63 protein-coding genes (2 of these 63 running past the window's edge) are annotated in these 57,501 nt (G+C 53.1%); all 63 read left to right on the forward strand.

Annotation, left to right across the window (positions count from 1 at the left end; translation table 11 throughout):
• On the forward strand, positions 1-260 hold the 3' portion of the coding sequence (gene rplS, locus KNP67_RS02395; RefSeq protein WP_021067101.1) for a 50S ribosomal protein L19. It extends 94 nt beyond the left edge of the window; 260 of the gene's 354 nt are visible here — the last part of the coding sequence; its start codon lies beyond the left edge, outside the window; it ends in the stop codon at positions 258-260.
• 82 nt (positions 261-342) lie between these two features.
• Positions 343-885: a signal peptidase I gene (gene lepB, locus KNP67_RS02400; protein ID WP_021067102.1), complete on the forward strand. Its 543-nt coding sequence runs from the start codon at positions 343-345 to the stop codon at positions 883-885.
• A gap of 12 nt (positions 886-897) precedes the next feature.
• A complete protein-coding gene (gene ylqF, locus KNP67_RS02405; protein ID WP_021067103.1) occupies positions 898-1,758 on the forward strand; it encodes a ribosome biogenesis GTPase YlqF in 861 nt (286 codons plus the stop codon).
• Between the two features lie 41 nt (positions 1,759-1,799).
• On the forward strand, positions 1,800-2,552 hold the full coding sequence (locus KNP67_RS02410; protein ID WP_214755795.1) for a ribonuclease HII: 753 nt from the start codon (positions 1,800-1,802) through the stop codon (positions 2,550-2,552).
• An 11-nt stretch (positions 2,553-2,563) separates the two neighbouring features.
• Positions 2,564-3,409 carry a hypothetical protein gene (locus KNP67_RS02415; protein ID WP_214713795.1) on the forward strand — a complete coding sequence of 282 codons (846 nt, stop codon included), beginning with the start codon at positions 2,564-2,566 and terminating at the stop codon, positions 3,407-3,409.
• Positions 3,406-3,675, forward strand: a complete 270-nt coding sequence (locus tag KNP67_RS02420; protein WP_021067106.1) for an EscU/YscU/HrcU family type III secretion system export apparatus switch protein — start codon at positions 3,406-3,408, stop codon at positions 3,673-3,675. Before KNP67_RS02415 ends, KNP67_RS02420 begins: the two co-directional genes overlap by 4 nt.
• A gap of 111 nt (positions 3,676-3,786) precedes the next feature.
• Positions 3,787-4,947 (forward strand): ADP-forming succinate--CoA ligase subunit beta, encoded by a 1,161-nt coding sequence (gene sucC, locus KNP67_RS02425; protein WP_029595707.1) that lies wholly within the window; start codon positions 3,787-3,789, stop codon positions 4,945-4,947.
• A 12-nt stretch (positions 4,948-4,959) separates the two neighbouring features.
• Positions 4,960-5,877 (forward strand): succinate--CoA ligase subunit alpha, encoded by a 918-nt coding sequence (gene sucD, locus KNP67_RS02430; RefSeq protein WP_021067108.1) that lies wholly within the window; start codon positions 4,960-4,962, stop codon positions 5,875-5,877.
• 54 nt (positions 5,878-5,931) lie between these two features.
• Positions 5,932-6,723: a DNA-processing protein DprA gene (dprA, locus tag KNP67_RS02435; protein WP_214755798.1), complete on the forward strand. Its 792-nt coding sequence runs from the start codon at positions 5,932-5,934 to the stop codon at positions 6,721-6,723.
• A 65-nt stretch (positions 6,724-6,788) separates the two neighbouring features.
• Positions 6,789-8,885: a type I DNA topoisomerase gene (gene topA / locus KNP67_RS02440; protein ID WP_021067110.1), complete on the forward strand. Its 2,097-nt coding sequence runs from the start codon at positions 6,789-6,791 to the stop codon at positions 8,883-8,885.
• Positions 8,837-10,195 (forward strand): FADH(2)-oxidizing methylenetetrahydrofolate--tRNA-(uracil(54)-C(5))-methyltransferase TrmFO, encoded by a 1,359-nt coding sequence (gene trmFO / locus KNP67_RS02445; protein WP_051627734.1) that lies wholly within the window; start codon positions 8,837-8,839, stop codon positions 10,193-10,195. The genes topA and trmFO overlap by 49 nt, the downstream gene beginning before the upstream one ends.
• Before the next feature lie 186 nt (positions 10,196-10,381).
• Positions 10,382-11,263, forward strand: coding sequence for a tyrosine-type recombinase/integrase (locus KNP67_RS02450; RefSeq protein WP_029595705.1), 882 nt, complete (start codon positions 10,382-10,384; stop codon positions 11,261-11,263).
• A gap of 11 nt (positions 11,264-11,274) precedes the next feature.
• Positions 11,275-11,823: an ATP-dependent protease subunit HslV gene (hslV, locus tag KNP67_RS02455; RefSeq protein ID WP_029595704.1), complete on the forward strand. Its 549-nt coding sequence runs from the start codon at positions 11,275-11,277 to the stop codon at positions 11,821-11,823.
• Positions 11,820-13,190: an ATP-dependent protease ATPase subunit HslU gene (hslU, locus tag KNP67_RS02460; RefSeq protein ID WP_029595703.1), complete on the forward strand. Its 1,371-nt coding sequence runs from the start codon at positions 11,820-11,822 to the stop codon at positions 13,188-13,190. Before hslV ends, hslU begins: the two co-directional genes overlap by 4 nt.
• 37 nt (positions 13,191-13,227) lie before the next feature.
• Complete coding sequence (gene codY, locus KNP67_RS02465; RefSeq protein WP_016508279.1) at positions 13,228-14,007, forward strand: GTP-sensing pleiotropic transcriptional regulator CodY; 780 nt, start codon at positions 13,228-13,230, stop codon at positions 14,005-14,007.
• 273 nt (positions 14,008-14,280) lie between these two features.
• Positions 14,281-14,649, forward strand: a complete 369-nt coding sequence (gene flgB, locus KNP67_RS02470; RefSeq protein WP_029595702.1) for a flagellar basal body rod protein FlgB — start codon at positions 14,281-14,283, stop codon at positions 14,647-14,649.
• A gap of 2 nt (positions 14,650-14,651) precedes the next feature.
• Entirely contained in the window at positions 14,652-15,080 is a 429-nt protein-coding gene (flgC, locus tag KNP67_RS02475; protein WP_021067116.1) for a flagellar basal body rod protein FlgC, read from the forward strand.
• A gap of 13 nt (positions 15,081-15,093) precedes the next feature.
• Entirely contained in the window at positions 15,094-15,378 is a 285-nt protein-coding gene (fliE, locus tag KNP67_RS02480; protein ID WP_021067117.1) for a flagellar hook-basal body complex protein FliE, read from the forward strand.
• Positions 15,379-15,399: 21 nt separating this feature from the next.
• Entirely contained in the window at positions 15,400-16,968 is a 1,569-nt protein-coding gene (gene fliF / locus KNP67_RS02485) for a flagellar basal-body MS-ring/collar protein FliF (protein ID WP_021067118.1), read from the forward strand.
• Between the two features lie 5 nt (positions 16,969-16,973).
• On the forward strand, positions 16,974-17,981 hold the full coding sequence (gene fliG / locus KNP67_RS02490) for a flagellar motor switch protein FliG (protein ID WP_021067119.1): 1,008 nt from the start codon (positions 16,974-16,976) through the stop codon (positions 17,979-17,981).
• Entirely contained in the window at positions 17,965-18,687 is a 723-nt protein-coding gene (locus tag KNP67_RS02495; protein WP_214713793.1) for a FliH/SctL family protein, read from the forward strand. The genes fliG and KNP67_RS02495 overlap by 17 nt, the downstream gene beginning before the upstream one ends.
• Entirely contained in the window at positions 18,674-19,993 is a 1,320-nt protein-coding gene (gene fliI / locus KNP67_RS02500; protein ID WP_035385679.1) for a flagellar protein export ATPase FliI, read from the forward strand. The genes KNP67_RS02495 and fliI overlap by 14 nt, the downstream gene beginning before the upstream one ends.
• The gene (locus KNP67_RS02505) at positions 19,990-20,424 is read left to right on the forward strand and encodes a flagellar FliJ family protein (protein WP_021067122.1); all 435 of its coding nucleotides are present in this window, start codon (positions 19,990-19,992) and stop codon (positions 20,422-20,424) included. Before fliI ends, KNP67_RS02505 begins: the two co-directional genes overlap by 4 nt.
• 4 nt (positions 20,425-20,428) lie before the next feature.
• Positions 20,429-20,989, forward strand: coding sequence for a MotE family protein (locus KNP67_RS02510; protein ID WP_021067123.1), 561 nt, complete (start codon positions 20,429-20,431; stop codon positions 20,987-20,989).
• A 20-nt stretch (positions 20,990-21,009) separates the two neighbouring features.
• A complete protein-coding gene (locus KNP67_RS02515) occupies positions 21,010-22,056 on the forward strand; it encodes a flagellar hook-length control protein FliK (protein ID WP_241764592.1) in 1,047 nt (348 codons plus the stop codon).
• Complete coding sequence (locus tag KNP67_RS02520) at positions 22,028-22,459, forward strand: flagellar hook capping FlgD N-terminal domain-containing protein (protein WP_021067125.1); 432 nt, start codon at positions 22,028-22,030, stop codon at positions 22,457-22,459. The genes KNP67_RS02515 and KNP67_RS02520 overlap by 29 nt, the downstream gene beginning before the upstream one ends.
• An 11-nt stretch (positions 22,460-22,470) precedes the next feature.
• Positions 22,471-23,262 (forward strand): flagellar basal body rod protein FlgG, encoded by a 792-nt coding sequence (flgG, locus tag KNP67_RS02525; RefSeq protein WP_021067126.1) that lies wholly within the window; start codon positions 22,471-22,473, stop codon positions 23,260-23,262.
• Positions 23,262-23,480, forward strand: coding sequence for a flagellar FlbD family protein (locus tag KNP67_RS02530; RefSeq protein WP_021067127.1), 219 nt, complete (start codon positions 23,262-23,264; stop codon positions 23,478-23,480). The genes flgG and KNP67_RS02530 overlap by 1 nt, the downstream gene beginning before the upstream one ends.
• A complete protein-coding gene (locus KNP67_RS02535; RefSeq protein WP_021067128.1) occupies positions 23,473-23,922 on the forward strand; it encodes a flagellar basal body-associated FliL family protein in 450 nt (149 codons plus the stop codon). Before KNP67_RS02530 ends, KNP67_RS02535 begins: the two co-directional genes overlap by 8 nt.
• Before the next feature lie 9 nt (positions 23,923-23,931).
• Positions 23,932-24,921 (forward strand): flagellar motor switch protein FliM, encoded by a 990-nt coding sequence (gene fliM, locus KNP67_RS02540; RefSeq protein WP_021067129.1) that lies wholly within the window; start codon positions 23,932-23,934, stop codon positions 24,919-24,921.
• A complete protein-coding gene (gene fliY / locus KNP67_RS02545; RefSeq protein WP_029595697.1) occupies positions 24,918-26,033 on the forward strand; it encodes a flagellar motor switch phosphatase FliY in 1,116 nt (371 codons plus the stop codon). Before fliM ends, fliY begins: the two co-directional genes overlap by 4 nt.
• 12 nt (positions 26,034-26,045) lie before the next feature.
• Complete coding sequence (locus KNP67_RS02550) at positions 26,046-26,411, forward strand: response regulator (protein WP_021067131.1); 366 nt, start codon at positions 26,046-26,048, stop codon at positions 26,409-26,411.
• Positions 26,408-26,902 (forward strand): flagellar biosynthetic protein FliO, encoded by a 495-nt coding sequence (locus KNP67_RS02555; protein ID WP_021067132.1) that lies wholly within the window; start codon positions 26,408-26,410, stop codon positions 26,900-26,902. Before KNP67_RS02550 ends, KNP67_RS02555 begins: the two co-directional genes overlap by 4 nt.
• Positions 26,899-27,564 (forward strand): flagellar type III secretion system pore protein FliP, encoded by a 666-nt coding sequence (gene fliP / locus KNP67_RS02560; protein WP_021067133.1) that lies wholly within the window; start codon positions 26,899-26,901, stop codon positions 27,562-27,564. The genes KNP67_RS02555 and fliP overlap by 4 nt, the downstream gene beginning before the upstream one ends.
• 11 nt (positions 27,565-27,575) lie before the next feature.
• On the forward strand, positions 27,576-27,848 hold the full coding sequence (gene fliQ / locus KNP67_RS02565) for a flagellar biosynthesis protein FliQ (RefSeq protein ID WP_029595696.1): 273 nt from the start codon (positions 27,576-27,578) through the stop codon (positions 27,846-27,848).
• A complete protein-coding gene (fliR, locus tag KNP67_RS02570) occupies positions 27,845-28,615 on the forward strand; it encodes a flagellar biosynthetic protein FliR (RefSeq protein ID WP_021067135.1) in 771 nt (256 codons plus the stop codon). Before fliQ ends, fliR begins: the two co-directional genes overlap by 4 nt.
• On the forward strand, positions 28,612-29,703 hold the full coding sequence (gene flhB / locus KNP67_RS02575) for a flagellar biosynthesis protein FlhB (protein ID WP_029595695.1): 1,092 nt from the start codon (positions 28,612-28,614) through the stop codon (positions 29,701-29,703). Before fliR ends, flhB begins: the two co-directional genes overlap by 4 nt.
• Positions 29,704-29,716: 13 nt before the next feature.
• Positions 29,717-31,735 carry a flagellar biosynthesis protein FlhA gene (gene flhA / locus KNP67_RS02580; RefSeq protein WP_214755800.1) on the forward strand — a complete coding sequence of 673 codons (2,019 nt, stop codon included), beginning with the start codon at positions 29,717-29,719 and terminating at the stop codon, positions 31,733-31,735.
• Positions 31,736-32,815 carry a flagellar biosynthesis protein FlhF gene (locus tag KNP67_RS02585; protein ID WP_021067138.1) on the forward strand — a complete coding sequence of 360 codons (1,080 nt, stop codon included), beginning with the start codon at positions 31,736-31,738 and terminating at the stop codon, positions 32,813-32,815.
• Complete coding sequence (locus KNP67_RS02590) at positions 32,794-33,633, forward strand: MinD/ParA family protein (RefSeq protein WP_214755801.1); 840 nt, start codon at positions 32,794-32,796, stop codon at positions 33,631-33,633. Before KNP67_RS02585 ends, KNP67_RS02590 begins: the two co-directional genes overlap by 22 nt.
• A gap of 19 nt (positions 33,634-33,652) precedes the next feature.
• On the forward strand, positions 33,653-35,620 hold the full coding sequence (locus KNP67_RS02595; RefSeq protein WP_021067140.1) for a chemotaxis protein CheA: 1,968 nt from the start codon (positions 33,653-33,655) through the stop codon (positions 35,618-35,620).
• Between the two features lie 12 nt (positions 35,621-35,632).
• Positions 35,633-36,064, forward strand: coding sequence for a chemotaxis protein CheW (locus KNP67_RS02600; RefSeq protein WP_029595691.1), 432 nt, complete (start codon positions 35,633-35,635; stop codon positions 36,062-36,064).
• Positions 36,054-36,653, forward strand: a complete 600-nt coding sequence (locus KNP67_RS02605) for a chemotaxis protein CheC (RefSeq protein ID WP_021067142.1) — start codon at positions 36,054-36,056, stop codon at positions 36,651-36,653. The genes KNP67_RS02600 and KNP67_RS02605 overlap by 11 nt, the downstream gene beginning before the upstream one ends.
• On the forward strand, positions 36,646-37,131 hold the full coding sequence (locus KNP67_RS02610; protein ID WP_021067143.1) for a chemotaxis protein CheD: 486 nt from the start codon (positions 36,646-36,648) through the stop codon (positions 37,129-37,131). The genes KNP67_RS02605 and KNP67_RS02610 overlap by 8 nt, the downstream gene beginning before the upstream one ends.
• An 11-nt stretch (positions 37,132-37,142) precedes the next feature.
• On the forward strand, positions 37,143-37,913 hold the full coding sequence (locus KNP67_RS02615; RefSeq protein ID WP_214755803.1) for a FliA/WhiG family RNA polymerase sigma factor: 771 nt from the start codon (positions 37,143-37,145) through the stop codon (positions 37,911-37,913).
• A gap of 13 nt (positions 37,914-37,926) precedes the next feature.
• On the forward strand, positions 37,927-38,295 hold the full coding sequence (locus KNP67_RS02620; RefSeq protein WP_214755804.1) for a hypothetical protein: 369 nt from the start codon (positions 37,927-37,929) through the stop codon (positions 38,293-38,295).
• Positions 38,296-38,447: 152 nt separating this feature from the next.
• Complete coding sequence (gene rpsB / locus KNP67_RS02625; RefSeq protein WP_021067146.1) at positions 38,448-39,188, forward strand: 30S ribosomal protein S2; 741 nt, start codon at positions 38,448-38,450, stop codon at positions 39,186-39,188.
• 117 nt (positions 39,189-39,305) lie between these two features.
• A complete protein-coding gene (gene tsf / locus KNP67_RS02630) occupies positions 39,306-40,187 on the forward strand; it encodes a translation elongation factor Ts (RefSeq protein ID WP_214755805.1) in 882 nt (293 codons plus the stop codon).
• 106 nt (positions 40,188-40,293) lie between these two features.
• Positions 40,294-41,019: a UMP kinase gene (pyrH, locus tag KNP67_RS02635; RefSeq protein WP_021067148.1), complete on the forward strand. Its 726-nt coding sequence runs from the start codon at positions 40,294-40,296 to the stop codon at positions 41,017-41,019.
• Entirely contained in the window at positions 41,016-41,576 is a 561-nt protein-coding gene (frr, locus tag KNP67_RS02640) for a ribosome recycling factor (protein WP_021067149.1), read from the forward strand. The genes pyrH and frr overlap by 4 nt, the downstream gene beginning before the upstream one ends.
• Positions 41,577-41,659: 83 nt before the next feature.
• A complete protein-coding gene (locus tag KNP67_RS02645) occupies positions 41,660-42,397 on the forward strand; it encodes an undecaprenyl pyrophosphate synthase (RefSeq protein WP_021067150.1) in 738 nt (245 codons plus the stop codon).
• A gap of 1 nt (position 42,398) precedes the next feature.
• Complete coding sequence (locus KNP67_RS02650; RefSeq protein WP_031200184.1) at positions 42,399-43,196, forward strand: phosphatidate cytidylyltransferase; 798 nt, start codon at positions 42,399-42,401, stop codon at positions 43,194-43,196.
• A gap of 15 nt (positions 43,197-43,211) precedes the next feature.
• On the forward strand, positions 43,212-44,357 hold the full coding sequence (gene dxr / locus KNP67_RS02655; RefSeq protein ID WP_214755807.1) for a 1-deoxy-D-xylulose-5-phosphate reductoisomerase: 1,146 nt from the start codon (positions 43,212-43,214) through the stop codon (positions 44,355-44,357).
• Between the two features lie 16 nt (positions 44,358-44,373).
• The gene (gene rseP / locus KNP67_RS02660; protein WP_214719417.1) at positions 44,374-45,624 is read left to right on the forward strand and encodes an RIP metalloprotease RseP; all 1,251 of its coding nucleotides are present in this window, start codon (positions 44,374-44,376) and stop codon (positions 45,622-45,624) included.
• 40 nt (positions 45,625-45,664) lie between these two features.
• Positions 45,665-47,365, forward strand: coding sequence for a proline--tRNA ligase (locus KNP67_RS02665; protein WP_214755810.1), 1,701 nt, complete (start codon positions 45,665-45,667; stop codon positions 47,363-47,365).
• Between the two features lie 75 nt (positions 47,366-47,440).
• A complete protein-coding gene (locus KNP67_RS02670; protein WP_214755811.1) occupies positions 47,441-51,733 on the forward strand; it encodes a PolC-type DNA polymerase III in 4,293 nt (1,430 codons plus the stop codon).
• A 119-nt stretch (positions 51,734-51,852) separates the two neighbouring features.
• Positions 51,853-52,323 carry a ribosome maturation factor RimP gene (rimP, locus tag KNP67_RS02675; RefSeq protein ID WP_021067156.1) on the forward strand — a complete coding sequence of 157 codons (471 nt, stop codon included), beginning with the start codon at positions 51,853-51,855 and terminating at the stop codon, positions 52,321-52,323.
• 12 nt (positions 52,324-52,335) lie between these two features.
• Positions 52,336-53,502: a transcription termination factor NusA gene (nusA, locus tag KNP67_RS02680; protein WP_114165576.1), complete on the forward strand. Its 1,167-nt coding sequence runs from the start codon at positions 52,336-52,338 to the stop codon at positions 53,500-53,502.
• Complete coding sequence (rnpM, locus tag KNP67_RS02685) at positions 53,499-53,777, forward strand: RNase P modulator RnpM (protein WP_165569410.1); 279 nt, start codon at positions 53,499-53,501, stop codon at positions 53,775-53,777. Before nusA ends, rnpM begins: the two co-directional genes overlap by 4 nt.
• Positions 53,774-54,070 carry a YlxQ family RNA-binding protein gene (locus KNP67_RS02690; RefSeq protein WP_021067159.1) on the forward strand — a complete coding sequence of 99 codons (297 nt, stop codon included), beginning with the start codon at positions 53,774-53,776 and terminating at the stop codon, positions 54,068-54,070. The genes rnpM and KNP67_RS02690 overlap by 4 nt, the downstream gene beginning before the upstream one ends.
• Before the next feature lie 21 nt (positions 54,071-54,091).
• Entirely contained in the window at positions 54,092-56,326 is a 2,235-nt protein-coding gene (infB, locus tag KNP67_RS02695) for a translation initiation factor IF-2 (RefSeq protein ID WP_214755813.1), read from the forward strand.
• An 18-nt stretch (positions 56,327-56,344) separates the two neighbouring features.
• Complete coding sequence (rbfA, locus tag KNP67_RS02700) at positions 56,345-56,695, forward strand: 30S ribosome-binding factor RbfA (RefSeq protein WP_021067161.1); 351 nt, start codon at positions 56,345-56,347, stop codon at positions 56,693-56,695.
• Positions 56,696-56,743: 48 nt separating this feature from the next.
• A protein-coding gene (gene truB, locus KNP67_RS02705) for a tRNA pseudouridine(55) synthase TruB (protein WP_214755814.1) crosses the window boundary here: on the forward strand, positions 56,744-57,501 show its 5' portion. 151 nt of this gene lie beyond the right edge of the window; 758 of the gene's 909 nt are visible here — the first part of the coding sequence; it begins with the start codon at positions 56,744-56,746; its stop codon lies beyond the right edge, outside the window.

The raw sequence follows: 57,501 nt of genomic DNA on the forward strand, positions 1-57,501 counted from the left end.
TTAAAGTCGTAGAGGGAACGCGCGAGCGTATCCAGATCTTCGAAGGCGTAGTCATCAAGCGTAAGGGTGGCGGCATCGGCGAAACATTCACAGTTCGTAAGATTTCTTACGGCGTAGGTGTTGAGCGTGCATTCCCGCTTCACTCACCACGTGTCGCGCAAATCGAAGTCGTTCGTTACGGTAAAGTCCGTCGTGCGAAACTCTACTACCTCCGCAACCTTCGCGGTAAAGCAGCACGTATTAAAGAAATCCGTCGTTAAGATGGGGATTAAGCTTGTCGCTTGCGACAAGCTTCTTTTTTTCTAGTACAATAAGTTCAAACGGACAGAGGAGTGAGGCAAGTTGAAAGAAGTGTTCAGTTGGCTTAAGGCGATCGTCGTTGCGCTCGTCATCGCGTTCGTGATCCGGACGTTCATCTTTGTACCTGTCATCGTCGAAGGAGAGTCGATGATGCCGACGCTCCAAAATGCCGATCGCATGATCGTCAGCAAAATCTCGAACTACGTCGGTGAGCTCGACCGAGGCGATATTATCGTCTTCCACGCGACAGAATCGAAAGACTATATCAAACGCGTCATCGCCATTCCTGGCGACACGCTCGAATATCGGGACGACACGCTTTATTTGAATGATGAGGCGGTCGAAGAACCGTATTTAGAGGATTTCCAGGCACAGATGAACGGCTTTCCTCTTACCGAAAACTTTACGCTCGAACAAGTGACGGGCGAGACGGTCGTCCCTGAAGGCTCGTACTTCGTCATGGGTGACAATCGTCAAAACTCGAAAGACAGCCGTGAAATCGGCTTTGTCCCGAAAGAGGACGTCGTCGGCAAAACGAACTTCGTGTTCTGGCCGCTCGGTGATTTCGGGACCGTACAAGAATAAGGTGGTGTTTGTTTGGCAATTCAATGGTTCCCTGGCCACATGGCCAAGGCACGAAGACAAGTAACAGAAAAGTTAAAGCTCATCGATGTCGTCATCGAACTCGTCGATGCACGTGTTCCACAATCGAGCCGTAACCCGATGGTCGATGAGATCACGGAAGGCAAACCGCGTCTCATCGTCTTGAATAAAGCCGATATGGCCGATCCGGTCGTCACTGACGCCTGGCTCCGCGCCTTGAAGCGCGATGACATCGAGGTCGTCGCCGTCGACGCGAAACATAGCAAAGGCTTGAAACAGCTCATGTCGGGCGCCGAGAAGCTCATGCAAGAGAAGCATGACCGCATGCGTGAGAAAGGCCGGAACCCCGGCCCGATCCGCGCGCTCATCATCGGCATCCCGAACGTCGGCAAGTCGACGCTCATCAACCGTCTCGCCGGACGTAACATCGCTGTCACCGGCGACCGTCCGGGTGTCACGAAGCGTCAGCAATGGATCAAGATGAAAGGCGGCGAGATGGAATTGCTCGATACGCCAGGGATTCTTTGGCCGAAGTTCGAGGACCAGATGGTCGGCTATCGCTTGGCGGCGACCGGTGCCATCAAGGATGATATCTTGAACCTTGATGATATCGCGCTCTATACGGCCCGCGAACTGTCGGCCCGCTATCCGGACCAGTTGAAAGAGCGATTCAAAATCGATCAACTGCCGGAAGATGCCGTCGAACTGCTCGAATTGATCGGGAAGAAACGTGGACTCGTCAGCGGCGGTTACGTCGATTTCGAGAAAGCGAGCGAATTACTATTGAACGAACTGCGTCATGAGAAAATCGGACGCGTCTCCCTCGAGACGCCGGCCGACCATGACATGGCGTGAAGTCCTGTGCAAACAGGGCTTTTTTGAATAGGAGGAACGGAATGACGATTCAAGCGATTAAACAACGGCTACAGACGGTCCGATATGAAGAGTGGGAGCAGGTACGGGCCGAGTTGAAAGACGACCCGCGGACGGGTGTCCAGACGCTCATCCGGCAACGGGAGCGACAGTTCGCACAAGAACATGCCCTCCGTGCCGACTATACGGCCCGTAAGGCGTTCGAAGACGATTGGAAGGCCCAAGGGTTCCGTCTCATCGGCGGCGTCGACGAGGTCGGTCGAGGGCCGCTCGCGGGACCAGTCGTCGCGGCGGCTGTCATCTTGCCCGAAGGGTTTTATCATCCCGGCCTGAACGATTCGAAAAAGATGTCGAAACGGGCGCGGGAACTGGCATACCGCATCCTCATGGACGAGGCATCGGTCGGTGTCGGCATCGTCGACGCTGACGTGATCGACCAGGTCAATATTTATGAGGCGACGAAACTGGCGATGGTGGAAGCGGTCCGGCAGCTCGGAACGGTCGATGCGCTGTTGATTGACGCGATGCGCCTCGATCTCGACATCCCGCAGCAGTCGCTCATCAAAGGGGATGCCCGGAGTGTCTCGATTGCGGCGGCGAGCGTCGTCGCCAAAGTCGTGCGCGACAACATGATGGAGGATTACGCTATTCTCTATCCCGGGTACGGGTTCGAACGGAATGCGGGTTATGGCACGAAAGACCATTTGACCGGCCTCGCGGAACACGGCATCACACCGATTCACCGGAAGTCGTTCGCACCGATTAAACAGATGTAGGAGGGGAAACGATGCGCATCGATCACCAAGGCGTCCTGCCGTTCAAGGTCACCGAACAAAATTCACGGCAACTGCTCGTCGGCAATACGGTCGTCGGCCGGGTGCTCCAACTGTTGCCGGGAGGCGAGGCGGTCATGCAGCTGCCGCAAGGCATGTTCCGGGTCGGGGTGAACGCCGACGTCAAAGAGAACGTGACGTACAAGATGGTCGTCACCGAGCTCGAACCGAAACTCGTCTTGAAGGTCGTGCCGCAACAAATCGAGGCGCAGCAGGCCCAACGGTCACCGCTCGCCCAGCTCGGCAGCGAGCTCGGGCGCCTGGCTCGCCAACCACTCGCTACGCCCGAGCCGCTCCAGGCGCAAGGCCGGCAGCTGCTCGAGAGCGGGGCCGGTGCTGACGTGAAGCAACTCGTTGGCGAGCTGTTCAAAGCGAAAGGCGACCCGAAGTTCGAACAGTTCGTCCGGGCCCAGGAGACGTTCAACGCCGTGCAGACCCCGCCGTTCGTCGTTCAAGCATTTCACATACCGCATTTAGGGCCGTTTGAACAAGTGCGGTTCCGTCTCGAGGCGCCGAAAGGCGAGGTCATCGACTCCGACCACGCCCGTATCGTTCTATTCCTCGAGACCCCGAAGTATGGAGAGACGGGCATCGATTTGCTCGTCCAGAAGCGGCACGTGTCGGTTAAAGTGTTCAACGAGCAACATGACTTGAGTCCGTTCGTCAACGCCTACGAGCCGTTGCTCGGTCGGGCACTCGAAGCGAGCGGCTATGAGCTGTCCCGCTTCTCGTTCGAAGCAAAGCGTGAAACGGTGCCGGACACGTTCGCCCCACTCGGAAAGGTGGACCAACGCGTATGACCGATCGCAAACAAGCCATCGCCTTGTCCTATGAGCAATCGATGGAGTCACCGCGCGTCGTCGCCAAAGGGGGCGGACTCGTCGCCGAGCGCATGCTCGCGCTCGCGCAAGCGAACGGTGTGCCGATTCATGAGGACCCGGCCTTACTGTCACTCTTGTCCGCGCTACAGATTGAAGAGCAGATTCCAGACGACCTGTACCAGGTCATCGCCGAGCTTTTCGTGTTTCTTTATCAGATGGAACAAGGAAAAATCGAGGATGTCTAGGGGTAGATGTGAAAAAAAGATGAAAACTTAAAGCAAGAACGATAGACAGCGCTTTCAGTTTTTCGTTACAATAGACGTGCCGATATTAAAGGGGACTAAGGGGGAAACGAAATGAATATCCATGAGTATCAGGCGAAAGAATTGCTTCGGGCGTTTGGAGTGGCCGTACCTACGGGCTATCCAGCGTTCACGGTTGAAGAAGCAGTCTCAGCCGCCGCCAAGCTAGACGGTGAACTAAAAGTTGTCAAAGCTCAGATTCACGCAGGAGGCCGCGGTAAAGCCGGCGGTGTCAAACTTGCGAAGTCAGATGAAGAAGTCAAACAGTACGCGTCAGAGATTCTCGGCAAGACGCTCGTCACGCATCAGACTGGACCAGAAGGAAAAGTCGTGCAACGCCTTTACATTGAAGAAGGCTCTGCCATTGACCAAGAATTTTACTTAGGACTTGTGCTTGACCGTTCGATCGGCCGAATTGTCATCATGGGTTCATCAGAAGGCGGTATGGACATCGAGGAAGTCGCTGAACATACACCTGAAAAGATTCATAAAGAAGTCGTCGACCCAGTCGTCGGACTCCGTTCGTTCCAAGCACGCCGTCTCGCGTTCAAGATGGAAGTGCCGACCAAACTCGTCAACAAATTCAGCGACATGGTCATGAAATTGTATAAAGTGTACGTCGAGACAGATTGCACGATCGCGGAAATCAACCCGCTCGTCACGACGAAAGACGGCAACGTCATCGCACTCGATGCGAAGCTCAACTTCGACAGCAACGCGCTTTATCGTCATAAAGACATCGTCGACCTTCGCGACACGACAGAAGAAGATCCGCGTGAAGTCGAGGCGTCAAAACACGATCTTAGCTATATCGCGCTCGACGGCAACATCGGTTGCCTCGTTAACGGGGCTGGCTTGGCGATGGCGACGATGGATATCATCAAGCATTACGGCGCCGAACCCGCTAACTTCCTTGATGTAGGCGGCGGTGCAACGAAAGAAAAAGTAACGGAAGCGTTCAAATTGATTTTGTCAGACGACCAAGTCAAAGGAATCTTCGTTAACATCTTTGGTGGCATCATGAAGTGTGACATCATTGCTGAAGGTATCGTCGCGGCGACGAAAGAAATCGGTCTCGATTTGCCACTCGTCGTCCGGTTAGAAGGCACGAACGTGGATGCGGGACGACGCATTCTCGATGAATCTGGACTTGCGATCACTTCGGCGAGCTCGATGGCTGACGGTGCAGAAAAAATCGCGGCACTCGTTCGATAAGGGGGAAACGACATGAGTATTTGGGCGAATCAAGATACAAAAGTGATCATTCAAGGGATCACGGGGAAACAAGGTCTGTTCCACGGCGAACAGATGCTGGCATATAACACGAAATTGGTCGGAGGGGTGACACCTGGTAAAGGTGGCACGACCGTCCTTGACGGCGTACCGGTCTTCAACACCGTATCCGAGGCAGTCGAAGCGACTGGCGCGAACGCGTCAATCATCTACGTGCCACCTGCGTTCGCAGCCGATTCGATTATGGAAGCGGCCGATAGCGGCATCGAGTTGATCATCTGTATCACAGAAGGTATCCCGGTCATCGACATGATTCAAGTGAAGCGTTACCTCGAGGACAAACCGGCCCGTCTCATCGGACCGAACTGCCCGGGGATCATCACGCCAGGGGAAGCGAAACTTGGCATCATGCCAGGCTATATCCACACGAAAGGGCACGTCGGCATCGTCTCGCGCTCAGGGACGCTCACATACGAAGCGGTCCATCAGTTGACGACTGCCGGAATCGGACAATCGACAGCTGTCGGGATTGGTGGAGACCCGGTCAACGGAACGAACTTCATCGACACGCTCCAAGCGTTCAATGAAGACGAGGACACGAAAGCGGTCATCATGATCGGTGAAATCGGTGGAACGGCTGAAGAAGAAGCTGCTGAATGGGTGAAAGCGAACATGACGAAACCGGTCATCGGTTTCATCGGTGGACAAACAGCCCCTGAAGGCAAGCGGATGGGCCATGCCGGCGCCATCATCTCAGGCGGAAAAGGTACAGCTGCTGAGAAAATTAAGACGTTGAACGCCAACGGGATTGAAGTCGCCGAGACGCCTGCCGTCATCGGAGAGACGCTCATCCGGGTGTTGAAACAACAAGGTTTGTATGAAGCTTGCGTGACGGGTCAACCGACAACGTAAACCATTCGGAATGAGGGATGCGCGGCATCCCTCATTTTTTTAGAGGTGATTGTGATGAATCAAACAATCGCTCGATTCGCAGCCGAACGGTTGCCGGTCGAGTTCGTCCATCATTACTTGTCGCACGCGCATATGAACATGCAGCAGTTCCATCCGAGCGTCCGAAGCAAAGCAGAACGGGCGCTTCGTTCCACGGTCACGTACGACCGTTTTTTGACGTGGGAGGATGAATTGTTCCCGTCCGCGCTGCTCCATATCCCGAATCCGCCATATTGTTTGTTTTATCGAGGTGATTTAGAGGTACTACATCAACAAACGACCGCATTGGTCGGAAGCCGTGAATTGAATCGTATCAGCCGTCGACTCGTCGAACATTTCCGTCCTTTAATAGAAGAAACTGTCTCCATCTCGGGTGGGGCGCTCGGCATCGACGGTCTCGTCCATGAGCTGTCGCTCGAACATGACCGGCCGACCATCGCCATCCTCGGAGCGGGCTTTTCGCACTTGTATCCACAGATCCATTTGCCCTTGTTCGAGCGGATTTCGCGACACGGGTTACTCCTCACGGAATACACACCGGAAACACCTGTCAAAAAATTTCAATTTTTAGAACGAAATCGTCTCGTCAGCGGACTTGCCGATCGTCTCGTCGTCATCCAGGCCCGTCAAAAGAGCGGGACGATGAATACGGTCGGACATGCCCTCGAGCAAGGAAAGACGGTATTCGCGGTGCCTGGTAGCCCGCTCGATCCGCTCGCGGCCGGTCCGAATCAATTGATTGAAGACGGGGCGATTCCATTGACGACTGCCGATCAAATTCTAACATGTTCAAGGATTGGACGTTGACAAACCATCGACAACATGAATATTATGGTAGGGATTTAAATGACCTCTAAAAGGGGAGCAGATGTATGGCAAAATACTTGGTGATCGTCGAATCACCCGCGAAAGCGAAAACAATTAAACGTTATTTAGGATCGAATTACACGGTCAAGGCATCTATGGGTCACGTCATCGATTTACCGAAGAGTCAACTCGGTGTCGACGTGGAACATGACTTCGAACCGAAGTACATCACGATCCGTGGCAAAGGCCCAGTTTTGAAAGAATTGAAGACGGCAGCCAAAAAAGCGACGAAAATCTTTCTCGCGGCTGACCCGGATCGCGAAGGGGAAGCGATTGCTTGGCATTTAGCACGTGCCCTCGGTGTCGACGAAACGACGGAATGTCGCGTCGTCTTTAACGAGATCACGAAAGATGCGATTAAAGAGTCGTTCAAACACCCGCGTAAAATCAACCATGACCTCGTCGACGCCCAGCAGGCGCGTCGAATTTTGGACCGTCTCGTCGGATACGGGATGAGCCCATTACTATGGAAGAAAGTCAAAAAAGGATTATCGGCCGGACGCGTTCAATCCGTGGCCGTTAAAATGATTATCGACCGGGAGCGGGAGATCAATGCCTTCGACCCAGAAGAGTATTGGACCATCAAACTCACCCTCAACCATGAAGGCGAATCGTTCGAGACTTCGTTTTATGGTAAAGACGGGAAAAAAATGGAGCTCAAGAGCGAGGCAGATGCCGACGCGGTGCTCAAAGCGATTGACGACTCATTCAAAGTCATCGACGTCACGAAGAAAGAGCGGAAGCGCAACGCGTCGCTCCCGTTCACGACGAGCTCGCTCCAGCAAGATGCGGCTCGTAAATTGAACTTCCGTGCCAAGAAGACGATGATGCTCGCGCAACAGCTATACGAAGGGATCGACCTCGGGAAGAAAGAAGGCACCGTCGGTTTGATCACGTATATGCGTACCGACTCGACGCGTATCTCAGATTTGGCGAAAGCGGAAGCGAAAGAGTATATCGAATCCACATTCGGAGAAGAGTACGTCGCGTTGCAGAAGCAAAAAGAGAAGAAAGCCGCGAACGCCCAGGACGCACACGAAGCGATTCGTCCGACTTCGGCGTTACGCGACCCGGCCTCGGTGAAAGCGTACTTGTCGCGTGACCAGCTCCGCTTGTACAAGTTGATTTGGGAGCGCCTCGTCGCGAGCCAAATGGCGCCGGCCATCCTCGACACGGTGAAAATCGACGTCGAGTCGAACGGCATGATTTTCCGTGCCAACGGGTCGACCGTCAAATTCCCTGGTTTCATGAAAGTGTATATCGAATCGAAAGATGAAGATATCGAAGACACGAACCCGGAGAAAGAAGGGTTGCTCCCACCGCTCGAAGTGGATGACCTCGTCAAGTTCGAGACAATCGAACCGAAGCAGCACTTCACACAGCCGCCGCCACGTTACAGTGAGGCGCGTCTCGTTCGGGCGATGGAAGAACTCGGAATCGGTCGTCCGTCGACGTATGCACCGACGCTCGATACGATTCAAAAACGCGGATATGTCGTCCTTGAAGAGAAGAAGTTCGTCCCGACAGAACTTGGCGAACTCGTCATCGAGATGATCGATGAGTACTTCAACGACTTTATCACCGTCCAGTTCACGGCCGACATGGAGACGCTCCTCGACTCGATTGAGAACGAGGAAGTCGAATGGACGGAAGTCGTCGCTCCAATCTATCGCAGTTTCGAGAAACGTCTGAAACGAGCCGAGTCAGAGATTGAGAAAATCGAAGTGAAAGATGAACCGGCCGGCATCGACTGCGAAGTGTGCGGTTCGCCGATGGTCATCAAGATGGGCCGTTACGGGAAATTCATGGCATGCTCGAACTTCCCGAACTGTACGAACACGAAACCGGTACAAGTCGAAATCGGCGTCCCATGTCCGAGCTGCAAAGACGGACAAGTCGTCGAACGACGCAGTAAGAAGGGTCGTCTGTTCTACGGTTGCTCGAACTATCCAGACTGTGAGTTCGTCTCATGGGACAAGCCGGTCGCGAAACCGTGTCCGGAATGTGGTAAGATGATGGTCGAGAAAAAAATTAAAGACGGTGTGAAATATCAATGTACGAACTGTACCCATGCCGAGGTACATCAGTTAGAGGAGGATTAACTTTGCAGCAACGTGTAACTGTGATCGGAGCGGGCCTCGCCGGCTCCGAGGCGGCTTGGCAACTCGCGAAACGCGGAATTCAAGTCGATTTGTATGAAATGAGACCGGTCCGAAAAACACCGGCACACCATACGGACCAATTCGCTGAACTGGTCTGCTCGAACTCGCTTCGAGCGAACGGGCTACAAAACGCGGTCGGCGTCTTGAAAGAAGAGATGCGCACGCTCGACTCGCTCATCTTGAAAGCGGCCGACACGGCAAGTGTACCGGCCGGCGGCGCTCTCGCCGTCGACCGTCATGACTTCGCCGGATTCGTGACGGACACGTTGAAGAACCATCCGAACGTGACCGTGCACAACGAAGAGATCACGGCGATTCCGGACGGGATCGTCATCATGGCGACCGGTCCACTCACGTCACCGGACCTCTCGGCTTCGCTCAAAGCGTTCACAGGTGAAGATTACCTTTACTTCTACGACGCCGCGGCGCCGATTTTGGACGGCGAGACGATTGACCGGGACAAGGTATACTTGAAATCACGTTACGACAAAGGTGAGGCGGCGTACCTCAACTGTCCGATGACGGAAGAAGAGTTCGACTTGTTCTACGACGAGCTCGTCAAAGCAGAGGTCGTCCCGCTCAAAGAGTTCGAGAAAGAGATTTACTTCGAAGGCTGCATGCCGTTTGAAGTTCTTGCCCAACGCGGCAAGAAGACGCTCTTGTTCGGACCGATGAAACCCGTCGGCCTCGAAGATCCGAAGACGGGCAAACGTCCGCACGCGGTCGTGCAGTTACGGCAAGATAACTCGGCCGGCACGCTGTTCAACTTGGTCGGTTTTCAAACCCACCTCAAATGGGGGGAACAGAAACGGATCCTTCAACTCATCCCGGGTCTCGAGAACGCGGAGATCGTGCGCTACGGTGTCATGCACCGGAACACGTTCATCAACTCACCGAGCCTGTTGAAACCGACGTATCAGGCGCGGACACGCGACACGTTGTTCTTCGCCGGGCAGATGACCGGTGTGGAAGGGTACGTCGAATCGGCGGCGTCAGGACTTCTCGCTGGGATTAACGCAGCGAAACTGATTGCCGGTGAAGACCTCGTCGTCTTGCCACGCGAGACGATGCTCGGTTCGATGGCGCACTATATCACGACGACGGACGGCAAGCACTTCCAACCGATGAACGCAAACTTCGGTCTCGTGCCGTCGCTCGAGGATGCACCGCAGAAGATGAAGAAACAAGAACGGTACGAACGTTACGCGAACCGTGCCCTTGAAACGATTCAGCAATATAAAGAGATTTAAGGGAAAGGAGCCATTTTTTGGCTCCTTTTTTGTGAATTTAAATTTCAATTGTGTAATTTGTACAACACTTTGAAAATTTTCAGATTATTGAGGGGCTATCTATTGTCACCTCTGACGGGGTATGCTATGCTAATTTCGATTTGACGAGAACATGCGTTTTTAAGTTGAAAACGAGGGGGCGAGAGAATGGGATTCGGTGACGATCAACAGTCATTTTTGCGCTATTGCCAAGTCGAACGCCGGCTGTCTCCTCACACGAAACGCTCTTACGAGCAGACGCTCGACCAGTACGCCGCTTATTGCCAATCGACACATCAAAATCCGTATGATGTGCAGTCGGCGCGGCGTTATTTATATGCCCTTTATGAGACCGACAGCGCCACGACGACGGTCGCCCAAAAAGTATCGTGCCTCAAGCAATTCGGGAAATTTGTGGCACGTGAGACGGGTGTCGAGCCTCTGTTCCACGGACTAACGTCTCCGAAACGGCGCAAGACGCTGCCGACGTTCGCCGTGCCTAGCGAAGTCGAACAGCTCATCGCGACCGCGGACGGACAAGATGATCCGTTCCTGCGGGCCCGTGACGTCGCCATCGTCGAGATGTTGTACGGGACGGGCATGCGCGTCGCTGAGTTGTGCGGGATGGACGTGTCGTCCTACGATGCCGACCTCGCCTTCGTGCATGTCGTCGGGAAAGGGAAGAAAGAACGCTACATCCCAATCGGACAGTTCGCCATCGCGGCGCTCGATCGTTACCTCGACGTGCGCCAAACATGCGCTTCCCCCCAAGAAACGGCATTATTCCTCAGTCAAAAAGGGAATCGAGTGACAACAGACCAAATTCGCTACGTCATGAAGCGTCTGAGGAAGCAAGGCGGCCTGCATAAGCCGTTGACGCCTCACTCGCTCCGTCATAGTTTTGCGACGGACCTGCTCGAGCGCGGGGCTGACCTCCGTGCCGTCCAAGAGTTGCTCGGTCACGAGTCACTCTCGACGACGGGTCGTTACACTCACGTCTCGACGGAGCGCTTGCGAGCGGTCTATCAAGCCACACATCCGAGAAAGTAGGAGGTCATCAGATGTTTCACGCAACCACGATTTTCGCAGTCCGCCACAACGGGCAGGGTGCCATGAGCGGGGATGGACAAGTCACGTTCGGAAACGCCGTCATCATGAAAAACAAGGCCAAAAAAGTACGACGTCTCTACGGCGGTAAGGTCGTCGCCGGGTTCGCCGGAAGCGTGGCCGACGCATTCACGCTCTTCGAGAAGTTTGAATCGAAGCTAGAGATGTACAACGGGAACTTGCCGCGTGCGGCCGTCGAGCTGGCTAAAGAGTGGCGCGGGGATAAGATGCTCCGTCAACTCGAAGCGCTTTTGATCGTCATGGACCGTGAGCACCTACTGCTCGTGTCTGGGAACGGCGAAGTGATCGAACCGGATGATGGCATTTTAGCGATTGGTTCGGGCGGGAACTATGCGCTCGCTGCCGGGCGCGCCCTCGTACGCCATTCGCCTGAGAAATCAGCGGAAGACATAGCCCGCGCCGCTCTCGAGATTGCCGGAGAGTTGTGCGTCTATACAAACGACCAAGTCATCGTAGAAACGATCGGAGGCGATTCTGAATGAAACGTGAACTGACACCACGCCAAATCGTAGCGGAACTAGACCGCTTCGTCATCGGACAAAAGGATGCCAAGCGCGCCGTCGCGATCGCACTCCGCAACCGTTATCGTCGCCAAAAATTGAGTGCCGACCTGCGTGATGAAGTGACACCGAAGAACATCTTGATGATCGGCCCGACCGGTGTCGGGAAGACGGAAATCGCACGCCGCTTGGCCAAACTCGTTGGCGCGCCGTTCGTCAAAGTCGAGGCTACGAAATTCACTGAAGTCGGCTACGTCGGCCGCGATGTCGAATCGATGGTCCGTGACCTTGTCGAGGCGTCGGTCCGTCTCGTGAAGGAAGAGAAGAAAGAAGGCGTGAAAGAGCAAGCGGAAGTCGCTGCGACGGAACGCATCCTTGACGCTTTGCAAGGCAAGGCCAAAGTCGAACCGACCGCATCGAACCCGTTCGAGGCGTTGTTCGGCGGCCAAGCTCAAAAGACCGAAGAGCCGACTAACACGCAGTCGTCCGACCGCGCACAGTTGCGTCGCTTGCTCGAGCTCGGTGAACTCGAAGAACGATTAATCGAGGTCAATCTCGAAGAAAAGCAGACCGTCGACTTGTTCCAAGGGCAAGGCATGGAAGGTTTATCGAACTTGCAGGACATGCTCGGTCAAATCGTGCCGAAGAAACGGAAGAAACGCAAGTTGCCGGTCCGCGAAGCACGTCCGCTCATCGTCGCCGAGGAAGCAGAGAGTTTGCTCGATATGAACGAAGTTCATGACGAGGCCGTGCGCCGTAGTGAGCAGATGGGTATCATCTTCGTCGATGAGATCGACAAGATTGCGACGAAGTCGCAAGATCATGCCGGCGTCTCACGAGAGGGCGTCCAACGTGACATCTTGCCAATCGTCGAAGGATCGACCGTCGTCACGAAGTATGGACCGGTCAAGACGGACCACGTGCTCTTTATCGCCGCCGGAGCATTCCATATGGCGAAGCCGTCCGACTTGATTCCTGAGCTCCAAGGACGTTTCCCGATTCGCGTTGAACTGAGCAGCCTGACCGAAGAGGACTTCGTCAAGATTTTGACGGAGCCGTCCCAGGCGCTCATCAAGCAGTACACGGCACTCCTCGAGTCAGAGGAGATTAGCGTCGAGTTCACGCATCCAGCCATCGAAGAGATTGCGCGCATCGCGACGCACGTCAACCGAGAGACGGATGACATCGGGGCCCGCCGTCTGTATACGATTATGGAGCGCGTCCTCGAGGACTTGTCGTTCGAGGCGGCCGACATGCCACAAACGCATGTTCAAATCACACCGGCCTATGTGAAAGAGAAAGTCGGCTCGATTGCGGAAGATCGAGACCTTAGCCAATTTATACTATAAGATTCTGTATGCACATACAGGGAGGAAAATAAGAATTATGAACTTACTAGACAAAACACGCCAATTGAACACGATGCTTCAACAAGAGGCAAGCGCGCACGTAGACTTTAAAGAAATGGCGGATAAGATGCGCGAAGTACTCGAAGCAAACACGTTCATCGTCAGTCGTCGGGGCCGTTTGCTCGGCTTTGCCATCAAACAACAAATCGAGAACGAACGCATGAAGGCGTTCTTGGTCGACCGTCAATTCCCGGAGCCATACGCCTCAAACTTGTTCAACGTCAAAGAGACGACGGAAAATATCGGCATCGACAGTGAGTATACGGCGTTCCCGGTCGAGAACCGTGAGTTGTTCCTCGACTCGATGACGACGATCGTTCCAATCATCGGTGGTGGCGAGCGTCTCGGTACACTCGTGCTCGGTCGGCTCAACAACGAGTTCACGGAAGATGACCTCGTCTTGGCCGAATATAGCGCGACCGTCGTAGGGATGGAGATTCTTCGTGAGAAAGCGGCCGAAGCGGAGGCGTCAGCCCGTAAAAAAGCGGTCGTCCAAATGGCGATCAACTCGCTCTCGTATTCTGAGCTTGAAGCGATCGAGCACATCTTCGAAGAGCTTGGTGGCAACGAAGGTTTACTAGTTGCTTCCAAAATTGCCGACCGTGTGGGAATCACTCGTTCGGTCATCGTTAACGCACTCCGTAAATTGGAAAGTGCGGGTGTCATCGAGTCACGTTCTCTCGGTATGAAAGGAACGTATATTAAGATACTGAATGACAACTTCTTGTTCGAATTACAAAAGTTGAAATCGAATTGAAATAAACTAGATTCAACTGACGAATACTAGAAAGTCTATCGAATTAGGACTTTAGACTTACAAAGTCGCTCCCGACGTAATGGGAGCGACTTTTTTTAGTGCAAAAGTAATTATTTTCAGAATTCGTCGTAAATTCGACAAAAACAGAAGACAGCATTTACCTGTTTTAATAAAAATATCTTTCAACACTGTTACAGATTTGTTTCAATGAAATAGTGGATTTTCCAAATAAGGTATATACATGCATTCTTTTAGTGAAAGCGAGTGAAACGCATGAACTGGATCGGTAGCGACTATCAATTAATGAAGCAAGCGATCAATCATTCGGTCGTAAATCAAAAAGTCATCAGCCATAACCTATCGAATATCGATACCCCGAACTTCCGGGCGAAGCAGGCCGTGTTTGAACAGACGCTGAACAACGAGATGCGTCTCAAGCTGGCAGGCGGTCGTCCGAGTGAGCGCTCGGCGACGACGATCACGGACCGGGCCGGAGGCGCGATGCGAAGTGACGGCAATAACGTTGATCTCGATTACGAGATGAGCGAGTTGGCACGGAACCAGCTTCAATACGAAGCGGTGATGGAACAGTTGAACCGCCGGCTCGGCGGACTCAAAACCGTCATTAGAGGAGGACGTTGACGATGGGCATGTTTGATAGTTTTCATATCTCGGCGACGGCACTGACGTCGCAGCGGTTACGGATGGACACGGTGTCCGCGAACATCGCGAACGCCCAGACGACACGCGGCAAGTTAGTTGACGGGGAGTGGCAACCGTACACGCGAAAGATGACCGTGATGCAGGAAGCACCGTTTCGCCAACAGCTGTCCGCTGTCAGCGGCGGGGTCGAAGTCTCACAGATTGTGGAAGATGAGAGCCCGTACAAGCTCGTCTATGACCCGAGCCATCCTGATTCGGATGACCGGGGCTATGTCCAGATGCCAAACGTCGACCTGTTGAAAGAAATGGTCGATTTGATGGGAGCGACACGGTCGTACGAGGCGAACATCGCCGCGATGAACGCCACGAAGGCGATGCTCGTCAAAGCGATGGAAATTGGTAAAGGATAAGGAGTGATCGAGGATGCAGATTAACCCCATTCAATTGATTGGCACACAACCGACAGTCGCGCCGGCTGTGAAAGAGACGCCATCCCAGTTCGGAACGTATTTGAACGAGGCGATGCGCTCATTAAATGACGTCCAACAAGCGACGAGCTCGGCCCGAGCCGATCTTGCCGTCGGCAAAGCCGATTTACATCAAGTCATGATTCAAAGCGAAGAGTCATCGATTGCGATGCAGCTCGCCATAGAGGTGCGGAACAAAGCGGTCGAGGCCTATCAAGAAATGATGCGAATGCAAGTTTAAAGTAGAGGATGACGAGTAGCGATGAATGAAAAGTTAAAAGAACGATTCGGTTCACTGACCGGTTCGCTTCAAACGATGAAAACGAACCGAAAAATCATTTGGGGTCTCGTCATCGTCGGCGTGATTCTTGTCGCGGTGCTCTTGACCGTCTGGCTGTCGCGCCCGAACATGGCCCCGCTCTATACGAACCTGTCCGCTCAAGAAGCGGGCGAGGTGACGGAACAGTTGACGGCCGACGGAGTAAAGGCTGAGATTAAAGCGACTTCGAACGGTGTCAGTGTATACGTACCGAGTGAGCAAGTCGACCAACTGAAAGTCAGTCTGGCGGCAGCAGGCATCCCGAAGTCGGGTGCAATCGATTATAGCTTCTTTAGCGAGAACGCTGGCTTCGGAACGACGGACCGTGAGATGGCCGTCATCGAACGGAGCGCGATGCAGACCGAGCTCGAACGGTTGATTACGCAAATCGAAGGAATCAACCAGGCGAAAGTCATCATCTCGATTCCAGAGAAATCGGTCTTCTTGGCCGAAGATCAAGGTGAACCGACGGCCTCCATCGTCTTAAATTTAGGAGCTGGTACGAATCTCGAGCCGGCGACGGTGAAAGGGCTCTATCATTTAATCAGTAAGAGCGTACCGAACTTGAAACCTGAAAACATATCGGTCATGGACCAATATTTCACGTATTACGATTTAGACCAGACGACGACGGCCGGTGGATCATCGACCGACCCGCTCGTCTTGAAACGCCAAGTCGAGAAAGATGTCCGTCAACAGATTCAACAAATGTTGTCGGTGTTGCTCGGCGAACGAAGCGTGCTCGTCTCGGTCACAGCCGATATCGACACGACGCAAGCGGCTGAAGAGCAAAACCTCGTGACACCTGTCAATGAGGACAGCATGGAAGGCATCGTCACTTCGGCCGAGCGGATTGCTGAAGCGTATACAGGCGGAACCGGCGCAGCAACTGCTGCCGGGACGGCCGAGAACGATACGGTCAATTTCCCGGCCGCTACGGGCACTGGGGAAGAAGAGAGCGAAAAGAATCATGAAATCATCAATTATGAAGTCAACCGAATCACGAAACAGATTCAGAACGCACCGTACTCGATTCGTGACCTCGGCGTCCAATTGATCGTCGAACCACCGAACGGGGCGACGACAATCGACCCTCAACTCGAGGGTGACCTCGAGACGATGATGTACTCGATTATCCGGACGTCACTCGCCAAGACCGGAGAGGCACTCACTGAGGCGGAACTTGAACAGAAAGTCGTCGTCGTCTCACGTCCGTTCGCAGAAACGGAAGAAGCGGCCGTGGTCGAACAACCGACCCAATGGTGGATGTATGCCGCCGCAGCCGGTGCCGTCGTCTTGCTCGCGCTCTTGTTCTTCGCGATGCGCAAGCGCAACCGCGAACCAGTCGCCGAGTCGAACGAGTGGGAAGTCCCATATGAAGACGAAGTGCCGGACCTCGACCTCGAAGAACGGGGCGAAGGGGCCGTCAAGAAGAAACAGTTGGAGAAATTGGCAGAGAGCAACCCTGAAGAGTTCGCCAAACTTCTCCGTACATGGATGTCTGAGGAGTGAGTACTGTGAATTACGCCAAACAACCGAACCGAGAAAAAGCGGCCATGCTCATGATCTCGCTTGGACCTGAAGTGGCAGCAAGCGTCTACAAGCATCTGTCCGAAGAAGAGATGGAGCAATTGACGCTACAAATTTCGGCGTTGAAAAAAGTATCATCCGAACAAAAAGAAGCCATCATGGGCGAGTTCCACGAGCTCGCCATGGCGCAGAGCTATATCACGCAAGGGGGCATCGGATTCGCGAAAACGGTGCTCGAGAAAGCGGTCGGAGAAGAGAAGGCGATGGCCCTTATCCACCGCCTCACCTCGACGCTTCAAGTCCGACCGTTCGAGTTCGCCCGCAAGGCCGACCCGAAACAGCTGTTGAACTTTATCCAAAACGAGCATCCGCAAACGATCGCCTTGATTTTGGCGCATCTCGAACCGGTCAAGTCAGGACAAATTTTGTCTGAGCTCCCGCCTGAGATTCAGTCGGAAGTCGCCAAGCGGATCGCGACGATGGACCGACTCAACCCGGACGTGATTCATGAGATTGAACAGATTCTCGAGAAGAACTTGTCCCAAACGGATATGCAAGATTATGCCCAGTCTGGTGGCATCGAGGCGGTCGTCGAAGTGCTCAACGGCGTCGACCGTACGACCGAGCGCACGATTCTCGATGCGCTTGAAATCGAAGACCCGGAATTGGCCGAAGAAATCAAAAAACGGATGTTCGTCTTCGAGGATATCGTTACACTCGATTCACGGGCGATTCAGCGGATTATCCGCGAAGTGGCGAACGACGATCTCTTGCTCGCCCTCAAAGTCTCGTCCGACGAAGTCAAACAGATCATCTTCAAAAACATGTCGCAACGAATGGTCGAAACGTTCAAAGAAGACATGGAATTCATGGGGCCTGTCCGGTTGCGTGACGTCGAAGAGGCACAAAGCCGTATCGTCGGCATCATCCGTCGCCTAGAAGACGTCGGAGAAATCGTGATTAGCCGCGGTGGAGGAGATGACATCGTTGTCTAACGTAATCAAACGCCACTATGCGACACCACTCGAGCCGCAACGGATTGATTCAAAGCCGTTCCTCGAGCCGGTGAGTATGCTACACCAGGATGAAGAGCGGGAGCGGTTGGCCCAAACGCGTGCGAAACTAGACGAGCAAGCAGCCACACTCGAAGCGCGCCGCACGGCGATGGAACAAGAACTCGCCGACTTACGGGAAGAAGTGCTCGTGTCGGCTAGACAAGAAGGCTACGACGCAGGCTTTGAGCAAGGAAGACGGGACGGCAAGGCCGAGTATGAGGAATTGACGACCCGCTTAAACACGGTCAGCGTCGAACTCGAGCAGTTGTTTGACACGAAATGGCGGGACGCCGAGCAACAGCTCGTCGCCCTCGCCGTCGAGGTCAGCGCTCGCGTGACGACAGAACTCGTCCGAAACGATGAGGCGTTGTTCGCCGATCGTGTCCGTGAACAGTTGCTCCGTCAACTCGATGCGGAATCATTGACGGTGTACGTCCATCCAACGCGACTCGCCTCGATCCAACGCTTTGAAGCGGACTGGGTCATTCCAGACGGCCCGGGCATCAAATACCGGGCGGATGCAGGCTTGGATGAGACGAGCGTAAGGATTGAGACCCCTCATCACGGGGATGAGCTCGATTTGAGCTATAGCTTTGATCGCGTACGTTCCAAAATCGAGGAGGTCCTGGCCGATGGCGCTTATTGACCGCGTGCTCGAGTCGATTGTGTCCTCGCCCGATGACGAGTACGTCCGAAAAGTCGGACGCGTCTGTCGGGTCGTCGGTCTGATGATCGAGTCGAATGGACCGAGTGCTTTTATCGGAGAACGTTGTTTGATCGAGCTACCATCCGGTCAACACGTCGAAGCCGAAGTTGTCGGATTCAATGAGGCACGCGTCCTCCTCATGCCTTACGGCGAAACGACGCAAATCGCACCGGGATGTATGGTCAAAGGGACAGGCCGGATGCTTCAAGTGCCGGTCGGCGACGAGTTGATTGGCCAAGTGCTCGACGGTCTCGGCCGTCCGTTGTCCGGTGAGGGTGACACGCCTGGCGCACGTTACGACGTGCTTCGTAAGCCGCCGAACCCACTTGAGCGGCCCCGCATTTTAGACGTCCTCTCGACAGGCGTTCGCGTCATCGACGGTCTCTTGACAGTCGGGAAAGGACAGCGGGTCGGATTGTTCGCAGGTTCCGGCGTCGGGAAGTCGACATTGCTCGGCATGATTGCCAAACGATCATCGGCCGACATCAACGTCATCGCCTTGATCGGAGAGCGTGGCCGGGAAGTGAAAGAGTTCATCGAGAAAGAACTCGGACCAGAAGGGATGGCCCGCTCGGTCGTCATCGTGGCGACGAGCGACCAACCGCCGCTCGTGCGGTTGAAAGGAGCTTATACGGCGACAGCCATCGCCGAATACTTCCGCGATCAAGGTAAAGAAGTCGTCCTCATGATGGATTCGGTGACCCGGTTCGCCATGGCGCAACGTGAAATCGGACTCGCCACAGGGGAACCACCGACGTCTAAAGGGTATACGCCTTCCGTCTTCGCGATGCTGCCGCAACTGTTAGAACGAAGCGGGACCGCCGTGACAGGATCGATTACTGCGTTCTATACCGTCCTCGTCGACGGGGACGATATGAACGAGCCGATTGCGGATGCGGTGCGCGGGATTTTAGACGGACACTTCGTCATGGACCGCTCGCTCGCGAACCGTGGACAGTTCCCGGCGATTCACGTCTTGAAGTCGATCAGCCGCGTCATGAACCAAATTGCCACGCCGATGCATCGGGAGGTCGCGCAGACGTTCCGGGGTTGGCTGGCCACGTATTTGGATGCCGAAGACTTAATCAATATCGGTGCTTATAAAAAAGGGACGAACCCTGCCATCGATACCGCCATCGAGCAGTATCCGAACTTGTTGACGTTTTTAAAGCAATCCATCGAAGAAGAGGCCCCGCTTGAGGAATCGTTAGAGCGCCTGGCCCAAATCGTGCGAGGTGAACGATGAACAGATTATTGTTAGAGCGCATCATGCCGATCGCAGAACATGAGAAAGAAGAGTCGGCGACGGAGATGAGACAACATAAAGCGCGGTTCGAGACAGAGATGGAGACGCTGTATCGGCTCGTGTTGACGTACGAGTCGCTCATGAAGAGTCAAGACGAACAAGCTGGCGTCATTGATTTGCTCATGTCGCAATACCGTGAACAGACACGCGAACGGTTGAAACGCCAAATCGAGACACAACAACTCGTCGTCCAGCAGGCGCGTAACCGCTACCATTTGTCGCAGGAACGTCTGCTCGGAAAAGTCGTCGAGGAAAAGAAATATGTAACGTTGCATGAAAAAGTCAGTCAAGATGAAGTGGCCGCGACAAAGCTCATCGAACAGCATTTCATCGATGAGTTGGCAGTGATTCATCACGGGAAAGGGAAGTAAACCGATGGAAAAAGACAACACGAAGCGAGGCAGACAGCTATTGGTCGCGCTCGTTCTCGTCCCGGCCATCTTTCTACTCGTTGGAGGGATTGTCGTCATGAACTATGCGATGGACCGTCCGTTGTTATCGGTCCCGTTTCTAGAGACCGGTTCAAAACAAGAGCCGGAAGAAAAAGTGAAGACGAACGTGAACGTGACCGGTGTGGATACTGATGCCGCGAATCGCTTGAAAGTGGCGAATGCCGAGATTGAGAAGCTTCGGGCCGATAACGCCGAGTTGACGAACGAAGTGAAGGCTAGACAAGAAGAAGTCTCGAAGTTGATTCAGGAACGTGACCGACTCGTCGCGGAATTGGCGACGGCCAGTGCGGTCGAAGAAGAAACCTCGGACGTGTCTCGTGTCTATGAGGAGATGTCAGCGAAACAAGCTGCTGCCATCATGAACGAACTCGAGAGTCCGCAAGTGGCGAACCTATTGAAGGAATTGTCGCCGAAGCAACAAGCCGACATATTGGGACGGATGGATGCCCAACAGGCCGCCGTCGTCACCCAGTTGCTCCAGTGACTGGAAAGGAGGACATGATGATGAATATCGCCTTACTGGCCCAATCGATGCAAGGGGCACCACAAAAAGGCGGGGACGCGAGTGCGACCCCGACCGGACAGTTTTTAGAATTGCTCTCGGCCATGCTCGGAACGACGCCGACCTCGTCGCCTGAAGCTATGGCTGTTCCGGAAGACGAAGCATCACTCCCGCTCGAGAACGTATCGAATCGGTTAGAGCAGTGGCTGCAACAGCCGGATAGCCTGCAATGGTTGAAGTCGTTGCCGGCCGATGCGTATCGCAAGTTCATGGATGCCTATATCGGAATTTTGAATCAAGTCGCCCCGGAGCCTGCAACGGCCAAGGCCCCGGACGCAATCCCTGCACTGATCACAAGCCAAGCGGCAGCGCCGACGCTCTCGTTTACGCTCACGAAGAAAGAGACGGACACACTCGTCCAAACGGTGCCGGTCGATCAAGTAGAGGAGAACGTGCGCATCATCCAGCAAGTCGTTGCGCAGTTTAAAGGGACGCTCGGACAGACCCCAAAACCTTTACCCGGTATGACACAAACTGAAACGCAACCCGCACAGATGCAACAGCCGATCAAAGAAACCGACTGGATGCCGAAAAGCATGACGTGGTCGAAACCGAATATCGATTCTGAGATGGTGATGTACGCCTCGAAAGGCTCATTACCTGAAAACATGCAGGCCCGCATCGAAGCGGCCTTGCACCGGGCACCGTTCAAGAGCGGGGCCGATGGGTCGAAAGTGTTCACGGTCCGTCTTTATCCGGAACAGTTAGGGGAACTCGTCGTCAAACTCGAACGGCAGAACGGAGAACTCGTCGTCAAGCTGTTTGCGAGTAACCAAGAGGCGAAGCAGTTATTGCAATCACAACTAGGACAGTTGCAACAGACGCTCCAGCCCGCGAACCCGAACGTCCGCGTCGAGGTCAACTTGACCCAACAAGCGCTAGAGACGAAAAACTCGAGCTTCAATGAGTTCGACCAACCTGAACCGGAACACCATGAACAACCGAAAGGAGACCCTGACGATGACGACAATCCAGCCGAAGACGAATGACTATACGCTACCGGATCAATCGATGCCGAAAGCGACGAACCAATACGATCAAAGCATGTTCTTGAAACTGTTGCTCGCCCAACTCGCCAACCAAGACCCGATGTCACCGATGGAAGACCGTGAGTTCATCTCTCAGATGGCTCAGTTCTCTTCACTCGAACAGATGCAGACGATTTCGAAACAACTCGATTCCGCGCTCGTCGATCGACAAATGGCCTCGATTTCGGAGTTCAGCAATATGATCGGGCAAACGGTCGCTTATACAAACGAAACGGAAACCGAGACGATTAAAGGCTCGGGACGTGTTCTCTCGATTTCGAAGACCGAAGCCGGCTATGTGGCCGACCTTGAAGACGGAACGTCCGTCAACGTGTACAACATCACTTCCATCAAACAAGCATAGGAGGATTCATCATGTTAAGAGCAATGTACTCAGGAATCAGTGGTTTAAAGAACTTCCAATCGAAGCTTGACGTCGTCGGGAACAACATCGCCAACGTCAACACGTTCGGCTATAAAAAGGGCCGGGTCACGTTCAAAGACCTCGTCAGCCAACAAGTCGGTAGTGCGACGGCGGCGAACGGTGTCAGCGGTGGGGTCAATCCGAAAGAAGTCGGTCTCGGGGGCACGATGGCGACCGTCGATAACGTCTATAACCAAGGCGCCATGCAAAACTCAGGGAGAGCGCTTGATGTCGGGATCTCAGGAGAAGGATTCTTCGCCTTGGACGTGAACGGCCAGACACAATACACGCGGGCAGGTAACTTCTATACAGATAACACAGGAGACCTCGTCAACGGAGACGGTGCGTATGTCCTCAGCATGACAGGAGACCGAATCAACATCCCTGCCGGTGCGAAGTCGCTCTCAATCGGGAAAGACGGACAAGTCAGCTACGTCGATAACGCCGGAGCTTCGACAGTCGTCGGCCAAATCCAAGTCGTCACGTTCGCCAACAACGCCGGATTGTCAAAAGTCGGCGCGAACAACTTCATTCAATCGCAAAACTCAGGTGAGCCGAACATTGGTATCCCTGGACAAGATGGGCGTGGCGAACTCGTCTCGGGTGCGCTCGAGATGTCGAACGTCGACTTGTCGGAAGAGTTCACAGAAATGATTGTCGCGCAGCGTGGTTTCCAAGCGAACACACGAATCATCACAACATCGGACGAGATTCTCCAAGAACTCGTCAACTTGAAACGCTGATGATTCGCGTCACGACGCTCCGGGGTGAAGAACTTGTGCTGAACGCCTTGTTCATCGAGACGGTCAAAGCCGAGCCCGATACGATCATTCACTTGTATAACGGAAAGACGTATATCGTCCGCGAGACGAAACAACAAATCATCGACCGGACGACGGCGTTCTATGCCTCGGTCGGTCTGGTTGGAACGATAGGCATACGAGGTGAAGAAGATGAGTGAAGAAAAACAAAAAGGCGGCGCCATGAAGATGGTGCTCATCCTGCTAGTCGTCCTGCTCGTCATGGGCGGGGCCGGATTTATGACTTATAAATACTTGTTCGGTGACAACGTGACGGCGAAGACGAAACCTGTCACCGCCGAAGAATTGGCCGAACGCAGCTTCACGACGGACGATATGACGACGAACATCCAAGATGAGCGTTTCATCAACGTCCAGTTCACAATCGTGACGGATGCTGCGGAGACGAAAGAAGATCTCGAACTTCGAAAGTTCCAAGTGCATAACGTCATCCTCGGCGATTTGGCCGGCATGACGAAAGCGAAGCTCACGACGAAAGAAGACATGCAGAAGTTTGAGCAGTCGCTCCGCAAACAACTAAACGGACTGTTGGAGTCAGGTGAGGTCCAACGAGTCTACATGACGAAGAAAATCATACAGTGAGGTGGCATCATGGGAGAAGTCTTATCTCAACAAGAAATTGATGCCTTGCTATCGGCGTTAAGCAGTGGCGACGTCGAAGCCGACTCCTTTTTGGCCCAGGAAGAAGAGCGGAAAGTCCGGCAGTATGACTTTAAACGGGCGGTCCGCTTCTCGAAAGACCAAATCCGAAGCTTGACCCGGATTCATGAGCATTTCACACGGATGCTGACCACGTTCTTCTCGGCCCAGCTCCGGACATACGTCCAGTTCACGGTCAACTCGGTCGAGCAGCTTCCTTATGACGAATTCATTCATTCCATTCCGAGCATGACGATGATCAACTTGATTGAAGCGCCGCCGCTCAACGGCCGTTTCATCATCGAAGTGAATCCGAACATTTCGTACGCGATGCTCGATCGCCTACTCGGCGGTCCCGGGGTCGAGATTGAAAAAGTCGAGAGCTTCACGGAAATCGAGATGCGCATCTTGACGCAATTATATAAACGAGCGTTTGCAGGATACGGAGACGCCTGGGAATCGATTGCCGAGATCAAGTCAGAGATGACAGCGGTCGAGGTCAATCCCCAGTTCCTCCAACTCGTCTCGCCAAACGAGACGGTCGTCCTCGTCTCGATCGGTGTCACCATTGGCGAAGTGAGCGGGACAATCAACGTCTGCTTACCGTTCGTGACGATTGAGCCGGTGTTATCGAAACTATCGAGTCATTACTGGATGCAAGAGGCCAATCGCCGTAATGCGAGCGGGAACAGCAAAGAACCGCTCAAAGCCCAGTTGATGAACTCGTCGGTCGAGGTCGTGTCCCTGCTCGGGGAGACGACGATCACGTTCGGTGACTTGTTGCATTTAGAGGTCGGGGACTGTTTGACCCTCGATCAATTGGTGAAAGACCCGTTATCGATCATGGTAGGGGAAAATAAAGTGTTCAGAGGGCAAGTCGGTGTGAGCGGGAAGCGGATGGCGGTCCAAGTGCTCCACCGGGTGAAGGAGGAAGAGCAATGAGTGAGATGTTGTCACAAGATGAAATAGACGCGTTATTGCGCGGGACGAGCGAGTCGTCAAAACCGGAGGCGAATCCTGAAGAACATCTTGATTCGATGGAAAGCGACGCCTTAGGGGAAATCGGGAATATTTCGTTCGGTAACTCGGCGACGGCGCTATCGACGTTACTGCAACAAAAAGTAGAAATCACGACTCCAATCGTCAGTGAGGTCACAATCGATGCGCTCCGTGAGCGTTATCCGACGCCGCACGTGGCACTTCGAGTCGGCTATACGGAAGGCTTGAAAGGCGAGAACGTGCTCGTATTGACACGTGAAGACGCCGCCATCATCTCAGACTTGATGCTCGGTGGAACTGGGATTGGCGTCGATCCGGAAGGACTCGATGAAATTCGACTCTCGGCCGTGCAAGAAGCGATGAACCAAATGATGGGTGCGGCAGCGACATCATTGTCGACCGTATTCTCGAAAAAGATTGATATTTCACCACCGCTCGTCGAAGTGTTCGATGCGACGAAGAACCAGACGATTATCGACCGCCTCGAGCTTTGGGAGACAATGGTCTTAATCGAGTTCAACTTGAAGGTCGGTACGTTAATCGATTCGAAAATCGTTCAAATCGCCCCGGTCCAGTTCGGGAAACAACTTGTCAACGAACTGATGGCCGCCACATCGCCAGCCCCTGTCGCACCAGCTCCGGCAGCTGCCCCGGCCGCGCCGAAGCAGGAAGCGCCGAAGGCACCGGCTCCCGCCGCCCAACAACCGGTTCGTCCGGCAGCGAAGTCGGTACCGGAAGTCGCGGTCAGCCAGGCCGAGTTCATGCCGCTCCACGCACCGGCGACGAACGACTCGATTCCAGCGAATCTGGGATTGTTGTATGACGTGCCGCTCAACGTGACGGTCGAACTCGGACGGACGAAACGTTCGGTCCGAGAAGTGCTTGAGCTGTCACAAGGTTCGATTATCGAACTCGACAAGTTGGCCGGTGAGCCGGTCGATATTTATGTGAACCAACAACGGATCGCCCGCGGCGAAGTCGTCGTCATCGAAGAGAACTTCGGCGTCCGTGTAACAGAAATTATCCAACCGCACGAGCGGATTGGCATCGTTTAAGGAGGAAGAACAATGAGTGCAAAAATTTTAGTGGTAGATGATGCGGCGTTCATGCGCATGATGATTAAGGATATCTTGACAAAGAATGGATTTGAAGTCGTCGGAGAAGCGGAGAACGGTGTCGATGCAGTCGCGAAATATCGTGAGCTCATGCCCGATCTCGTCACGCTCGACATCACGATGCCAGAAATGGACGGCTTGGCAGCCTTGAAGGAAATCCGCGGGTTCGATTCGAACGCGAAAGTAATCATGTGTTCGGCGATGGGACAACAAGCGATGGTCATCGATGCGATTCAAGCAGGAGCAAAAGACTTTATCGTCAAACCGTTCAACGCTGAACGCGTCGTCGAGGCAGTCTCAAAAACGGTCGCACAATGAACAAGTGGTGGTTGATTATCCTTCTCGTGGCTGGGTTATTCGTCCCGGCCACGGTCGAGGCCGCCACCGTCGACCAACAGTTCGAACAGCAACAACCAGACACGAAAGAGGAACCGGTCACATCGGCCGTCTCATCGGTCGGCACGGCCATCAAGCTCATCTTGAGCCTGGTCGTCGTCATCGGTGGGTTCCTCGTCCTCGTGCGATGGTTGAACGCACGGACACAAGGCGTGAAGTCGGCTCAGCATTTGACCCATCTCGGTGGTGTCCCGCTCGGCAAAGACCGTTCGGTGCAACTCGTCAAGCTCGGTGAACAAGTGTACGTGCTCGGTGTCGGCGACTCAATTCAATTGCTTGACCGGATTGATGCCGAAGCGATGGACGAGGCGGCGCTCGATGCCCCGACCTTGAACCAGTCGAACTCGTCGGCTTTCCTCGACACGTTTAAACAACAGTTGGCCCAGATTGAAGAAGTGAGGAAGAAACGATGACGACGATTGAACAATTAATCAACTTGGAGACGCCAGACAGTACATCGACCTCGATCAAATTGTTGGTCGTGCTCACCTTGCTCACGCTCGCGCCATCGTTTTTAATCTTGATGACTTGTTTCACACGGGTCGTCGTCGTGCTTTCGTTCATCCGCCCGGCACTCGGGACGCAGCAGACGCCACCGAACCAGCTGATTATCGGGCTCGCCCTGTTCATCACGTTGTTCGTCATGTCGCCTGTACTATCGGAGTTGAATGATCAGGCGTTGTCGCCATATATGGACGACGAAATCAGCCAAGACGAGGCGTTCGAAGAGGCGGGGAATACGATGAAGCGGTTCATGGCCCAATATACGCGCCAAGAGGATTTGCAATTATTTATTAAATATGGGAACTATGAGCAACCTGAGTCGGTCGAAGATGTCCCGCTGCTCGCGATGGTCCCGGCCTATGCGATTAGCGAGTTAAAAACGGCGTTCCAAATCGGATTCATGATCTTCTTGCCATTTTTGATTATCGATATGGTCGTGGCGAGTGTCCTCATGTCAATGGGGATGATGATGCTTCCGCCGGTCATGATCGCATTGCCGTTCAAATTGTTACTGTTTGTGTTGGTGGATGGATGGCACTTGATTGTGGAGTCCTTGCTTAGAAGTATGTAGGAGGAACGAATATGACGCAGGAAATGATCATTTATTTGGCGACGGAGAGTGTGTGGACGTTATTGAAAATCTCGATGCCGCTCTTATTGATCTCGCTCGTCGTCGGTCTCGTCATTTCGATTTTACAGGCGACGACACAAATTCAAGAGCAGACGCTATCGTTCGTCCCAAAGATTGTCTCGGTCTTTATCGGACTCGTCGTCTTTGGGCCTTGGATGCTGCAACAGATTGAAGGGTTCACCCGTTTGATTTTTGAACTGATGGTCGAGGTCGCCTCGAAATGAACGCGGTCGATTTCATCAGTCTCTATGGATTGACGTTTGCCCGTCTTTCCGGCTTTTTCGTGAGCGTCCCGTTATTTTCATCCCGGCAACTGCCGGTCATGCATCGCGTCGCGTTCAGTGCCTTTTTAGCGTACTATGCGATGTTCACGGTGACAGAGCCGCTCGATCTCGGTCAAGCCTATATTTTACAGGTGTTGTACGAGGTGTTGATCGGGTTAGTGCTCGGTATTTTGATTAACATTTTATTCTTTGCGCCTCAGATTGCGGGTGGCGTCATCGATTTACAGCTCGGACTCGCGATGGCATCGGCCTATGACCCGATGTTCGGAGGCCAGTCGCCGCTGATCGGTCGATTCTATTATATTTTTACGTTGTTTATCATGCTGTCGAGCAACTTACATCTGTTGCTGATTGATGGCATCTATTATAGCTTTCAAATTTATCCGCCGGGTCAGCCGATCATCGACTTTAGCGAAGCGTCACTCATGATGGCCGTCAAGGTCGTCACGATGACGATGATGGTCGCCTTGCAGCTTGCCTTTCCGCTCATGGCGTCGCTCTTGCTCGTCGACATGGCGCTCGGGTTCTTGGCGAAATCGGCGCCGCAGTTCAATATTTTTGCAATCGGATTTTCATTCAAGCTGATTGCGGGATTTTCGGTCATGGTCGTCATGATGGGCTTGACCTTGAACGGCATCAGCCAATTCATCCCGATTCTACAAGAAGTGTTACGTGATTTTATGACTGTGCTAGGAGACGCCTCATGAAGCCTCTATATACCTTATCGGTCGATCTTCAATTTTTTGCAGGAGAAAAAACCGAAAAAGCAACACCACGCAAACGAGAGGATTCGCGCAAGAAAGGCCAAGTGGCCAAGTCAGCCGATTTGACCGGTGCCTTCGCCTTGTTCGCGATGTTTCTCATGTTATCGTTCTTAGGACCGTATCTCGGCAAACAGTTGTTCAGTGTGACGAAAGAGTTGCTCGGTCCGAACTACTTGCTGTTCGATCTGTCCAACGGATTGTCCGGCATGCTCACCGACTTGTTGCTTCGGGTCGGACTGATTGTAGGCCCGTTCTTCGCGGTCGCCGTCGTGTTCGGGATTTTAATCAACTACCTTCAAATCGGGACGTTGTTCTCGGCGGAAGCGATTCAACCGAAACTCGAACGAATCGATCCGATTAAAGGGGTCAAACGGATTATCAGTATGAAAGCGGTCGTCGAATTTTTAAAGTCCTTATTCAAATTATTGATTATCCTGACGACTGCCGTCGCCGTGCTTTGGCAGAATCAAAAAGAGCTGTCCCGCATGGCGGTCGAACATATCCGTGAATCGGTCATCGCGCTCGCCCATATCACGATCGAACTCGGACTATGGGTGAGCGTGGCCTTGCTCGCACTCGCGTTGCTCGACTTCTTCTATCAACGATTCGACTTTGAGAAATCGATTCGTATGTCGAAGCAAGATATTAAAGACGAGTATAAGAACAGTGAGGGTGATCCGCTCATCAAATCGAAAATCAAACAACAACAGCGGGAGATGGCGATGCGCCGCATGATGCAAGAAATTCCGAACGCGGATGTCGTCATCACCAACCCGACCCATTATGCCGTCGTCATCCGGTACGACGACACGAAAGACTTCGCGCCGCTCGTCGTCGCCAAAGGGGTCGATCGCGTCGCCTTCAATATCCGTGACGTGGCCAAAGAACATGACATCCCGATTGTCGAAAACAAACCGTTGGCCCGTGCGCTGTACGCCCAAATGGATATCGGGGAAGTCGTTGACGAGTCGTTTTATCAGGCGATCGCCGAAGTGCTCGCATTCGTCTATCAATTGAAACAACCGTCTTGAGGAGGAGTATGTATTGGCTGTAAAAGCTAAAGATTTTGCGGTATTGATCGGCGTTCTGTTAATCGTCGTCATGCTCGTCATCCCGTTACCGGGGTTCATGTTAGATTTCTTAATCATTGTCAATATACTGGTTGCGTTGCTGATTTTACTCGTCGCGATGAATGCACGTGAAGCACTCGACTTCTCGGTCTTTCCTTCGCTCTTGCTGATCGTGACGTTGTTCCGGCTCGGATTGAACGTGTCGACGACACGTTCGATTTTATCGACCGGATACGGTGGAGAAGTCATCGAGACATTCGGTAACTTCGTCGTCGGCGGGAACGTGCTCGTCGGGTTCGTCGTCTTCCTCATCCTCGTCATCATCCAATTCGTCGTCATCACGAAAGGGGCCGAACGTGTATCCGAAGTGTCGGCGCGTTTCACCCTCGATGCGATGCCAGGGAAACAGATGGCCATCGATGCCGATTTGAATTCGGGCTTGATTGATGACAAAGACGCGCAAATCCGTCGGAAAAAGATTCAAAGTGAAGCCGACTTTTATGGGTCGATGGATGGGGCCTCGAAGTTCGTCAAAGGGGACGCCATCGCTGGGATTATCATCGTCGCCATCAACTTGATTTTCGGAATCATCATCGGTACCGTCCAAATGGGTCTTCCGGTCGGTGAGGCGTTCCAGACGTTCTCGCTCATGACGATCGGGGACGGGCTCGTCGGTCAAATCCCGGCGCTCCTCATCTCGACGGCAACCGGGATTATCGTCACGCGTGCCGTCTCGGACGGGAATCTAGGCGAGGACGTCGTCGATCAGCTCGGTCAAAACCCGACGCTGCTTTATATCGCCGGCTCCATCGTCATCATGCTCGGCTTTATTTCGCCGAGTCTGCTCCCCGTGACGCTCATCATTGCCGGCGCCACGTTCTACGGCGCCTATACGATGCGTCGCAATTTGAAACGGGTCATCGATACGCCGTTACCGGAAGAAGAACCGTCGGCACCGACCGAGACTGTCGTTTCGCTTTTACAGATTGATGCTATCGAGTTCGAGTTCGGTTACGGACTCATTCCGCTCGCCGATGAATCGCAAGGCGGCGACTTGCTCGACCGAGTCGTTATGATCCGTCGTCAGCTCGCGCTCGAACTCGGGTTCATCTTGCCGACGGTACGGATTCGTGATCATCTGCAACTGTCACCGAACGCATATCGCATCAAAGTGAAAGGCAACGTCGTCGCTGAAGGCGAACTCTTGCTCGATCATTACTTGGCGATGAGTCCTGGGATTGAAGATCCAGAAGTATATGGGATTGAAACGACGGAGCCGGCGTTCGGTCTCCCGGCGCTATGGATTGATGAAGAGACGCGCACCCGCGCCGAAATGAGCGGGTATACCGTCGTCGATCCGCCGTCCGTCGTGGCGACACATTTGACGGAGACGCTCAAGAAACACGCTACCGACCTGCTCGGCCGTGAAGAGACGAAACAGCTCGTCGAGCATTTGAAAGAGACACATCCGGTGCTCGTCGAAGACGTGACACCATCCGTCTTGTCGATTGGAGACATTCAAAAAGTGCTCCGTCATCTGTTGAAAGAACACGTCTCGATTCGCAATTTACCGCTCTTGTTCGAGACGATGGCCGACTATGGAAAAGTGACGAAAGACGCGGATATCCTCGGCGAATACTGCCGGCAAGGTCTGTCACGTCAATTGACGGATCAAGTCAGTCCGCCCGACGGACCACTCTACGTGGTCACCCTAGGCGGTCAGACCGAACAGCTGATTCAAGACGCCGTTCAAAAGACGGAGTTCGGCAACTATTTGGCGCTCGACCCGGAACAAGCGCGCGAGATTATCGAACGCTCGGGCGAGCAGCTGTCGATGTTCGAACGCTACGGGGCATCGGCCGTCATTCTTTGTTCGCCGACGATCCGCCTGTTCGTGAGACAATTGCTCGAACGGTATTATCCGGATGTGCCGGTCCTCGCCTACAACGAACTGCTCAGCTCGATTGAAGTGAAAAGTATTGGGGTGATTTAAGTGCAAATCAAAAAATATACAGGCAAGACGATGGCGGAAGCGATGGCGAAAGTCAAACAAGAGTTTGGCGACGACGCCGTCATCTTGAATTCGCGCCAAGTGAAGAAAGGATGGCTCGGCTTGTTCGCCTCACAACACGTCGAGGTCATCGCCGCGCTCGAGAAGGCGCCGCTCGCCGTCAAACCACGTACGGTTGCGAAGCCGGTCGCGGCAACGAAACCTGAGGCGACGCAAAAACGTCAACCGCAACCACGTAACGTCGCGTATGCTGCGCCTGAAATCTCGGGAGCGAGACGGTTGCCGGCACCATTGGCACACGTCGAAGCGCTGCTCGCGTCCGAATCGTTTCAAGGTGAAGCGTGGGACGAAGCGATTCAGGAACTGTATTACACGACAAAATCGGTCGACGCCGTCGAACGTTACGTCCGCGATCAAATCCAAAATTCTTTCTTGCCTGTACCGGAACCGAAACGGTACATGATGCTCGTCGGTCCGACCGGTGTCGGCAAGACGACGACGCTCGCGAAACTAGCCGCCCACTATAAGCTCGAGCATGGACTCTCGGTCGGCCTCATCACGACGGATACGTATCGAATCGCTGCCATCGAGCAGTTGAAGACGTACGCCGAGATTCTAGACATCCCGGTCGAGGTCGCCTACGATTTTGATGATTTCAAACGGGCGAAGCAGCTGTTCGCTCGAAAAGACATCATTTTGATTGATACGGCTGGCCGCAACTTCCGCGACGAGGCGTATGTTGAGCAGTTCGAGCGGCATCATGACTTTTCGGAGACGAGTCTCTCGCTCGTCCTCAGCTTGACGTCAAAGATGCGGGACATGGAAATGATATATCGCCAGTTCGAGCCGTTGCCGCTCGGGTCGCTGATCTTCACGAAAGCGGACGAGACGAGCGACATCCATGCGATGTATCGGATGGTTCGCGAAAGTGGGCTGCCGGTCGCTTGGCTGACGGATGGACAAGAAGTGCCGGACGACCTCGTCAACGGGGACCCTTCCCGGCTGACGGATCGGTTGCTTGAGAAAGAAGGGTGGACCCAATGGACCAAGCAAGACGTCTAAGGGCGAAAACAGAGACCCCACCGACGACGATCGCTTTCGCGAGCGGGAAAGGCGGGGTCGGCAAGACGAACGTCTGTGTCAATACGGCCATCGGCCTCGTCGAGCTTGGGAAGCGCGTGTTAATCGTCGATCTCGACATCGGGATGGCGAACGTGCATATCTTGTTGAACGCCTCGAGATCACGGACGATGATGGATTCGGTCAAAGCCCGAATTCCGCTGGCCGCCTCGGTTCAGAAAGGTGTGCATGGTGTCGATATATTACATGGGGGGAGTGGACTTGATGAACTAGTCCAATTCTCACATGCCGATATGCAATTTTTTATGCGTGAACTCGAAGTGCTCACTGAATACGATTATGTCCTGTTCGACATGGGGGCCGGGGCGACCGACACATCACTTCAATTCATTGAAGGATGCGATGAGATGTTTCTCATCTTGACGCCTGAACCGACCTCGCTCATGGATGGGTACGCCTATACGAAGCTGGTGCATCGACAAAGCCCAGACTTACCGCTCGGCATCATCGTCAATCGGGCCCAATCGGGTGAGGAAGCGCTGCAATGTTTTGAACGAATGGAAGTTGCGTGTGAGCAGTTTTTAAAGAAATCGATTCGATTCCTCGGGTATTTACCAGATGACGCCACGGTCAGACGAGCGGTCATCGCCCAAGTCCCGTTTTACCATTTGGACCGAAAAAGTGATATCAGTTGGCGGTTAGAGCGGATTTTAACGACATTGACCGGGACACCGCCGAAACCGCGTCATTTTATGGATCGCTTGATGGGGAACTTGAAACGTCAGTGGAACCGAGTCTAACGACAGGGAGGCATTATAGATGGACGTGAACGAATACTTAGGATTGTTTTTAGATGAGTCGCAAGAACATATTCAATCGGTGAACACCCAACTGTTAAAACTTGAACAGACGGGCAGCCAAGAAGCGATTCAAGAGATTTTCCGCTCCGCGCATACGCTCAAAGGAATGTCGGCGACGATGGGTTATGAGAGTGTGGCCAACTTGACACATGAGATGGAGAGCGCGCTCGACTTGGTTCGGGCCGGTAAGAAAGAGAGCAACCAGCTGTTGCTTGATACGATGTTCTCAGCGATGGAACAAATCGAAGAGATGATCGCCAATATCGAGACCGGCGGCCGAGGCGCGAACGTCGATGTCGCTGCGACGGTGTCTGCGTTCCAGTCGTTCATCGGCAGCTCGCCAAAGGCGGCTCCGACGGTCGAAGCCAACGTCTTCACGGCCGACCTTTATACGGATTCGGTCATCACCCAAGCGAAGGAGACGGGCTTCGAGGCGTTCCAATTGCACGTGAAACTATCCGATGCCGTCGTTTTGAAAGCGGCGCGTGCCTATATGGTATTCGATCGCCTGCAAGAACTCGGCGAGGTCGTCCGGACGTTACCGGAAACCGAGGCCATCGAACAAGAGCAGTTCGACCTCTCGTTTGACGTCTTGTTTGTGTCACAAGAGACGGCAGATGTGATTGAACACGCCGTGTCCCAAGTGTCAGAAGTCGAGCACGTCCTCGTGACGGTGTATACGAGTGCATCGAGTGAACCGGAAGTCGCCGTCAGTGCCGAGACCGTCGCCGTCGCTGAAGCGAAACCGAAAGTCGAGGCGGACGAGCCGAAAGAACAGGCTGTCGCCCAGGCGAAGACGATTCGCGTCAACTTGGAACGGATTGATCGTTTAATGAACTTATTCGAAGAGTTCATTATCGACCGCGGTCGTCTCGAGCGGCTCGCCGACGAAGTCGGACAGCCTGAATTGAACGAGACGGTCGAGAAAATCAAACGCGGGACGAACGAACTCCAATCACTCGTGCTGACGCTCCGGATGATGCCGATCGAGCAAGTGTTCAACCGCTTCCCACGCATGGTACGTTCGGTCGCGAAAGACATCCATAAAAAAGTCCAGCTTGAGATCACAGGCGCGGAGACGGAACTCGATCGGACGGTCATCGATGAGATTGGCGACCCGCTCGTTCACTTGATTCGCAATGCCATCGATCACGGCATCGAACTACCAGAAGTCCGTGTCGCAGCCGGGAAACCGGAGCAAGGGAGTCTTGCACTCCGGGCTTACCATGGCGGCAACCGTGTCTTCATTGAAATCGAGGACGACGGGGCTGGGATCCATGTCGATAAAGTCCGGTCGAAAGCGCTCGAGCGCGGCGTCATCACGCCGGAAGAAGCGACAGCGATGACCGATAACGAAGTCGCTATGCTCATCTTCGCCCCAGGCTTCTCGACGGCAGACGTCGTCACTGATTTGTCTGGTCGCGGTGTCGGTCTTGACGTCGTGAAAAACAAAATTGAATCACTCGGTGGGGTCGTCACGCTCGAGACGGTCGTCGGACAAGGGACGAAATTCCAAGTCAGCCTTCCGCTCACGCTGTCCATCATCTCGGCGATGCTCGTTCAAGCCGGTGAGGAGACGTACGCCATCCCGTTGTCATCGATTCTTGAGACGACACTTCTTGACGAGGCTGACATTTTGACGGCCCATCGCGAACGTGTCTTCGATTTCCGAGGTCAGCTCGTCCCGCTCGTCTATTTAAAAGAAATGTTTGCGATTGAGACGGAAACGAAGACGCAATTCCCGGTCGTCGTCGTCCGTAAAGGAAATAAACTCGTCGGCGTGGTCGTCAACGATTTGATTGGCCAACAAGAGATTGTCATGAAGCCGCTCGGTACGTATCTCGAGGGCATTCCGGCCATCTCTGGTGCGACGATACTCGGAGACGGGCGTGTCGCCTTGATTGTCGACAGCAACGATCTGTTCTAAGGAGGAAGAAGGATGGAACAAAAATGGGTAGTCTTTTCACTGGGAACGAACACATACGGGATCGATGTCCAGTCGGTCCGCTCGATTGAACGGGTACAACCGGTCACACGCGTCCCGAACGCACCGGCTCACGTCAAAGGCGTCATCAATCTGCGCGGTGTCGTCACGCCTGTCATCGACCTTCGCCTCCGCCTCGGGTATGAGGCGATTGAACCGACCGACGAGACTCGGATTTTAATCGCCTCGCTCAATCAAGGCGATGCCGGTTTTATCGTCGATCGCGCCAACGAGGTCGTGGAAAGCGAGGACGTTCGTCTCGAGCCGATTCCTGAATCGAGTCGAGACATGTTGTCGGCTCATTTGACGGCGATTGCGAAAGGGGAGGACAAACTGTTCTCGCTTCTCGACGCCAACGCGTTGTTCGAGGAACAACATGCTGAGTGAGTTCGAGCAAGATTTATTGAAAGAACTTGGCAATATCGGATCAGGCCACGCAGCGACGGCATTGTCGACGCTCTTGGCCAAGCCGGTCAACATTACCGTCTCCTCGGCCGAGATGGAACCGATCACGTATTTGCCGGAACGGGTCGGCGGTCCTGAGCGTCATGTGGCATCCGTGCTATTAGAGCTCGGAGGCGACATCAGCGGCATGATCCTCATCTTATTTCCGGTCGACGACGCCGAGATGATGGTCTCATCACTCATCGGGAGCGGGTTCACGTTCCAAGCGGCCGATGAACTCGGTCAGTCGGCATGGGAAGAGATTGGGAATATCATGAGCGGGGCATATGCCCGGGCGCTCGGCGATTGGTTGAATACACCAATCCCGATTCACGTCCCGGCGACAGCGGTCGACATGGCCGGTTCGATCGTCGAATTCGTCGTCACATCGGTCCAGCCCGAAGAAGATGCGGCGCTCTATATCGATACGACGTTCCGCATCGACGGAAAAGTAAGTGCCGGACATGTGTTGTTTCTACCGACGCATGGCTCGCTCGAACGGATTAAGCAGCGGTTGATGGGCCATGGCTGAAGTACTCAAAATTGGGATTGCGGAATGGAAGCAGACGACGGCGCCGAACAAGTTGCGGACGGCCGGACTCGGTTCGTGTGTCGGGGTCATCCTGTACGACGTCCGGCTCCAAGTCGCGGCGATGGCTCACGTCATGTTGCCGGATTCGGCGATTGCCCGCAAACATCAAACGATTGAAGTAGGGAAATATGCGGATACGGCCATCGATGCTCTCGTCGCTTCATTGAAACGGGCCGGGGCCGGTCGGTTGCAAGCAAAGATGGCCGGCGGCGCCCAAATGTTTCAATTCAAATATGAGAATGAGGCGATGCGCATCGGTGAACGAAATGCCGAGGCCGTCCGCAATGCGTTGAAAGCGCACCGGATCCCGCTCATCGCCGAGGACTGTGGCGGACATAATGGGCGGACGATTGAATTTGATGTGGCGACTTGCGTCCTCTCGATTCGAACGGTCAGCGTAGGAACAAAGGAAATTTAGGGGGGATCGACATGACGACTCAACTTACCGAGTTGTGGGATCGTTGGAATACTGACCGCGATATGGATACGGCGAATGAACTATTGACGCACTATGAGTTCCTGATCCATTATCACGTGCAACGAATGATCGTGACGCTCCCGAAGAGCGTCGAACGCGACGAATTGAAAAGTTTGGGTTACATGGGATTGTACGATGCCCTCATGAAATATGATCCAGAACACAACAACAAGTTTGACACGTACGCGGCGTTTCGGATTCGGGGCGCCATCATCGACGGATTACGGAAAATCGATTGGTTGCCGCGATCGGTGCGTGAACGGGTGAAGAAGATTGACCACGTCGCCGAACAGCTCGAACAGAAGTTGCATCGGGCCCCGACGAAAGAAGAACTGGCGCACGCGTGCGAGCTGCCGGTCTCAGAAATCGAGAAAGCGATGGCGGAAGGGTACTTTGCGAACATGTTGTCAATCGATGAGGCGGTGACGCTTCAAGAGGAAGGCAAGGTCATGTCCGTCACGTATTTTGACCCCGACTCCGAAAAACCGGAAGACACGCTCCTGCAGCGCGAGTTGCTCGATGTGTTGACGAACGAGATTGAGCATTTATCTGAGAAAGAACGGCTCGTCGTGTCGTTATTCTATTTCGACGAGTTGACGTTGACGGAGATCGGTGAAGTGTTGAAACTATCGACGTCCCGCATCTCACAAATTCATTCCAAGGCGCTGAAGACGTTAAAGCTTGCGCTCGGACGTTCCTATTTAGAAGAAAAGACATCGTGAAGGAGGGATGGAGATGACCGTCGTCTATATCGGAATCGCCTGTATCGTCGCGTACGGACTGTTGATTTTGTTTCGTCAAGTCCAGGCGCTGACGGCTCGTGTCACGCGGCTCGAACAGGAGAAGCGTGAGACCGAGGCCCTCCTGTTGTCGTTCATGGAATCGATGAACGATGTCGTGAAACACCCTGCGCCATCGAGCGAGGAATCGGCTGTGGAACCTGCATTTGAGGATTCGCCGATGGAGGCACCGTCGTCCCGTGAGCGCCAACAGGCACCGCACGTCGAGGACGTTTTACTGAACCATTCGGTCCGAGAGACGGCCCGACTGCTCGGAAAAGGTGAGGGAGAAGTCGCCCTTTATGCCAAACTTCGCAAAAAGTGAGAGTTGCCGGATTGGCTGACATATGCTATAGTAATTTTCGGTGTTAAACACATCACACACGTCTCGGGATGGTATTCCTCGGTGCCGAAAGGTCGGAATACAACGATGAACGAGGCGGAGGACTTTTTTAAACCACAAGGAGGAAATTTATCATGGCAGTAATCTCAATGAAGCAATTGCTCGAAGCTGGTGTACACTTCGGTCACCAGACACGCCGTTGGAACCCAAAAATGGCGAAATACATCTTCACGGAGCGTAACGGAATCTACATCATCGACCTTCAAAAAACGGTCAAAAAAGTAGACGAAGCTTACAACTTCGTTCGTGAACTCGCGGCAGAAGGCGGAAACGTCCTCTTCGTAGGTACGAAAAAACAAGCTCAAGACACGATCAAAGAAGAAGCACTCCGTTCAGGTATGTACTTCATCAACGAGCGTTGGTTGGGTGGAACACTCACAAACTTCTCAACAATCAAAAAGCGTATCAACCGCTTGAAGCAGCTTGAGAAAATGGAAGCTGACGGTACGTTCGAAGTACTTCCTAAGAAAGAAGTCATCATCTTGAAAAAAGAAATGACACGTCTTGAGAAGTTCCTCGGCGGAATCAAGGACATGCCAGGTGTTCCTGATGCCCTCTTCATCGTTGACCCACGTAAAGAGCGTATTGCGATTGCAGAAGCTCACAAATTGAACATCCCAATCGTTGCGATTGTCGACACAAACTGTGACCCAGACGAAATCGACTACGTCATCCCAGCGAACGACGATGCGATTCGTGCGGTTAAATTGCTCACTTCTAAGATGGCAGACGCGATCATCGAAGCGAAGCAAGGCGAAGAAGAAGTAGCTGAAGAAGCAGTAGCTCCAGAAGCTGAAGCGACAGAAGCTGAGTAATCGGTCAGACAACAGGTGATAAAGGGAAAGCCTTTTATCACCTTTTTTTAGGACACGTATATAAAGCCTTAGTGCTTTTTCTTAAAAATTCGTAAGTTTTACAAGGAGGAATTTCCGATGGCAGTTACAGCAGCAATGGTAAAAGAACTTCGTGAAAAAACAGGCGCAGGTATGCTCGATTGCAAAAAAGCACTCACTGAAACAAATGGTGACATGCAAGCGGCAATCGACTTCCTTCGTGAAAAAGGGATCGCTAAAGCAGCAGCTAAAGGCGACCGCATCGCAGCAGAAGGTTTGACGGCAGTAGCGGTTGACGGCAACAAAGCTGCGCTCGTCGAAGTTAACTCAGAAACAGATTTCGTTGCGAAAAACGAGAAGTTCCAAACACTCGTTTTTGACGTGGCGAATGCAGTTCTCACTTCAGGCGCGACTTCAGTAGAAGCGGCACTTGCTTCTGAATTCGTAGCAGGTAAAACACTTGAGACGCACATCCAAGAAGAAGCTTCGACAATCGGAGAGAAAATCTCACTCCGTCGTATCGCTGTTCTTCAAAAAGCTGACGATGCAGTCTTCGGCACGTACCTTCACATGGGTGGACGCATCGGTTCGGTCGTCATCATCGACGGTACAACGGACGAGACAGTTGCGAAAGACGTAGCTATGCACGTCGCAGCAGCACGCCCACTTTACGCGACACGCGACGAAGTATCGGCTGAAGAAGCAGATCGTGAGAAGAAAGTCTTGACTGAGCAAGCCCTCAACGAAGGCAAGCCTGCCAACATCGTCGAGAAGATGATCGCGGGACGTATGAACAAGTACTTCGAGGAAATCTGCCTCGTCGACCAAACATTCGTTAAAGACGCTGACTTCAAAGTTGGGAAATACGTAGAGTCTAAAGGCGGCCGTGTCAACTCATTCGTACGTTTCGAAGTTGGAGAAGGTATGGAAAAACGCGAAGAAAACTTTGCTGAAGAAGTAATGAACCAACTTAAAAAATAATCTGCATCACGCGTGATGCAATCAAAATTGGGAACACGTCTGTATAACCTTGAGTTAGTTCGTTAAGGGAGCGTGTTCCCTTTTTTCAAGCAAGAGGAGGCAAAGTATGGAACCGAAATATAAGCGAATTGTGTTAAAATTGAGTGGAGAAGCGCTCGCAGGAGATCAAGGGTACGGGATTGACCCGGCCATCGTCAACTCGATCTCTGGACAAATCAAAGAGTTGGTCGCCTTGGGCGTCGAAGTAGCCGTCGTCGTCGGAGCCGGAAACATCTGGCGCGGGAAGACGGGCAGCGAACTCGGCATGGACCGGGCGAATGCCGATTATATGGGCATGCTTGCCACGGTATTGAACTCGCTCGCACTTCAAGATAGCCTTGAATCGAACGGTGTCCAGACGCGCGTCCAAACCTCAATCGAAATGCGCCAAGTGGCTGAACCGTACATCCGTCGTCGGGCGATGCGTCACCTTGAAAAAGGTCGAGTCGTCATCTTCGCGGCAGGGACGGGGAACCCGTACTTCTCAACAGATACGACAGCGGCACTCCGCGCAGCGGAAATTGAAGCTGACGTCATCCTGATGGGTAAAAACAACGTCGATGGTGTCTATTCGGCGGATCCGAAACTCGTTCCGGATGCGGTCAAATACGACACGCTCACGTACTTGGACGTCTTAAAAGACGGACTCCAAGTGATGGATTCGACAGCCACATCACTATGTATGGACAACCATATCCCACTGATTGTATTCTCATTGCTTGAAGAAGGAAACATCAAACGTGTCGTACTCGGGGAACATATCGGGACGGTAGTAGGAGGAATCAATTCATGAGTGTTAATGACGTATTGAAAACTGCTGAAGAAAAGATGGAGAAAGCCCATTCTGCCTTGAAACGTGATTTCGGGACACTTCGTACGGGACGCGCGAGCGCGTCAATCTTGGACCCGGTCCAAGTCGACTACTACGGCGTACCGACTCCGCTCAACCAAGTGGCGAACATCAACACTCCGGAAGCGCGTCTACTCTTGATTCAACCATGGGACAAATCGATGGTGTCAGATGTCGAGAAAGCGATTCAAAAAGCAGACCTCGGCCTCTCGCCGTCTTCTGATGGGACGGTCATTCGTCTCGCGATCCCAGCTTTGACAGAAGAGCGCCGCAAAGAGCTCGTGAAAGTGACGAAAAAATATGCGGAAGAAGCGAAAGTAGCTGTCCGTAACGTTCGTCGTGACGCGAATGAAAACTTGAAGAAGCTTGAAAAAGATGGGGACTTGACTGAGGACGACCTTCGCGGTTACGCGGATGACGTTCAATCGTTAACGGATTCGTACATCAAAAAGATTGATGAATCTGCAGCGACGAAAGAAAAAGAAATCATGGAAGTGTAATCACGGAAGTGGTATACCAAAAAGCTGTGTGGGGACCCTTTTACTGAGAGGGTCCCTCTTTCATACAATCAGGAGGATAGAGTATGTTTAAATGGGTGAATCCTAAAACAAAAACCGAGGCGGAACTGAGCATTCCCGAACACGTCGCCATCATCATGGACGGCAACGGCCGTTGGGCGAAGAAGCGTGGGCTCCCTCGCATCATGGGTCACCGGGAAGGGATGAAGTCGGTCCGGGAAGCGGTGCGCACCGCCCAAGAACTCGGCATCCGTTCATTGACGCTGTATGCGTTCTCGACGGAGAACTGGACGCGTCCTGAAGAAGAAGTCAACTTCTTGATGAAATTGCCGAAGCAATTTTTAGAGACGGATTTAAAAGAATTGGATGAACAGAACGTTCGCGTGCTCGTCGCAGGCGATGTGACAAAACTGCCACGCGGGACGCGAGAAGCGGTCGATGAGGCACGGACACGGACGGCGACGAATACGGGGCTCGATCTCGTCTTTGCGCTCAACTATGGCGGACGTGATGAACTCGTTCAAGCGATGAAACAAATCGCGAGTGATGTGGCGCACGGTACGATCCAACCGGACGAGATCGATGACGTCATGATTGGTGAGCGTCTCATGACGAACATGCAAGACGTTGATTTGATTATCCGCACGAGTGGGGAACAGCGCCTCTCGAACTTCTTGCTCTGGCAAGGGGCTTACGCTGAACTACATTTCACGGACGTGTTGTGGCCTGAGTTCAAACGGGATCACTTCGTCGAGGCGATTGAAGCGTACAATGCGCGGACTCGCCGGTTTGGCGGGGTGTGACATGAAAACACGAATCATTACCGGTCTCTGGGCCGGCGCCATATTTGTCACGTTGATTGCCTTAGGCGGTAGCCCGTTCGTCATCTTGATGGGCGTGCTCGCCTTAATCGGATTGAGCGAGTTTACGTTGATGCGCAATCATAAATTGATGGCGTTCCCGTTTCTCGTGACGTCACTTCTCGTGGCGTTCCCGTTCATCTTGATGTTGCTCGAGCGTCGGCTCGTCCTCGAGGAACTGCCGATGTCGACGACGCAATGGATGGTGCTCGGTTTAATGCTCCTCTTGTTCTGGACGGTCGTCACGAAAAACCGGTTCACGTACGAAGATGCGAGCTTTTATTTCGTCTCTGCCGTCTATCTCGTCATCGGGTTCTCGAGTTTCGCACTCGTCCGCTTGTCAGAAGACGGGCTCGTCAAAGTGTTGCTCGTCTTGTTCATGATTTGGGCGACCGATTCTGGAGCCTATTTCACAGGGAAAGCAATCGGAAAGACGAAACTATGGCCGTCTATCAGCCCGAATAAGACGATTGAAGGTGCAATCGGCGGCATCGTGTCGGCGATCGTCCTCGGCATCGTCTACGTACTCATCGAGCCGGTGTTACCGATTCTCGAAGTATTGGTGCTCGCGGTCGTCGTATCAGTCGTCGGTCAACTCGGTGATTTGGTACAATCAGCATACAAGCGTCAATATAATGTGAAAGATTCCGGTCATCTGTTACCGGGACACGGTGGGATTTTAGACCGGTTTGATAGTATGATCGCGGTATTCACCGTCATTTGGGTATTTAATTTGTTATAAAAGAGGAGTGTCAAGATGAAGCGAATCAGCTTAATCGGGGCGACTGGATCGATTGGCGTACAAACATGCGACGTCATCGAACAGCACCCCGACTTGTTTGAACTTGAGGCATATGCGTTCGGAACGAACGTAGACGTGGCGGAAGAATGGATCAATCGCCTACGGCCAAAATACGTATCCGCTAAAAATATCGAGGTACTCGAACAGCTCAAGTCACGCCTTACATATGAACCACTCTTTTTCATCGGACTGGAAGGGTTGATTGCATGTGCGACCGCTGAACGGGCCGATGTCGTCGTGACGGCAGTCGTCGGCGCCGTCGGGCTTGAACCGACCCTTGCCGCCATCGAAGCGGGGAAAGACATCGCGCTCGCGAACAAAGAGACGCTCGTCACGGCAGGACACCTTGTCACCGAGGCAGTAAAAAAACACGGTGTTAGCCTGCTCCCGGTCGACAGCGAACATTCGGCCATCTATCAATGCTTGAACGGCGAACGCCGCGAGGACGTCTCGAAAATCATCTTGACGGCTTCAGGCGGAAGTTTCCGTGACAAGTCGCGGGAAGAGCTTGAAGGGGTTACGGTCGCAGAGGCGCTGGCGCACCCGAACTGGTCGATGGGGGCCAAAATCACAATCGATTCGGCGACGATGTTCAATAAAGGACTCGAAGTCATCGAAGCGCACTGGTTGTTCGATATCGATTATAATGATATTGAAGTGGTGCTCCATCGCGAGTCGATCATCCACTCGATGGTCGAATTCAAAGATGCCGCTGTCATGGCGCAACTTGGGAACCCCGATATGCGAGGTCCGATTCTCTATGCGTTATCGGCTCCGAAACGTCTTGAAATCGAAGGGAACAAGCGGTTAAACTTGAGAGAAATCGGAACGCTGCACTTCGCGGAAGCCGATTTGACACGTTATCCGGCGTTACGCCTCGCTTATGAGGCCGGGCGTGCCGGCGGTTCGATGCCGACCGTGCTCAATGCCGCCAACGAGGCAGCCGTCGAGCTGTTCTTGAACGGAGAGATCGCGTTCCTCGATATCGAACGCATCGTCGAGCAAGCGATGGAGACACATACGGTAATTGCAGAACCGACGCTCGAGGAGATTCTTCAAATCGACCGAGCGGTTCGAGAACAAATTCAGCAAGGAAAGTGAAGGTGGGGAATAGACAATGACGACTTTTATCGCCATCGTTTTGATGTTTGGGGTACTCATTTCGGTTCATGAATGGGGACACCTCGTCATGGCGAAACGGGCAGGGATTCTCTGTCATGAATTTGCAATCGGGTTTGGACCGAAAATCCTCTCATTCCGAAAAAATGAGACGCTGTATACGATTCGACTATTGCCAATCGGCGGTTATGTCAAAATGGCCGGGGAAGATTTTGAGCCGATCGAAGTGAAGGCTGGGCAACACGTCGGATTGCGTCTGACGAGTGCTGGGACGGTCGATCGCGTCTATTTCCAACCGGACCAGGCCCAAGACGTTCATATCGTCGGGACGGTCGACAAGTTTGACTCGGTCCGCGAATTGAAAGTACAACTGCTCGTCGATGATGAGGTCCGTGTCTATTCGCTCGAGCGGGACACACTTCTCGTCGACCAAGGCATGGAGATTCAAATCGCGCCTTACGACCGCACGTTCGGAGCCCAGTCTGTCTGGAAACGGGTGCTTGCGATTGCAGCCGGTCCGGCGATGAACTTCGTCCTTGCCTTCCTCCTCCTCGTCATCGTCGGTCTCGTCCAAGGGACACCGACGGACGATGGTCAAATCGGTACGGTCCAACCGGACTCGGCCGCTGATCAAGCTGGACTCGTCGCAGGCGACGAGATCGTCTCAATCGAAGGTCAACCGATTGACAACTGGCTCGATTTGCGAACGGTATTGGCGGATCGTGCCGACACGCCGACCGAAGTGACGTATATTCGTGACGACGTCGAGCAAACGGTGACGATTACGCCGCAAGCGGTCGAACAAAATGGGGAGACGGTCGGGATTTTAGGCGTGACGAACGCGCTCGAACGTTCACCGGCCAAAGCTTTTACAACCGGGGCCGAGACGACGTGGACGATGTCGACGCTCATCTTCTCCGCGGTCGGTGATTTGGTGACGGGTCAGGTCGGTGTCGATCAGTTGGCCGGTCCGGTCGGAATCGTCCGTATGACCGACGAAGTGGCAGCGAGCGGATTCATCATGCTCCTCAACTGGACGGCACTTCTATCCGTCAACTTGGCCATCTTCAACCTATTGCCGCTCCCGGCGCTCGATGGAGGACGACTCATCTTCCTCTTGTTCGAAGCGGTGCGCGGACGGCCGATTGATCCGAAAAAGGAGGGCTTCGTCCACTTTATCGGGTTCGCCTTGCTCATGCTGCTCATGTTGATTGTCACCTGGAATGATATCCAATCATTCTTTAAATAATTTGATCCAATCGAGTTACAGAAGGGAAACGTTGATACCTATGAAACAATCGAGACTGTTCATGCCTACATTAAGAGAAGTGCCGGCCGATGCGGAAGCCATTAGCCATCAGCTACTCGTCCGTGGGGGGTTCATGCGCCAAAACGCCGCTGGGATTTATTCATATCTCCCACTCGGCCATCGCGTATTACACAATATCCAAACGATTATCCGCGAAGAGATGAACCGGGCCGGAGCGCAAGAGTTGCTCATGCCTGCAATTCAACCGGCTGAACTATGGGAAGAAACGGGACGCTGGGGCATTTATGGTCCAGAATTGATGCGATTGACGGACCGTCATGACCGTCGTTTCGCACTCGGTGCGACCCATGAGGAACTCATTACGTCAATCGTGCGCGATGAACTCAATTCGTATAAAAAGCTACCGGTCAACTTGTATCAGATTCAAACGAAGTATCGCGACGAACGTCGTCCGCGTTTCGGATTGCTCCGGGGTCGTGAGTTCTTGATGAAAGACTCGTACTCGTTCCACGCGACGCAAGACGACTTGGACGAAGAATACAAAAATATGTATCAAGCCTACTCGAACATCTTTGACCGCATCGGCTTGAAATATCGTCCAGTCGTGGCCGATTCTGGTGCCATTGGTGGGAAAGATACACACGAGTTCCAAGCGCTCGCCGAAATCGGTGAAGATACGATCGTATATACGGATTCATCGACGTATGCGGCGAACATCGAGATGGCGGAAACGCTCGACCGCTATGACATGCAAGCGGCCGACGTGCTCGCACTCGACAAGGTCGACACGAAGGACAATAAGACGATTGAAGATGTGGCACGTTTCTTGAACGTCGATCCGAAGACGACGATCAAATCGGTTCTCTTCAACGTCGATGGCGAGACGGTCATGGCGATCGTTCGAGGTGATCACGAGGCGAACGACGTCAAAGTGAAGAACGCCCTCGGTGGACTCGACATCCAAATGGAAGAAGAAGCGACGATTATCGACTTGTTCGGCTGTGAGCCGGGCACGCTCGGACCGATTCATTCACCGGTCAAAGTCGTGGCTGATTACGCCGTCAAATATTTGGTCGACGCGGTATGTGGCGCTAACGAGGCAAACACCCATTATACGCACGTCAACGCCGAACGCGACTTGTCGCATTTGACGTATCACGACCTCCGTTTCGTCGTCGAAGGCGACATGGCACCTGACGAGTCGGGTCCGGTCCGCTTCGCCCGCGGGATTGAAGTCGGACAAGTGTTCAAGCTCGGCACGCGCTATTCAGAAGCGATGGGCGCGACGTTCTTGAACGAAGAAGGTCGGGCCGAACCGCTCATCATGGGCTGTTACGGCATCGGCGTCTCGCGGACGTTGTCGGCCGTCATCGAGCAACATCATGACGATCGCGGAATCGTCTGGCCGAAGAGCGTCGCTCCGTTCGATGTGCATTTGATTGCCATCAACACGAAAGACGAGGCGCAAGTCGAACTCGCGAACCGTTTATACGATGAGCTGTCATCGACGTACGATGTGTTGTATGATGACCGTAAAGAACGGGCTGGCGTCAAGTTTGCCGATGCTGATTTGATCGGTCTTCCGATTCGTATCAACGTCGGGAAAAAAGCGAGCGAAGGAATCGTCGAAGTGAAAGTACGTGCCACTGGCGAAGTCCTCGAGACGACAGTCGATGAGTTGCCACGTGTCATCACGACGCAACTGAACGAAGCCAAATGATCGATGAAGGTGACGGTTTCTTGCCGTCACCTTCATTTTTCGACATTGAATGATAAAAGGGGGGACTTCTTACCCGTGGAAGCTAATCAAAAAATGCAATTGCTTTTGGGTGACCTCGGCATCACGACCGAAACGGATCAGTTCGACGGAGCAGAGTTATCACGACTCGTCGTCAACAAGCAACGTCGGACGTGGACGTTTTATTTCCAATTACAACACGTGTTGCCGTATGAGGTGTACCAACTGTTCATGAGCCGACTCGAGAGTCGTTATGCGACGTTCGCGGACGAGGTGTACGCGCGGTTCACGACGACGTCAGGTGGGGGCGAACAGGACTATATCGACTATTGGCCCCGGATCGTCAGTGAGCTGAGTCAAGTGTCAGGCGCGATGCGCAGTTATTTCGCATCGGTCTCACCGCGCTTCGAGCAGAACAAATTACTCATCCCGGTGCGCTCGGCCCCTGAGGCGAACTATGTCGATAAAGAGCTATGCCAAGAAGTCCAAGCGCTCTACAGCGCCTACGGCTTTATGAAAAAACCATGCCAAGCGCTGTTCTCAGAAAATGAAGAAGCGAACCAAGCGTTGCGCGAACAAGTCGTCCAAGAAGATTTGGAACAGGCGAAGCTCGCACTCGCGGCGCAGTTCGCCAAGTCGACCGAGACGAACGATGAGCCGGTCACTGAAGTGCGGATGGGTGCCTTGATTAAAGACGAGATTGTCCCAATCAAGACGATTATCGAAGAAGAACGACGCGTCGCCATCCGTGGCCTCGTCTTCTCGGCCGAACGGAAAGAACTGAAGAGCGGGAAGAAACTGTTCACGTTCAAGATGACGGACTATACCGATTCACTCATCGTCAAAGTGTTCGCGCGCGATGATGACGATGACCGTATGCTAAGTGCCGTCAAAAAAGGCATGTGGATTCAAGCGGCCGGTCGGGTCGAGGATGACAGTTTCATGCGCGAACTGTGCATGATGGCGTCACAACTGCAAGAAGTGAAAGTCGAACCGGTCCGGGACGAATGGGCCGGTGAGAAACGTGTCGAACTGCACGCGCACACGCAGATGAGCCAGATGGACGCGGTCACGAACGTGTCGGCACTGGTCGCACGAGCAGCGAAATGGGGCCACCGTGCCATCGCCATCACGGACCATGCCGGTGTCCAGTCGTTCCCAGAAGCCTATTACGCCGGGAAAAAGAATGACATTAAAGTACTGTTCGGGGTCGAGGCGAACGTCGTCAATGACGGCGTACCGGTCGCTTATCATCCGACCGACGTCCCGCTCGACGATGCGACGTACGTCGTCTTCGACGTCGAGACGACGGGACTTTCGGCCGTCTACAATAAAATCATCGAGCTCGCGGGCGTCAAAATCAAGGACGGAGAGATTATCGACCGCTTCGAGGCGTTCGCCGATCCGAAGCATCCGCTCTCGGCCACGACGATCGAACTGACGGGTATCACCGATGACATGGTCCATGGCCAACCCGATCCGGAAGTCATCGCCAAGCAGTTCGTCGATTGGTGCGGGGACGGCATTCTCGTCGCCCATAACGCATCGTTTGACATGGGCTTCCTTGAGGCGACACTCCGGAGCGGTGGGCACGAGCCGGATGACTATCCGGTCATCGACACGCTCGAGCTCGCCCGGACGATTTTACCGACACTCAAGAACCACCGTCTCAACACGCTCGCGAAGCGATTCGATATCGAGTTGACGCAACATCACCGCGCCATCTATGATGCCGAGGCGACGGCGTATTTGCTCATGAAGCTACTCGAGCTCGCCAAACAGATGTTTGAGATGGAAACGCATCGCTCACTGAACGCGAAAGTCGGGAGCGACGTCTCGAAGATTCGTCCGTTCCACGCTACGATTTATGCGAAAACGAAAAAACCGGGTCTCCGGCATTTATACGAATTGATTTCCTTGTCACATATCGATTACTTGTTCCGCATGGCACGCATGCCTCGCTCGGAGATTGTCAAGCGGCGTGAGGGCCTCTTGATCGGTTCGGCATGTGACAACGGTGAGATTTTCGATGCCGCCTTGAACAAGTCGGACGAAGAGCTGGAGAAGATGATGGCGTTCTACGATTTCATCGAGATTCATCCGCCGGCTCTCTATATGCATCTCATCGATAAAGAGATCGTCGCCAACGAACTCGAGTTACGTGAAATCATCAAACGGATCATTCGTGTCGCTGATCAGGCCGGACTGCCTGTCTGTGCGACCGGCAACGTCCACTATCTCGACCGGACGGACCGCTCGTATCGGGAGATTTTGATTCGGACGCAAGGTGGCGCCAACTTCATCAACACGCGGAAAGAACTGCCGCACGCCCATTTCCGGACGACGAAAGAGATGATGGAGGACTTCAAATTCCTCGGGGACGAGCTCGCCCGTGAAATCGTCATCACGAACCCGAACGCAATCGCCGATCAAATCGAGTCGATTCAAATCATCCCGGACGACTTGTATACGCCGAAGATTGAAGGGGCCGACGATGAAGTCCGGAATATGAGTTATGATATGGCCCGCTCGATTTATGGAGAACAACTGCCTGAAATCGTCGAAGCTCGGCTCGAGAAAGAGTTGAAGTCGATTATCGGTCACGGGTTTGCGGTCATTTATTTAATCTCGCATAAACTCGTGAAGAAATCGCTCGATGACGGCTATCTCGTTGGGTCACGTGGTTCGGTTGGATCGAGTTTCGTTGCGACGATGACCGAAATCACCGAAGTCAATCCGCTGCCACCGCATTACGTCTGTCCGAAGTGTCAACATTCCCACTTCTTCGACGACGGATCGGTCGGGTCCGGGTATGACCTTCCCGACAAGCAATGTCCGGAGTGTGGGACTTGGTATACGAAGGACGGGCACGATATCCCGTTCGAGACGTTCCTTGGTTTCAAAGGGGACAAAGTACCGGATATCGATTTGAACTTCTCGGGTGAATATCAACCACACGCCCACGCTTACACGAAAGTGTTGTTCGGTGAAGAGTATGTGTATCGTGCCGGTACAATTGGGACGATTGCCGATAAGACGGCGTACGGATACGTGAAAGGCTATGCGACCGAGAACGATAAGATTTATCGGAATGCCGAGGTCGACCGTCTCGTCTCGGGTGTCACCGGCGTCAAACGGACGTCCGGGCAACACCCGGGGGGGATTATCGTCGTCCCAGATTATATGGACATCGCCGAAATTTCGCCGATCCAATATCCGGCCGATGATAAGTCGTCCGAATGGAAGACGACCCACTTCGACTTCCACTCGATTCACGACAACTTGCTCAAACTCGATATTCTCGGTCACGATGATCCGACCGCCATCCGGATGCTCCAAGACTTGTCCGGTATCGATCCGAAGACGATTCCGACGGACGATCCGACGGTCATGAAAATCTTTTCGTCGCCGGAAGTACTCGGTGTCACGCCGGAACAAATCGAATCGAAGACGGGTACGCTAGGGATTCCAGAGTTCGGGACGAAGTTCGTCCGGCAGATGCTCGAAGAGACGAAACCGTCGACGTTCTCCGAACTCGTTCAAATTTCGGGACTGTCTCACGGGACAGATGTCTGGATTGGGAACGCGAACGAACTCATCTATAACGGGACGTGTGAATTGAAAGACGTCATCGGGTGTCGTGATGACATCATGGTCTACTTGATTTATGCGGGCCTCGAACCGTCATTTGCCTTCAAAATCATGGAGTCGGTACGGAAAGGGAAAGGCTTGTCGGAAGACATGGAGACGGAGATGCGGGCCAACGATGTTCCGGAATGGTACATCTCGTCTTGTAAGAAGATCAAGTATATGTTCCCGAAAGCGCACGCCACGGCGTACGTGCTCATGGCCGTCCGGATTGCCTACTTCAAAGTGCATCATCCGATTCTGTATTACGCGACGTACTTCACGGTCCGGGCCGGCGACTTCGATTTGTCGGCGATGATCAAAGGGTCACAGGCCGTGCGTAAAGCGATGTCGGATATCCGTGAAAAAGGATTTGAAGCCACGGCGAAAGACAAAGGCCTCCACACCGTGCTCGAGCTCGCACTCGAGATGTTAGAGCGCGGCATGAAGTTCCAGAACATCGATTTGTACCGTTCGAGCGCGACCGAGTTCTTGATTGAAGGGAACACGCTCATTCCGCCGTTCAATGCCGTCGATGGTCTCGGTACGAACGCGGCGAAAGCGATTGTCGATGCACGTGCCGAAGGACAGTTTTTATCGAAAGAAGACTTGCGCAAACGGGCCAAGTTGTCGAAGACGATCGTCGAGACGCTCGATACGATGAAATGTCTCGAAGGCCTCCCGGATGAGAACCAACTCTCGTTCTTTGATTTTGGGGTGTAAGTTGCGAAAAACCGGGAAAATATGATATATTGGTATCGAACAATGTTGGATACTACGACGGAAAGGAGTAGGGAACCCTACTCCTTTCTTGTATGTAAAAGCCAGAAGGAGGGATGAGAGTGTCCAAAATAACAGAAGTCGTCGAAGCGATCGCGTTGCCGATCGTGGAGCGTGAGAACATGGAATTGGTCGATGTCGAATTCGTGAAAGAAGGGCCAGACTGGTTCTTGCGCGTCTATATCGACAAGCCGGGGGGCGTCGATTTAGATGATTGCGTCAACATCAACGAACAACTCTCGGAAAAACTAAACGATAGCGATCCGATCGAACAAGCCTATTATCTTGACGTCTCGAGTCCCGGTGCCGAACGACCGCTGAAGAAGCCGACCGACTTTGAACGCGCGATTGGAAAGAACGTCTATATCAAGACGTTTGCCCCGATTGAAGGTGCCAAAGAGTTCGAAGGGATTTTGACGGAATATGACGGCGAGACCGCCATCGTCGAGACACGCATCAAGACAAGAAAAAAAGCGATATCGCTACCGGTAGACAAAATTGCACAAGCCCGCCTAGCGGTCACGTTTAGTTAAGGAGAGGTAAAGATGGGGCCACAATTACTCACAACAATCGAACAGATTGCTAACGAAAAAGGAATCGAGAAGGAGATTATCATCGATGCACTTGAGCAGGCGCTCATTTCGGCATACCGCCGAAACGTCGCCAACCCGAATGAAAACGTAAAAGTTGAATTCGACCAAGTGACCGGTGATATTCGTGTCTTCGCACTTCTCGAAGTCGTTGAACGTCTCTCGCATCCCGAGCAACAATTGTCGCTCGAAGAAGCGCATGAGATTGACCCGAACTATGAGTTAGGGGACTTCCATAAAGAAGAAGTCACACCGAGCGACTTCGGTCGCGTCGCAGCGATGACAGCCAAACAAGTCGTCACGCAAAAGATGCGGGAAGCCGAGCGCGAGCGCATCTATAACCACTTCGTCGATAAAGAAGACGAGATCATGACGGGGATTGTGGAACGGTTCGACCCACGCAACTTGTATATCGGTCTTGAAAACAATATCGAAGCGGTGCTCACACCGAACGAGCAGATGCCAAATGAATCGTACCAGATTCATGACCGCATCAAGGTGTATGTCACAAAAGTCGATTCGACGACGAAAGGGTCTGGCGCAGCCATTCAAGTCTCGCGGACGCATCCAGGTCTGTTGCGTCGTCTGTTCGAGCTCGAAGTGCCAGAAATCGCGAGCGGAACGGTCGACGTCATGTCGGTCTCACGCGAAGCGGGTGATCGCTCGAAGATTGCTGTTCATTCAGACATCGTCGATCCAGTCGGCGCTTGTGTCGGTCCGAAAGGGCAACGTGTCCAAACAATCGTCGATGAGCTCAACGGTGAGAAAATCGATATCGTACGTTGGTCGAACGACCCGAAAGAGTTCGTGAAAAACGCACTCAGCCCGGCTCAAGTCGTTGACGTGTACGTCAATGAACCGAATAAATCGACGACGGTCGTCGTGCCAGACTATCAATTGTCACTCGCCATCGGGAAACGCGGTCAAAACGCCCGTCTTGCCGCTAAGTTGACGGGATGGAAAATTGATATCAAGAGCGAGACCGATGCAGAAGGCATGGACTTGTATGATACGTACGCCGAAAAAGTTGAACCGGAGCCAGAAATTGTTCACAATGAAGTTGAACAGACTGACTCGGTTGACGTCGCCCTCGAGCCGACAACGGTGAAAGAAGAGGAATGACCATGAAGCAAAAGAAACTTCCTTTGCGCAAATGTGTGGTCACGCAAGAAATGTTACCGAAACAAGCGTTGATTCGTGTCGTTCGGACGCCGGAAGGTGACGTCGTCATCGATACGTCCGGTAAATTGAACGGACGTGGTGCGTATTTGTCGAAAGATGCGGATGTGATTCGTTTAGCAGAGAAAAAACGGACACTCGATCATCATTTAAAAGTCAAGACGAGTGACGCGCTTTATGAGCAGCTGCTTCAAGCTGTCACAGGAGCTGAATCATGAGTCAGTGGGAATCATTGTTAGGCCTTGCCGCACGTGCGAGGAAAGTAACGATGGGAGAAGAGTTTGTGTTGAAGGATGTGCGAGCTGGCCGAGCCAAGCTTGTCATCCTTGCCGGAGATGCAGGAGCGTCTACGAGAAAACGGGTTACCGACAAGTGTACATCGTATGGTGTTCCATTGATTGAAGTGAGCGACCGATATACGATCGGGGCTGCTTTAGGTAAAGACATGCGAGTCGTCGTGTCTGTGACAGAATCCGGATTTGCGAACAAGCTTAAGCAACTTCTCTCTTAACTATTAACGGAGGTGGATGCTTTGGGAAAACGCGTCTATGAATTTGCAAAAGAACAGAATGTAACAAGTAAACAAGTCATTACTCAGCTCGAGAAAATGAACAAGCCAGTAAAAAACCACATGGCTGTCTTAGATGAGGAGTCGGTCAAGCAACTCGACCGTGTCTTCAATCCTGAGAAATACCGTTCGGCTGACAAGCAAGAAAAGCCAGCTGCAACGAAACCAGCTGAAACGAAGTCTGCCGAGTCAAAACCGGCTGACGCGAAACCTGCTGCCAAGCAAGAAGCACCGAAAGCACGCCCACAAGCGTCTGGCGGTCAAAGCAACCAAGCGGGCAACCGTGGTGGCAACCGTTTCGGCAACAACCGCAATGACAACCGCAACAAAAAGCGCGGTGGTAAATTCAAAGGCAAGCCTGCAAAAGCAGCCGTGCCATTAGAAGCGGATCCAAATTCGAAAACGAGTCAGCGTAAAGCAGCTCGTTTAGCGCAAGAGTCTGAAATGGGCAACGTCATCAAGTACGATGATGTACTCAGCGTATCGGACCTCGCTGCGAAGATGGATAAAAAGCCAAACGAGATCATCATGAAGTTGATGGGTCTTGGTGTCATGGCGACAATCAACCAAACACTTGATGACGAGACGATTGAGTTGCTTGCAACTGAATTCGGTTATGAAGTTGAGAAAGAAGTACTCATCGACGAGACGGACTTTGAAGAAGTAGAAATCGACTTCTCTCCGTATGAGCTTGTGGAGCGTCCAGCTGTCGTGACGATCATGGGTCACGTCGACCACGGTAAGACAACACTCCTTGACTCGATCCGCAACACGAAAGTCGTTGCTGGTGAAGCCGGCGGAATCACGCAGCACATCGGTGCTTATCAAGTTGAAGTCAACGGTAAAAAGATCACGTTCCTCGACACACCAGGTCACGCCGCCTTTACGACGATGCGTGCCCGCGGAGCCGAAGTGACGGATATCGCGATTATCGTTGTCGCAGCGGATGACGGCGTCATGCCACAGACAGAAGAAGCCATCTCACATGCGAAAGCGGCTAACGTGCCGATTATCGTCGCTGTGAACAAAATGGATAAAGAAGGCGCAAACCCTGACCGCGTCAAACAAGAATTGACAGAGTTCGGTCTTGTACCGGAAGAGTGGGGCGGCGAAACAATTTTCGTACCGATTTCAGCTTTGAAAGACGAAGGAATCGATGAGTTGCTCGAGATGATCTTGCTCGTTTCTGAAGTCGAAGAGTACAAGTCGACGCCTAAAATGCCAGCTCGCGGTTCGGTCATAGAAGCGAAGCTCGACAAAGGTCGCGGTCCTGTCGCCACGCTTCTCGTTCAACACGGGACACTCCGAATTGGTGACTCAATCGTCGTCGGTAGCACGTTTGGACGCGTCCGGGCCATGGTCAACGATATCGGTCGTCGTGTGAAAGAAGTTGGTCCATCGACACCAATCGAAATTACAGGATTGAACGATGTCCCACAAGCGGGTGACCAGTTCATCGTGTTTGAAGATGAGAAGAAAGCACGTGCAATCGGAGAAAAACGTTACCAACGTTACCTCGAATCACAGCGTCGCGAATCGGCTAAAGTTAGTCTTGATGACTTGTTCAGTCGCATTCAAGAAGGCGAAGTCAAAGATTTGAACGTCATCATCAAAGCAGACGTTCAAGGTTCGGCTGAAGCACTCGCTGGTTCACTCCGTAAAATCGACGTCGCAGGCGTTAAAATCAACATCGTCCACCAAGGTGTCGGTGCCATCACAGAAGGTGACGTCATTCTCGCTTCGGCGGCAAATGCGATCATCATCGGATTCAACGTTCGCCCAGATGGTAACGCCCGGTCGATGGCCGAGCAAGAGCATGTTGAAATGCGTCTGCACCGCATCATCTATAACGCAATCGATGAAATCGAAAGCGCGATGAAAGGGATGCTCGACCCTGAGTTCGTTGAAGAAATCACAGGACAAGTTGAAGTCCGTGACGTCTTTAAAGTCTCGAAAGTCGGTACGATTGCCGGCTGTTACGTCACAGAAGGTAAAATCTCACGCGACGCCGGCGTCCGCATCATCCGTAACGGGATTGTTGTGTACGAAGGAAAACTCGATACGCTTCGCCGTTTCAAAGACGACGTCAAAGAAGTCGCGACAGGTTACGAGTGTGGGATTAAAGTAGAGAAGTTCGACGACATCAAAGTGGAGGACGTTATTGAAGCGTTCATCATGAAAGAAGTCGAACGTAAATAAAGCGAGGAGGGAACACGTATGAACATTCGTGCCCAACGCGTCGCAGAGCAGATGCGTAAAGAGATTACAGATATCTTGCTCCGTGAAGTCAACGACCCACGTACGAAGAACGCTACAATCACGAGCGTTGATGTGACGGGAGACTTGCAGCAAGCGACAGCCTACTACACGGTGCTCGGAGACGACGCCACGGTGAAGGCTGAAACGCAAGCTGGTCTTGATAAGGCGAGCGCATTTATTCGCCGCGAGATCGGGAGCCGCATCCGTCTTCGGAAAACGCCAGAATTGTCGTTCGAATACGATTCATCGGTCGCATATGGTAGCCATATCGATTCATTGATTCGTGACTTAAATCGGAACGACCAATAAATTGAAGGGGGGACTCGCGTCTCCCCTTTTTTGATGGGAGGAATTCAGATGGAACCAACTGGCGTATTGATTTTAGATAAAGAGAGCGGCATGACGAGCCACGACTGTGTGTTCAAGCTCCGTAAATTGTTCCAAACGAAAAAAGTCGGACATACCGGCACGCTGGACCCGGAAGTGACCGGTGTCCTACCGATTTGCCTCGGACGGGCGACAAAGCTGTCTCGTTTTCTGACCGATGAAGGCAAACGGTACGCCGCCGAGATTACAATCGGAACAGCGACGATGACGGAGGACGCCCATGGCGAGGTGGTCGAGACGCGTGAAGTCGGTCCCGAGGTGTTCACCGCTGCGGACATCGATCGTGTCCTTGAGAAGCTGACAGGAAAAATCGAGCAAATCCCGCCTTACTTCTCTGCTGTCAAAGTGAACGGTAAGAAATTGTACGAATACGCCCGAAAAGGTCAGACGGTGGACCGACCGCGCCGCATCGTCGAGATTCATCGCCTCGTCCGGACGAATGAGCCGGTCATCGAAGACGGTGTCTGCCGTTTCCGTGTCGACGTCGAGTGTGGCAAAGGGACGTTCATCCGGACGCTCGCCGTTCAAATCGGGGAGCAGCTCGGCTATCCGGCCCATATGAGCGACTTACGGCGGACCCGGTCTGGTTCGTTTGAGGAAACGGCCGCCGTCACGTTGCAGCAACTGGCCGACCTCGAAACGGTCGAGGAACGAATGAACCACCTCATCCCGCTCGAAGAGGTCATCAAACGTTGGCCGGCCATGACGATTCCAGCCAATCGAGAACG

The sequence above is a fragment of the Exiguobacterium sp. s157 genome, from assembly GCF_018618205.1.
GTDB lineage: Bacteria > Bacillota > Bacilli > Exiguobacteriales > Exiguobacteriaceae > Exiguobacterium > Exiguobacterium chiriqhucha.

Bases quoted from the DNA above. Each gene is read 5' to 3' on its own strand.
- KNP67_RS02410 (WP_214755795.1), top strand. From the start codon at position 1,800: ATGACGATTCAAGCGATTAAACAACGGCTACAGACGGTCCGATATGAA.
- KNP67_RS02605 (WP_021067142.1), top strand. From the start codon at position 36,054: ATGCTGAGTGAGTTCGAGCAAGATTTATTGAAAGAACTTGGCAATATC.
- KNP67_RS02415 (WP_214713795.1), top strand. From the start codon at position 2,564: ATGCGCATCGATCACCAAGGCGTCCTGCCGTTCAAGGTCACCGAACAA.
- KNP67_RS02610 (WP_021067143.1), top strand. From the start codon at position 36,646: ATGGCTGAAGTACTCAAAATTGGGATTGCGGAATGGAAGCAGACGACG.
- flgC (WP_021067116.1), top strand. From the start codon at position 14,652: ATGGGCATGTTTGATAGTTTTCATATCTCGGCGACGGCACTGACGTCG.
- fliE (WP_021067117.1), top strand. From the start codon at position 15,094: ATGCAGATTAACCCCATTCAATTGATTGGCACACAACCGACAGTCGCG.
- KNP67_RS02690 (WP_021067159.1), top strand. From the start codon at position 53,774: ATGAGTCAGTGGGAATCATTGTTAGGCCTTGCCGCACGTGCGAGGAAA.
- trmFO (WP_051627734.1), top strand. From the start codon at position 8,837: ATGTACGAACTGTACCCATGCCGAGGTACATCAGTTAGAGGAGGATTA.
- KNP67_RS02505 (WP_021067122.1), top strand. From the start codon at position 19,990: ATGAACAGATTATTGTTAGAGCGCATCATGCCGATCGCAGAACATGAG.
- dprA (WP_214755798.1), top strand. From the start codon at position 5,932: ATGAATCAAACAATCGCTCGATTCGCAGCCGAACGGTTGCCGGTCGAG.
- topA (WP_021067110.1), top strand. From the start codon at position 6,789: ATGGCAAAATACTTGGTGATCGTCGAATCACCCGCGAAAGCGAAAACA.
- KNP67_RS02615 (WP_214755803.1), top strand. From the start codon at position 37,143: ATGACGACTCAACTTACCGAGTTGTGGGATCGTTGGAATACTGACCGC.
- KNP67_RS02665 (WP_214755810.1), top strand. From the start codon at position 45,665: ATGAAACAATCGAGACTGTTCATGCCTACATTAAGAGAAGTGCCGGCC.
- dxr (WP_214755807.1), top strand. From the start codon at position 43,212: ATGAAGCGAATCAGCTTAATCGGGGCGACTGGATCGATTGGCGTACAA.
- KNP67_RS02650 (WP_031200184.1), top strand. From the start codon at position 42,399: ATGAAAACACGAATCATTACCGGTCTCTGGGCCGGCGCCATATTTGTC.
- hslU (WP_029595703.1), top strand. From the start codon at position 11,820: ATGAAACGTGAACTGACACCACGCCAAATCGTAGCGGAACTAGACCGC.
- rbfA (WP_021067161.1), top strand. From the start codon at position 56,345: ATGAACATTCGTGCCCAACGCGTCGCAGAGCAGATGCGTAAAGAGATT.
- rnpM (WP_165569410.1), top strand. From the start codon at position 53,499: ATGACCATGAAGCAAAAGAAACTTCCTTTGCGCAAATGTGTGGTCACG.
- fliM (WP_021067129.1), top strand. From the start codon at position 23,932: ATGGGAGAAGTCTTATCTCAACAAGAAATTGATGCCTTGCTATCGGCG.
- flgG (WP_021067126.1), top strand. From the start codon at position 22,471: ATGTTAAGAGCAATGTACTCAGGAATCAGTGGTTTAAAGAACTTCCAA.
- KNP67_RS02595 (WP_021067140.1), top strand. From the start codon at position 33,653: ATGGACGTGAACGAATACTTAGGATTGTTTTTAGATGAGTCGCAAGAA.
- tsf (WP_214755805.1), top strand. From the start codon at position 39,306: ATGGCAGTTACAGCAGCAATGGTAAAAGAACTTCGTGAAAAAACAGGC.
- KNP67_RS02645 (WP_021067150.1), top strand. From the start codon at position 41,660: ATGTTTAAATGGGTGAATCCTAAAACAAAAACCGAGGCGGAACTGAGC.
- sucC (WP_029595707.1), top strand. From the start codon at position 3,787: ATGAATATCCATGAGTATCAGGCGAAAGAATTGCTTCGGGCGTTTGGA.
- fliQ (WP_029595696.1), top strand. From the start codon at position 27,576: ATGACGCAGGAAATGATCATTTATTTGGCGACGGAGAGTGTGTGGACG.
- fliY (WP_029595697.1), top strand. From the start codon at position 24,918: ATGAGTGAGATGTTGTCACAAGATGAAATAGACGCGTTATTGCGCGGG.
- KNP67_RS02555 (WP_021067132.1), top strand. From the start codon at position 26,408: ATGAACAAGTGGTGGTTGATTATCCTTCTCGTGGCTGGGTTATTCGTC.
- KNP67_RS02510 (WP_021067123.1), top strand. From the start codon at position 20,429: ATGGAAAAAGACAACACGAAGCGAGGCAGACAGCTATTGGTCGCGCTC.
- KNP67_RS02495 (WP_214713793.1), top strand. From the start codon at position 17,965: ATGACATCGTTGTCTAACGTAATCAAACGCCACTATGCGACACCACTC.
- frr (WP_021067149.1), top strand. From the start codon at position 41,016: ATGAGTGTTAATGACGTATTGAAAACTGCTGAAGAAAAGATGGAGAAA.
- hslV (WP_029595704.1), top strand. From the start codon at position 11,275: ATGTTTCACGCAACCACGATTTTCGCAGTCCGCCACAACGGGCAGGGT.
- sucD (WP_021067108.1), top strand. From the start codon at position 4,960: ATGAGTATTTGGGCGAATCAAGATACAAAAGTGATCATTCAAGGGATC.
- rseP (WP_214719417.1), top strand. From the start codon at position 44,374: ATGACGACTTTTATCGCCATCGTTTTGATGTTTGGGGTACTCATTTCG.
- fliI (WP_035385679.1), top strand. From the start codon at position 18,674: ATGGCGCTTATTGACCGCGTGCTCGAGTCGATTGTGTCCTCGCCCGAT.
- KNP67_RS02535 (WP_021067128.1), top strand. From the start codon at position 23,473: ATGAGTGAAGAAAAACAAAAAGGCGGCGCCATGAAGATGGTGCTCATC.
- KNP67_RS02620 (WP_214755804.1), top strand. From the start codon at position 37,927: ATGACCGTCGTCTATATCGGAATCGCCTGTATCGTCGCGTACGGACTG.
- codY (WP_016508279.1), top strand. From the start codon at position 13,228: ATGAACTTACTAGACAAAACACGCCAATTGAACACGATGCTTCAACAA.
- KNP67_RS02515 (WP_241764592.1), top strand. From the start codon at position 21,010: ATGAATATCGCCTTACTGGCCCAATCGATGCAAGGGGCACCACAAAAA.
- pyrH (WP_021067148.1), top strand. From the start codon at position 40,294: ATGGAACCGAAATATAAGCGAATTGTGTTAAAATTGAGTGGAGAAGCG.
- KNP67_RS02450 (WP_029595705.1), top strand. From the start codon at position 10,382: ATGGGATTCGGTGACGATCAACAGTCATTTTTGCGCTATTGCCAAGTC.
- KNP67_RS02550 (WP_021067131.1), top strand. From the start codon at position 26,046: ATGAGTGCAAAAATTTTAGTGGTAGATGATGCGGCGTTCATGCGCATG.
- nusA (WP_114165576.1), top strand. From the start codon at position 52,336: ATGGGGCCACAATTACTCACAACAATCGAACAGATTGCTAACGAAAAA.
- rpsB (WP_021067146.1), top strand. From the start codon at position 38,448: ATGGCAGTAATCTCAATGAAGCAATTGCTCGAAGCTGGTGTACACTTC.
- KNP67_RS02520 (WP_021067125.1), top strand. From the start codon at position 22,028: ATGACGACAATCCAGCCGAAGACGAATGACTATACGCTACCGGATCAA.
- fliF (WP_021067118.1), top strand. From the start codon at position 15,400: ATGAATGAAAAGTTAAAAGAACGATTCGGTTCACTGACCGGTTCGCTT.
- fliR (WP_021067135.1), top strand. From the start codon at position 27,845: ATGAACGCGGTCGATTTCATCAGTCTCTATGGATTGACGTTTGCCCGT.
- KNP67_RS02530 (WP_021067127.1), top strand. From the start codon at position 23,262: ATGATTCGCGTCACGACGCTCCGGGGTGAAGAACTTGTGCTGAACGCC.
- KNP67_RS02420 (WP_021067106.1), top strand. From the start codon at position 3,406: ATGACCGATCGCAAACAAGCCATCGCCTTGTCCTATGAGCAATCGATG.
- flhB (WP_029595695.1), top strand. From the start codon at position 28,612: ATGAAGCCTCTATATACCTTATCGGTCGATCTTCAATTTTTTGCAGGA.
- flgB (WP_029595702.1), top strand. From the start codon at position 14,281: ATGAACTGGATCGGTAGCGACTATCAATTAATGAAGCAAGCGATCAAT.
- fliP (WP_021067133.1), top strand. From the start codon at position 26,899: ATGACGACGATTGAACAATTAATCAACTTGGAGACGCCAGACAGTACA.
- KNP67_RS02590 (WP_214755801.1), top strand. From the start codon at position 32,794: ATGGACCAAGCAAGACGTCTAAGGGCGAAAACAGAGACCCCACCGACG.
- KNP67_RS02600 (WP_029595691.1), top strand. From the start codon at position 35,633: ATGGAACAAAAATGGGTAGTCTTTTCACTGGGAACGAACACATACGGG.